Raw genomic sequence first — 57671 nt, forward strand, 5'->3', positions numbered from 1 at the left:
ATAAAAATCAATCACTCTTCATCAAGCAAATCTTTTTCTCGTGCCACCGTTAAAAGGTTGTTTGAGCGGTTGCCTGTACGGCAAAAGATATGTAGTGGGCGTTCGGTTTCATTAAAAAAATCAGCAAAGGCTTGGACGTGGTTCATGTCCATCATACCGCCCGCAAAGGCGATTTGTTTATAGACGATACCGTGAGCTTGGCACGCCTGTTCAATCTCATCAGATGTCGGTTGTCCTTCTTCCTCAAAGTCTGGGCGGTTGTTTACCACGGTTTTTACGCCCATGCGGGCCAATTCTGCCACGTCAGCAGGGGTGATTTGACCTGATAGGGTAATGCGAAATTCGGGGGCGGTGTTACTCATAACTTTTCCTATTAAAAACATAAAAATCAAAAGGCATATTACCTGTTTTTGATATATTTGGCAAATGGATTTTTGGGATAATTTTGTTATAATAACATCTATTTTTTGGGGTTAATTATGACCAACACCGACTACCATAGCCAAATCACCCACACCCTACACACCACTTGCCACGCCCACGCCATTACACCATTACACGCCATAGAAAGTGGTAGTCGGGCATGGGGTTTTGCCAGTTTTGATAGCGATTTTGACGTACGGCTCATTTATCATCATACGCCCGATTGGTATTTGCAAATTTATGATGACAAAGACACGTTTGAATTTATCAATCATGAGTTATTTGATGTGCCATTTGATATTGGTGGTTGGGATATTAAAAAAGCGTTGGTACACATTCATAAATCCAATGCCGTGATTTTTGAATGGTTAAATTCGCCCATTATTTATCATGGCGATGATGAATTTATTAAAGAGATTAAATATATCCAATCAGACTTTTTTAATCCCCAAGCGGTTTATCATCATTATCAAGGCATGGCAAAAAAGGCAAATGGCGAGCTAGATATATCACGTCCGATAAAACTTAAAAAATGGTGTTATCTGATTCGTGCATTACTTGCAAGCCTATGGATAAAAGAATACCAAACCATGCCCCCTGTATGCATGAACGAAATGTTTGGCTTGTTAAATCCTGATGATGTTGATGAATTAAATCATATTATTTATTTAAAACAATCACATGGCGAAAAATATTTATATGAATTACCCCTATCCATGCAAATACTTACCAAACATCTTTGGCAAACAACCCAAGATTTAACTTTTGATAAAAAACAAAAAGGCGATGTTGGTGTGTTAAATGAGTTATTTAGAAAAATTGTTTTTAAATAACTTTAAGATAATTTTTTAATGTGGACGTGTAGGGGCAATTTATTCGCCTAGAAATGCTTTATCACAGGGTAAATTGAATTTACCATTCTGTATTAAAAATCCTATATAAAATTAACGAGAAAATTCATGATAACCATTGATTACCTAAAATCTAATAACCTGATTTTATTAGAATGTATCTCGGGCAGTCGTGCTTATGGATTAGATACGCCGTCATCAGATACGGATATTAAAGGCGTGTTTTATTTGCCCAAGCCCTATTATTACGGTTTGCACGATGATTATGTGCCACAGGTGAGTAACGACACCAATGACGTGGTGTATTATGAGCTTGGGCGATTTGTAGATTTATTATTACAAAATAATCCCAATATTATGGAACTCCTTGCCACGCCAAGCGATAAGATATTATATAAGCACCCTATTATGGATAAGTTTAATCCTGATTGGTTTATTTCCAAATTATGCCAAAAAACCTTTGCAGGATTTGCCGTGAGCCAAATTAAAAAATCTCGTGGCTTAAATAAAAAAATCGTCAATCCGATGAGTAAAGACAAAAAGAGCCTATTGGAATTTTGTGTGGTATTTGACAATCAAAAAAGCGTGGATTTGATAGATTGGCTAGATAATCATAATCTTACCCAATCGCAAATCGGCTTATCCAAAATGCCCCACGCCAGTCATATGTATGCGATGTTTGTCGGCGACTATCGGGGGATTATTCACGATGACAGCCATGATGTGCTATTAAGTTCTATTCCCAAAGATGTATCGCCCATTGCTTATTTGTCATTTAATCAAATGGGATATAGCAAATATTGCCAAGATTATAAAGAGTATTGGGAATGGGTAGAAAAACGCAATCATGAGCGTTATGAGTCCACCGCCAATCATGGCAAAGGCTATGATGCCAAAAATATCATGCACACTTTTCGGCTGTTATATACTGCCTTAGATATTGCCAAATTAGGCAAAGTGATTGTGGAGCGTAATAATCGTGATGAGCTACTTGCAATTAAATCAGGGCAATTTGATTATGATGAGTTATTACAAAAAGCAGATGAGTTAATAAAAGACGTGGAATTGACATTTGAGCAAAGTGATTTACCAGAAATCCCCGAACATTATTTGGCAATAAAAACGTTAATTGAAATACGAGAGCAATTATATGGTTAATTTGCTAAAATTGGTAAATATTGCTATAATACGCCACTTTTTTATTTGATGATGATATGAAATTCACGCTACATAAAACCGACACAAAAACCCGAGCTCGCCGTGGCACGGTACACCTAGCTCATGGCGACGTCGCCACCCCTGCCTTTATGCCTGTGGGGACGTATGGCACGGTCAAGGGTATGCTTCCACGAGACATTCACGCCATTGGGGCGGACATTATTTTGGGCAACACCTTTCATCTGTGGCTACGTCCGACCACGAGCGTGATTGATGAATTTGGCGGATTGCATGATTTTATCGGTTGGGATAAGCCGATTTTGACCGATTCGGGCGGTTTTCAGGTGTTTAGCCTTGGTGCAATGAGAAAAATCACCGAAGAAGGCGTGCATTTTCGTTCGCCTGTGGACGGCTCAAAGGTGTTTTTGTCGCCTGAGATTTCCATGCAAATCCAACACTCCCTAAACTCCGACATCGTCATGCAGTTTGACGAATGCACGCCTTATCCTGCCACACACATTGAAGCCCAAAAGTCGCTTGAATTATCGCTTCGCTGGGGACAACGCTGTCTTGATGAACATCATAAACTGGGCAACAAAAACGCCCTGTTTGGTATCGTGCAAGGCAGTATGTACGAAGATTTGCGTATGCAGTCCTTGACCGCCTTGACCGACATGCCCTTTGACGGCTATGCCATTGGCGGACTGTCGGTGGGCGAACCAAAAGACGAGATGATAAAAGTATTAAATTATCTGCCAAACCGTATGCCGTCTGATAAACCACGCTATCTTATGGGTGTGGGAACACCGTCCGACATCGTGGAAGCGGTAAGACGGGGCGTGGATATGTTTGACTGTGTCATGCCAACCCGTAACGCCCGTAACGGACACCTGTTTACCAGTACAGGGGCGGTCAAGATAAAAAATGCCATTCATCGCCACGACAAAAATCCGCTAGATAGCGAATGCGACTGCTACACTTGCCAAAATTTTAGCCGTGCCTATTTGCACCATTTGCACAAATGTGGCGAAATGCTCTCAGCTCAGCTTAACACCATTCATAATTTGCGTTATTATCAAAATCTTATGAAAGGCATTCGTGAAAACCTAGAAAATGAAACCTTTGATGAATTTGTGGCAACATTTTATGCCAAGCAGGGGCTTGATGTGCCTGAGCTTGGAGTGTGCTAAACAGACGGCATTTTTATAAACATGACATACCAATGGTGGATGTCATTTAAAACCTAGTTTAACAAAAACCCCTGCAACAGCAAGGGTTTAATTTGGCAGATGGCTGATTTAGGCGTCATAATCTTCGGTTGGTGTCAGGTTAATCCCTGCCTGTGCTGCCAGTCCATCAGGGCTAAACACCCCTTCATAGACAAAGGATGTCGGTCCTGTCATCATCACCGAGTAGCCTTCTTGATAACGCACGGCAAGGCTACCGCCATAGAGCTGAACTCGCACATCAACCCCTTCATCAATCCAACCTTCACGCACGCCCACAGCGACCGCCGCACATGCACCTGTGCCACACGCCTGCGTCTCGCCCACACCACGTTCATAGACACGCAAGCGGACATGGCGTTGATTAACAATTTGGACAAAACCGACATTGACACGCTCGGGGAATGCTTCATGACTCTCGATGAGCTTGCCCAGACGTGCCACATCGGCAGTCAATACATCATCCACCAAAATGACCGCATGGGGATTGCCCATGTTGGCAAGGTAGAGCTGAACAGGCTCGCCATCGACATTTAGGCGGTAAGAATTACCCACTTTGGTGATGGCTTGGGGAGCAAAAGGAATCTCGGCAGGCTCAAATTTGGGCTTACCCATGTCCACCTGCACCCAACCATAACGGTCAGTGGTCAGCGTGATGACCCCGCTTGCTGTCTCCACACGCAAACGCTGTTTAAAGGAGAGTTTACGAGCCTGCACAAAGGACGCAAAACATCTTGCCCCATTGCCACACTGTGCCACTTCCTGTCCATCAGCATTAAAAATACGATATTTAAAATCCACATCAGGACGAGACGGTGGCTCAACGATAAGCAGTTGGTCAAAACCTACGCCCAAATGGCGGTCGGCAAGCAGTCGCACCAACTCGCTTGTTAGATTCATCCGCTGTGTCACTAGGTCAATCACCATAAAGTCATTGCCCAAACCATGCATTTTGGTAAATTCGATTAACATTGTCGTTTTCCTTTTGTTTTGGCTAAGTTATAGAGTCATACTGTCTATCTTAACATGATACGCCCAAATTGTTAATATTAAAACCAAAAATAAACGCCATAAAATCAGTCAATAAGCATATTTTTAATAAAAACATTTGTTTTCTTTTAATTGTATGACAGCCAAACCATTTTTTGTCAAACTTTATTTTGATGATTGCTTTAAAAAACAATCATTTACAAATTTGTGATATTATCAATAATCGGAAAAATTTATTAATTTTTTGTCATTGTACAGAAATAATACGTTTTTATGTGGTAAGCCATCATGAATTTTGTTAATATCTATCATGATTAAGAAATTTTGCAAATAAATATATTAACCATAAGGATGCATGATGAGCGATAAAGACCTTGATAAATCAGTCAGTTACCAGACCGCCAAAACGCCCAAAGATTTTAATCACGATTCGGTAATAAATAAAGTAGCCATTGGACGACTTGGTATTTTTCCGCAAGTAAGCATACCTGTGTTTTTGACTTCTGCACTGCTGATTGTTATTTTTATGATTTTTGGCACTTTATTTAGCGAGATGGCAGGACAGCTCTTTAATAACGCCCAAGCCTTTATCACCGAACGATTTGGCTTTTTATTTATCATTTTGATGAATGCCGCTTTGGTGTTTTGTTTGTACATTGCCATTAGTGGCTATGGCGACATTCGCCTAGGTCATCAGACTGAGACCCCTGAGTATAGTTTTGGTTCGTGGATTGGCATGCTGTTTTCGGCAGGGATTGGGATTGGACTGCTCTATTGGGGCACAGCCGAGCCACTGCTGCATTTTGCCAAACCACCCACCGCCGAGCCTAGCACCGTGGAGAGTGCCAAAGAAGCCATGACCTACTCATTTTTACATTGGGGGCTACACGCTTGGGCGGTGTATGCCGTGGTCGCCTTGGGTTTGGCTTATTTTCATTATCGGCGCGGTCTACCCCTATCCATTCGCTCGGTCTTGTTCCCGCTCATCGGGCAAAAAATTTATGGCAAATGGGGTCATGTTGTTGACACCCTAGCAGTATTCGGCACCATGTTTGGGGTGGTAACATCATTAGGCTTAGGAGTCATGCAGTTAGAGACGGGACTGGCTGACATCATGGGTATTACCCCAAGTTTGACATTAAAAATCGCCTTGATTGCAGGGATAACCGCCTGTGCCACGTTATCAGTCATGGCAGGTCTTAATAAAGGGGTAAAACTACTTAGCGATGTTACCATCATCGGCACGCTCATCATGTTAGGCTTTATGATTGTTGCAGGTCCTACACAGTTTATTTTTGACAGCTTTGTTGAGAATGTGGGTAACTACACATCATCACTGGTACAAGTTGGTCTGTGGAACGAAGCTTATGCCGACACCAATTGGCAAGCATCTTGGACGATTTTTTATTGGGCATGGTGGGTAAGTTGGTCGCCTTTTGTGGGGATTTTTATCGCTCGCATTAGCCGTGGACGCACCATTAGAGAGTTTATTTTTGGAGTGTTGTTTGTTCCTATGCTACTGTTGTTTTTGTGGTTTACCACTTTTGGTGGGGTTGCCATCCACATGGAACTCTCTGGCGATTATGGCTTGACAACAGCGGTATTAAATGACACAGGCAGTGCTATTTTCAAATTCATTGAATACTATCCTTTTACCCAAGGCTTGACGGTCGTCATTCTTGCCATGATTGTACTGTGGTTCGTTACCAGTGCCGACAGTGCCAGTCTGGTCGTGGACATGCTTACCGCAGGGGGCAACACCAACCCACCCAAAGTGCAACGCCTGTTTTGGGTGACTTCCGAAGGCATTATCGCTTGTATCTTATTGGCAGCAGGGGGTTTGTCAGCACTACAAGCGGCGGCGATTGTGGCGGGCTTTCCCTTTGCCATCGTCGTGCTTTTGATGATGTACTGCTTACTGCGTGGCTTAGGGCGTGACAGACTAACCTTATATCGCAAAGGGCAATGGTACATCACCGAAGAGTCTGCCGAGCATAACAGTGCCAATCAGTTTGTGGATGAACATCTACTGGCAGGCCCACCAACCTTAAATCCGCCCACGCCCAAGACATCGGCAGGCAAAGATAATACATAAGCCAAAGGAGATTTGCAACACACAAATCACACGCCATTATGATTGATACTTAAAATAACCACACATTCCCCTGATTTTGGTGTAAAATTAGGGGAATTTTCGACACATAGACCCACAATGACTGATTTAAAAAACCCTGCCAATTTTAACTTTCCCCACGCTCATCTCAGCAATGATGACCAGCACGCCCTGCTTGATTTACCAACCCAATGGGTGCGGACAGATGATGAGTTATATGAGCTGATTGATGAGATAGACAGCGTGGATGTGGTCGCTTTGGATACCGAGTTTATCAAGCGTGACACTTATTATCCGATATTGGCATTGGTGCAGGTCAATACCGGCAAAGGGATATACCTTGTGGACGCCCCACGTCTTGATTTGACCGAGTTTTGGCAAGCCCTGTGCGAAGTGCCGAGCATGGTGTGGTATGCGTGCGGAGAAGATTTGGGGATATTTTATCTGCTTGCCAATAATCCGCCCTTGACCAATGTCTTTGATGTACAAATTGGCGTGGCATACCTGACTGGCAAATTGCAAGTGGGTTATAGCCAAGCGGTCAGTGAAATTTTGGGTGTGGCACTAGATAAAGGCGAGAGTCAGTCTAATTGGCTTGCCAGACCACTCACGCCCGAGCAAGAACTGTACGCGGTCAATGACGTACGTTATCTGCTCGCCCTACATCAGGCGGTCGTGCAGGCACTTAGTGACAAACAGGTGTTAGGCTATGTCAATGAAGATAGCACGCTCTATGCCAAAGAGCTGTACGACACTCAGCACCTAAGCGATGATAAGCTCTATCTTGACCATGTTGCCCCGACCTACACCAGACAGCAACTGGCGGTACTGCGGGGCTTGACCATGTGGCGAGAGTCACTGGCTCGGGCGGTGAACGAGCCACGCAGTTTTATCATTGGTAAACAGCCGTTGCGTGAGATTATTGAGAGCCTGCCAACCAACATGAAAGATTTGGCATACACCACCCTAAACCGCTCCGCCCTACGCCGTTATGGTGCTGAGATAATCCGTGTCATCAAAGAAGCCAAAGCCCTGCCCCAAGCGGACATGCCTGCCAAAATCCCCGTTTATACCAGTAAAGCCAAGCCTTTTCGCCATGCCCTAGACGAAGCTACCGACGCCCAAGCTCGCCTGCTAAACATTCCTAGCAATCTCCTACTAAAAGGGCGTTGGATTAATGAGCTTATGTATCACGTCTATCAAGGTCTGCCCATCGATGACACGCACGCCTTATCGGGGGGCTTGCAAGGCTATCGGCATGCGTGGGTCGTTGGCACGGTACTGCCCCTACTTTATGAGCATGAACAGTCCATTCGTGATGGGTTTGATTGTGGTGCTAAGATGTAGTGTGATTAAGGGGTAAATATAAACAGCAAAACTACAACCCCTTTTGCACCGCTTTGGCTTGTATGAGCATCATGTCCACCACCGTCATAAACTCAGGCAAATTCATGCCACGACTGGTCATGCTGACATAACGGTCGCCCGCCACGAACTCGCCATGATAATAGACATCGCCCTTTTTATCGATAAGTTGCTCAAATCTTAGGGGCGTGCCGTTCATGTCTTCACGGTACAGCTCTTTGATGAGCGTTAAGGGCTTGTCGGGATGAATGTGGGTTTCGGTGATTTCAAGGCGTGCTTTGGTGCTAGGGTGCTCAAATAGGCGGTACACCCCATCAAAACCCGTCTCGCCAAGCACCCCTTCATACGCTCGCCCTGTCAGCACAAAGCCTGACGGCAAAGCGTCTTTGATTTTTACCATTTCAAAGGCAAGGGACTGTTTTCGCCCAAAGCGATAAGACATTTTGGCGTGCGTGGCGGATTTGAACTCATGGGTTAATACACCGCCCGATGTACTGCCTGTGCTTTCTAAGTTCTTGATTTGGCGTGCGATGTCTTGTTTTTGGGCGACATCAAGCGTGGCGTCAGCCAAGGCGACATAACTCACCGCTTGCATTGTCTCTGTATGAGTTTGGCTATCAGAGCTGTCCACACTTGCCGTGGCGGGGGCGACAACCATGCTCGCCACGCCTGCTGACGGCTCGGCATTAACAGAATCTTTGGCGGACTTTTGGTTTCGAGACAGGTTGCCCGACAGACTGCCCGATAAAGCAATACCGCCTACCGTCAGACTAAGGGCAATGGCACCGATGAGTAGAGTTTTTTTATTGATAGGAAAACGGGTTAGGGTCATAAGCAAAAGCACATAATCACATCATCCGTCTATTTTATAAAAAATCTGACGGCTTATGATAGATGTTTTTTGTAAATGCCACGTCCCATCTGTACGCTGATGTTGCCATGCTTTGCTTGACTTGTTTGGTTTGTCCGTATCGTAGCTGACCACCATCGTCCCTGTCGGCACACAACAGCATGCCAGAACTTCATCATCATCTAGGTGTGCCAGTGGGATTTGTTTGGCTTTGGGGGCGTCTGTTGCCCCTTTGACACGCATTTTACACGCCCCACAAAAACCCTGACGACACATATAACGCACGTCTTTATGTTCGGTGCGTAACATGCCATCAAGCAAGCTCTCGCCTTCATGCAGATAAAACCGCATTTCGTCTGTAAAAATCCACGGCATGATTGATACTTTTGTGATTAGAGTTCAAAATCGTCCAAATCCACCCCGTCCAAATCACTGTCAATCTGACCGACCAAATAAGTGGTGATTTCGGTTTCTTGGGGGGCAACTTGCACGTTGTCCGATGACAACCACGCATTTATCCAAGGAATGGGGTTGGATTTGGTCTCAAAAATGGCAGGCAGACCAATCGCCAGCATACGGGTATTGGTGATGTACTCAACATACTGGCACAGAATATCACGGTTAAGACCGATGATAGAGCCGTCTTTGAACAGATAGCTTGCCCAGTCTTTTTCTTGCTCGGCAGCGACACGGAAAATCTCAATCGCTTCGTCTTGGCATTCTTTGGCAATCTCCACCATCTCTGGGTCATCTTGACCTTGTCGCATGAGATTGATGATGTGCTGTGTGCCGTTTAGGTGCAGGGCTTCATCACGGGCAATCATCTTGATGATTTTGGCGTTGCCTTCCATGACTTTATTTTCGGCAAAGGCAAATGAGCAAGCAAACGACACATAAAAACGAATGGCTTCTAGCACATTAACCGCCACGATACATAGGTAGAGTTTCTTTTTGAGTTCACGCAAATCGCCTTTGCCTGTCAAGTTATACAACTGACTGGCTTCGTACAAATCATCATAATAAATGGCGATGTCTTTGGCACGGGCAAGGATATGCTCGTTATCCATAATATCATCAAAAATCACGCTCGGGTCATTGACGATGTTGCGAATGATGTGCGTATAACTGCGGCTGTGAATGGTCTCACTAAACGACCATGTCTCAATCCATGTCTCTAACTCTGGCAAAGACACAATGGGTAATAGCACCGCATTGGGGCTACGTCCTTGAATGCTGTCAAGTAAGGTTTGGTATTTTAAGTTGGACAAAAAAATGTGCTGAGCAGGGGCGGATAACTCACTAAAATCAATCCTATCACGGCTAACGTCTATCTCCTCAGGTCGCCAAAAAAACGACAACTGCTTTTCAATGAGCTGTTCAAACACAGGATGACGCTGTTGGTCATAGCGAGAGACGTTCACCGCTTGCCCAAAAAACATGGGTTCTTTTAGGGGGTCGTTTTTGGTTTGGGGAAAGATAGAATACTGCATGACACTCTCTGATGATTGATTTTTATAAATAAAGGGAAGTTGGGTCTTGTTGTCTAGGGCGTGTTGAACTTTGGTATTTGCAATGAAAAATGAGAAAAATCGCATGTTTTTCAAGGAAAAAACGCAGGTTGATAGTTATTCTATCAAGCAAGTTTTTGACGATGAAAAACAAGATTTAGCCATTTTTCATGCAAAAATTGATTGAAATTGTCAATTTTTCATCTTATTTTATAAGAATGTTATCAATGTTCAACATGCCCTAAATATGGTGTTATTTTAAAATAAAATCACTATATCATGTGTTTTATGGCGTGCCATTTTAGCATAATTTTTATGGCTTGGCAGGACTTTTTTGGCAAAATGGGGAAAATTTTGGATAAGGAATTGATTTTGTGAGATTTTAAGTGGGGCGGTGGTGGGCTTGATGACAACTTGATGAATCAATCTATTTGTTGTGGCAAATACCAAAGGCGGGTATGTCCTGAACAAACACCCGTCTAAAAAATCTCCATAACCAAAATCCAAAAATTGTGTTACAATGGCGATACATATAAATCATTCATTTTAAATCAATTTGTGTTTACACGGGGAGATTCTCATGATTTATGCAGTATCGGTGGTGTGGTACGCACTGATTTTTGCCCTTGGTATGGCATTCATCAAAAAAATGCCTGACCGTGCCGAGCGGTGGGTGGGCATTTTGGTGTTTATCGGTTTTTGTGCACAGATTTTGATTAATTATGTTGGACTTGGGCATTTGGGGGCGTTTGAATCACTGGCTCATCTTGACCATGACCGCAGTGCTTTTAATTTGATGGTGCTGTGCCTTATCAGTATTTTTTGCTATTCGGCATTGTTTGTGATGTTAATCAAGGCTTATGATTATTATCAAGAGTGATGATTTGTCTTGACATGAGATTGATAATTGTTTTAAAATAAAAGCCTTAATGTTTGTAGGGCTTTATTGCAGGCATAAAATGGATTGGTAGGAGAATTTCCATGATTTATTTGCTGTCATTTATTGTTTATCTTATCGTCTTTGCCATTGGTGTTTATTTTATTGTCATTCATTCCAAAAAGGCAACTGCCATCACGCATGGGGTTTGTGCGGTGGGTTTTGTCATACAGCTACTCATAAACTACCTGTTTTGGGGTAACGTGTCGGCATTTGGTTTTTTGTCAAACATCATTAATAACGAGTGAACTTTAACCAACTTGCTGATACTGTTCGTGACCAGTGTGGTATGTTATGGTTTGCTTTTTGTGGTGTTTGCTAAGTTAAATGACTATTATCATGAATGACTGGCTATAAAAGTGTGGCAAGAAGAACCGTCATTTGGCGGTTTTTTCATGTGTTTTAATTTTAAAAAGCCAAGAATTTTGCTATAATGCTTTGTCCCGTATCATAAGAGAATAACATGTCGATTAAGTCAGACCGCTGGATTCGCCAAATGGCGACCGAACATGAGATGATTGCCCCGTTTGAACCTAGTCAAGTCCGCCATAACAGCAATGGCGAGAAAATCGTAAGCTACGGCACATCAAGCTATGGTTATGATGTCCGCTGTGCCAATGAGTTTAAGGTATTTACCAACGTGCATTCTGCCATCGTTGACCCTAAGAACTTTGATGAACGTAGTTTTATTGATATTGTTGGCGATGAATGTATCATTCCGCCCAACTCATTTGCCCTAGCTCGCACGGTGGAGTATTTTAAAATCCCCCGTGATGTGCTGACCATTTGTTTGGGTAAATCCACCTATGCTCGCTGTGGTATCATCGTTAATGTCACGCCCTTAGAGCCAGAGTGGGAAGGGCATGTTACCTTAGAGTTTAGTAACACCACCAATCTACCTGCCCGTATCTATGCCGGCGAGGGCGTGGCTCAAATGCTGTTTTTCCAGTCCGATGAAGTCTGTGAAACGTCCTACAAAGATAGGGGTGGTAAATATCAAGGGCAAACGGGTGTTACTTTGCCAAAAACTTAACTTGTCATTTACCATTTACCATTTACCATTTACCATTTATTATTTTAAAAAGAGAATATCATGTCTGATTTACGCATTGAAAAACGTCATAACTTTGACCTTGCCACTGCTCGCACCAAAGCCAAAGCATGGCTAGAAGAGGCAAAGCAAGAGTTTGATTTTGAGGCGACCTACCAAGAGGGAGCGGACAGCGATACCGTGAGTATCACTAAGGCGGGTGTGGATGGACGTGCGTTTTTGGACAGTGATAAAGTCATCTTTGAGGCGGATTTGAACTTTTTGGCAAAACCGTTTAAGGGCATGATTAGTAGTGGTATCCAAGAGGGGTTGGATAAGTATTTTGCCTAAGTTTCGCCTAAGTCTGATGAGGTATTGCCTAATTTGGCTTGGGTTGATGGCAGGGGCGATGCCACTGGCAAATGCTCATGAGTCACACGCCCAGCCCCAAGCCGTCCCGTCCGTGCCACTGCCAACTGCCATCACAGATAAGATGAGCAGGGCAGGGCTTAGTGGTCATGAGATGAGCGTCTGGATTAAGCCTGTTGGGAAGGTTGGGGAGACTGGGGAGCAAATCCCGCTTATCAATCATCTGGCAGACACACCACGCACCCCAGCGTCCACCCAAAAGCTCATCACCACCGCCATCGCCTTAGATTTGTTGGGGGCGGATTATCATTGGCAGACACGACTCTATGCCGATGGCGTGGTGGTGGGTGATACCCTGTATGGTAATCTTATCATCAAAGGCAGTGGCGACCCATCACTGACTCATGACCGCCTTAGTGCCATGTTTTCACAGCTGACGGCTCGGGGCGTGCGTCACATTAAGGGCGACATCATTGTCGATAATACTGGCTTTGTCAATGTCGCCCAAGATGTCAATGCTTTTGACGGGCAGGGACTGCGAGCCTACAATGCCCAGCCCAATGCCTTTTTGATAAATTTTGGCACGCTTGAAGTGAGTATGATACCATCGGGTACATGGGTGTTTGGGTCGGGGCAGACAACCGGGCAGGATGTCACGATTGGTGAACCTGTGCCGTATTTTCGTCCGACAGATGGGACGGTTGCGGTGCAGGTATTGCCAAAGTTGGCGGATTTTCACGCACCGACCATGATACAGGGCGATATCCAGTCATGTCGCACCAAGCCAAAATTTGGCTTATCTGCCGATACTTTGACCATCACAGGACAAGTGGGTGTGAGCTGTGGGCAGGCGAGTGAGTGGCTAACCTTTGCTGACAGCGAAGCGTTTATTACCAGAGCGGTCAAAGGTACATGGCAAGCCCTTGATAAGGACTTTGTTGGGCAGGTTAGGTTGCGACAGCCTTATGATGGGGCAGGGCGAACGTTATCGCCTTTGCTGTCCTTTGCGTCCAAGCCTTTGTCTGAGCAGGTATATCAGATTAACCAATACTCTAATAACGTCATGACCGAGCAAGTGGCGTTATCTTTGCCTCTGATGATGGGTCAAAAAACGAGCGATTACCCCAAAAGTTTTGCCCTGATAAATACATGGTGGCAACAACATCTTACCACGCCTGCCCCCATCATGAGCCGAGCGTCAGGACTGTGCCGAGATTGTGTGGTTGCCCCTAGGGCGTTGGGTGAGCTGTTAGCATTTAGTCAGACTAAGCCGACATTTGAGACATTTAAAGCGTCTTTGCCGATTGTGGGGCAGACAGGCACGATGGCAACCTTTGCCAGACGCCGTCCCCATAGTCCCGCCATCGGACGTGCCTTTATCAAGACTGGCAGACTAAATAATGTGGCAAGCATTGCAGGCTATGTCATGGGACAGTCAGGTAAGATGTACGTGGTGGTTGCCATCATCAATGCCGATGGGGCGGGCAATAACACGCACGCCCATGATGTACTAGATGAAGTGATAGAGTGGACGGCAGGGCAGTCCTAATATAAATCATAAAAATAAAGCAGTCCCAAAACTGCTTTATTTTTATGCATTTAACAAACCATTAACAGCGACGATTGATGCTATCGGCAAAGACATAAGAGAACTCTTTGTTTTTGCCTTCAAAACGCCAATGCCACGATTCTTCGGAAACACCACTATATCTAGAATAGTCAGGGGTAAAAGTTTGGTAAAAACCGTACTCATGGGCATGCTGTTGTAGCCAACGATACCCTGCTGTTTTGGCAAAGTTATGGTCAATCGGGGAGAAGTCCACCGCAAGCCCTGTATGATGTTCAGAGTAGCCAGGGTGTGAGGATGTATGATAGATTTGCTTGGCACTTTGCCCTTGTTTTTTCTTATTGGCAACGATTTGGGCTTGACGGCTTGACGTGCGTAAGATAGAGCCAGGGGTTAGCGTGACCCCGTCAGCACGAGCCGCTTTAATCATCTCTTGTAAGGCAGGCTTGGCGGCACGATGAATCTTGAATTTTGGGTCACTGCCATAGCCACTAGGCACAAGGTCGCTAGGGTCGGCATCGGCATATCTAAAATGCTTGATACCCACTTTTAGAGCTTCGGGGGCACATACCGAACCTGTGGCATTAGCATCATATTGGGGTGTTGGCGTGTTAAAATTGCCTTGCTCTACTTGATAGGCGGGGCCTTGGTTCATCGCTTGCTGTGGCTGGTGTTGATGATGGGTCTGTTGGTTTTGGTTGTACCCTGTATAAGACCGCCCACTTTGGTCGGCAATGGCGGTAGGGTTAGTGGGTTGGCTGATGACGTGAACGGTGTTTTTGCTTGGGCTTGCGATATACCCCGAGCCTGATTGGTTGTTTGTAAAAGTTGCAATCGCACCAACCGTGCCAACCCCCAAAAGCCCTGCACCAATCAATAAATCTCTTGTGCGTTTTTTCATAAAATTACCTAAATCATTCATTATTAGATTACCATTACTAAGTGGATTGTTGTGGGTTTTTAAAATACCCAAATAAAAATAAAAATGGTTGAATCAGATTGCAAAACGAGCAATGCAAAAAATGCATCGCTCGCCTTTTAAATATCATGGATTAACTGCAAATATAATCTGAGCGAGCCCAGCCGACACTGCGACCGAATTTAACTTTGTACCACACCCAGCCATTAGAGTTGCGTTCGCCAATGATACTAACATCACTTCCGTTAGGCATGCGAGCTAGAACTTTATAATTCTGACCAGGGCCTGAACGGAGAAGTACATTACCATTGGTTTGGTGAGTGCAGGCATATCCGTATGAGCCACCGCCGTTATAGGCAGGACCTACTTTGGCAGAAATGTTGGTAGAAAAACCGATGGCACTGGTCGCAATCAAAGCGATAAATAATGATTTTAACTTCATCATCAATGCTCCATAAGCAGATAAATATTGGGCGATACAGGTATTGTAAAATACATTTGTATTCTATAAAATACTACCATGATTTCTTGTTTAAAACAACAAAATTATTGTAACAAACAAGCAACAATTAATCGCCAAAAAACAACCGTTTATTCAACTGCTTATGATGGCTGATTAAAGCTGATTAAAGTTATTGGTCAACTTTTTTGCAGACATTTTCCAAGGCTTTTTCTATTAACTGCTCGCTGACTCCTTGTTCTTTGAGTTCGTTAATAAAGGCAACATCATCACTAAGAGAGTATTCGGAATTATCACGGTCAAGCCCTTGACGGATATAAAAGCGAATGAGTGGTTGAATGCACTCAAAGCCATGCTCGCCCTTGACTTTTTCCAAATGTTCCACAATCTCGCCCGTCAAACGCAGATGAATGGGGCGTAAGGTGTGGTTGTGATTAAGATACATAAAACACCGTCTTTTTAAAATGATTAAAATGGGGGCTTATGTTACCAATATTTGGGTGAAATTTCAATGAATATTCCTGATTGGCATTCATTTAAAGTTATTTAAAATCTTTTAAAAGTTGGCGATTGCCGACATTTGATTTGACCGATGATTTTGGTAAAATGGCAAAAGTTTTGATAAAAATGATAAAAACAAGCCAAAACTGATAAAATCACGGCACGATTATCAAGTTTAGCCAAAAATTAGCCACATAGAAGTAACATTACCCCCAAATTTTTGCAAAACTAGGCTAGATTGCAACATAAAAACGTGGCACAATGACCCCACTTTCCAAGAGTGCCTTAAATTGCATTGATGGCTTTTTAAGAGCGTTTAATGGCTGTTTTATGATTATGGGACAATTTTTTAATCAGCTTTTAATCAGTCTTTAAAGCCATAAAAAGTGGCATAAGGCATTCAAACCAATCATTTTATTATTTGGAGTTATCATGAATACAAAAATCGCCCTAAGCACATTGGCATTGACTTTGCTTCCCATGACGGCTTTGACCGCTCATGCTAATGACACGGCAGTGACCAATTTAAATAACCTGCTTAAAAACACCAAATCAATGACCGCCAATTTCTCACAAACGACTAAAGCAGGCGGGAAAAGCCAAAGTTTTAGCGGTAGCATGGCGGTAGAGCGTGGCAACAAATTTCGCTGGGACACCAAATCGCCATCAGAACAGCTCATCGTGGCAAATGGCAGTACCATGTGGGTGTATGATAAGGACTTGCAACAAGCAACCAAGCAGTCGGTAAATAACCAAGTCGGGGACGCACCTGCATTGCTATTATCAGGCGACCCCAATCAAATCACACGCAATTTTACCGTCAGTCAGCCAAGCAAAGGCAAAAACTACTATGTTCTAAAACCCAAATCAAGTTCGGCTAATTTTAGAGATTTGTCAATCAGTTTTAATGGCGGCAAGCCTGTGATGATGGTGTTAAATGACAGTATCGGACAGACCACGTCGATTCGTTTTAGCAACATTAATATCAATAAAAACATTCCTGCCAGTCAATTTAGCTTTACCCCACCTAAGGGAGTGGACGTGATTAATCAGTAAAGGTAAAAAGTAAAGGTAAAAACGCCAAAACCGCCATTTTAGATAGGATGGCGGTTTTTGGTTGCATAATATTTAATCAACTTACATCCATACACCAGTACTTTGTGGTGAGATATTCATCCAAGCCATATTTTGAGCCTTCACGTCCAAACCCTGACTGCTTAACCCCGCCAAATGGAGCGACTTCGGTAGAGAGTAGCCCTGTATTTTGGGCGACCATGCCGTATTCTAGGGCTTCACTCACTCGCCATGCTCGGGCGTGGCTTTGGGTGTAAAAATAGGACGCCAAACCATAGGGGGTATTATTGGCGTGGCGAATGACTTCTTTTTCATCATCAAACACAAAAATCGGAGCAATCGGAGCAAAAATCTCTTCGTGGGCGATGTCCATGTCGTCCGTGATGTCCGTGATGACTGTTGGTAAAAAACAGCGTGCGTGTGTGGGGTGGGGCTTGCCCCCTGTGATGAGTGTCGCTCCTTTATTTTATCTAGGGCATCTTGGAGCAGTTTTTGGGTTTTTTGCACGGCGGTATCATTGATAAGACAGCCGATGTCCGTGTCATCTGACAGCCCATTGCCAACGTGTAAGTCATTGACTTCTTTGGTAAATTTGGCAATGAACTCATCTTTTATCTTTTGATGAACATATATGCGGTTGGCACACACGCACGTCTGCCCTGCGTTACGATATTTGGACGCTATCGCCCCCTTGACCGCCTTATCAATGTCGGCATCGTCAAACACGATAAAAGGAGCGTTACCGCCAAGCTCCAAGGAGAGCTTTTTGACCGTACTGGCACATTGCTCCATGAGCAGTTTTCCGACCCGAGTAGAGCCTGTAAAGGACAGCTTTTTAATGCGTTCATCGGACGTGAGTACGCCCCCGATAATGTCCGCTTGACCTGTTACGATTTGTAAAACACCCTTAGGAATGCCTGCTTGCATGGCAAGCTCGCCTAGGGCAAGGGCAGAAAAAGGCGTTTGGCTATCAGGCTTGACAATCATCACACACCCTGACGCTAGGGCGGGGGCGACTTTACGGGTAATCATCGCTGACGGGAAGTTCCACGGCGTGATACTGGCACACACGCCCACGGGCTGTTTTAGCACCACATAGCGTAGGCTAGCGTTCGGGCTGGGTATCACATCCCCATACGCCCGTTTGGCTTCATCGGCAAAAAAGCGGATAAAGCTGTTGGCATAACCAATCTCCCCACGAGATTCTTTTAAGGGTTTGCCTTGCTCTGTGGTCATGATGATGGCTAAGTCTTCACGATGTTCATCAATCAAATCCGCCCAGCGGTGTAAAATGACCGCTCGTTCATTGGCGGTTAGACTTGCCCATGATTTTTGGGCTTCATCGGCAAAACCGATGGCTTCTACGACTTCATCGGCGGACAAATCGGGAATGGTGCCGATTTTTTCATCATTAAAGGGGTTAAACACGTCTATGGTATTGGCGGATTTGGCGGATTGCCATGTGTTATTGATGAGTGCGTGTTCGTGGAATAATGTGGGGTTGGATAATTTCATAAAAACTCCTATTGGCGGTCATGCTGTGCATGGTAGTTATACAATCATATTTATAAGTCTAATTTCTCAAACACCGCCCTATAAAATTGTGCCTTTTTATCAAGGGCAAGCGGATACGCCCGTGATGATGACGGCAGACGGTGCAGAGTAACAATTTTATTGTCAAAGGTTAGCTCTACCGATTGCCCAACTTTTGGGATTTTTATATCAAAATTGGACAATAGAATCTCGCTCGCTTTTTCGCCTGTGGTGATGATATGGTTGCAATCAGGCAAAGTGGCTAATAAGCCTTTGATGTCGGATTTTTGGATAATGGTTAAAAATTTATCGGACGCATTGTTATTTTCACGAATGACTGTTTTGGCAGTGTCGTAAATGGCAATGCCTTTTTGGGTTAAAAAATCTTTTAAAAGTGCTTCTTTAAACTTTTTGCCGTCAATAAAATACTCTTTATCATCAAAAAATACCAAACCCATAATCCGCCACATATCGTTATTTAAATTGGGATAATAAAAATTCATCGCCCAGCGAATGGGCGGTGGCGGAAAACTGCCAAGCATCAGCACTTTGGCATGGGGTGGGGTAAATGGGGCTAAGGGGTGGGATTCTTGCATAATATTCTATAACAAAACAAAACCGTTTATAATAAAACAAAACCGTCCGCCCGACTTGCTTTTTTATCAAAGGTATGGGGCGTACCCACCCTTTGTAACTCAATTGGTTTTTGAAAATTTTTAGAATTAAACTTTCAGTTTTTGCATGAAAAATGGCTAAATCTTGTTTTTCATCGTCAAAAGCTTGTTTGATAGAATGGCTATCAAACTTCACTTTTTCCTTGAAAAACGTGCGATTTTTCTCATTTTTCATTGCAAATACAAAAGGCGGGTACGCCCAAACAGGCAAATTATGCAAACTACGACTTTTGCACGCTATCAATAAATCAGACAAATCAAAAGTATTATTTTGGGCGTATAGTAGGGTTTGTTGTAGATGATTGGCTTGCTCAAACGTTAAAAAAGGAAAATTTAATAAAGCTAATAGCGAATGGATAATTTCATTTCTGGGGATTTTATAACTAAATGCCAATACCCAATTTACTTCCAAAACCACCAATAAAGAGATAAAACCTTGTTCATTATCTGTATGTAATTTTTGAAATAACGTCACCACTTTTTGATATTGCACGGTATCGTCTTTGGTTAAATAACGCACCAAAATATTAGTATCAAGACTAATCATAACTCCGCCTTATCCATTTGTGAAAAATGGTGGTTTATGCCGTCATTCATCTCATCAATGGTTAGCGGTTGTTTGACATAAGGGGCAAGCAGTCCGCCTGTATTTTCAATCATGGCAAGTACATCATCATCTTTGGCAGTTTTTTGATTGTTTTTAAAACTTACCAAGCGATGAGAATGGGTTAAGTCATCAATCAACCACTTAGGAAACACCACACTACCGTCCACATTGAGTGGCAACATGATAGACAAACTGCTGTCGGTGGGGCTATTGATGATGATTTGGGTCATGGTATGCTCCTTGGGTGTCCGTTAAGTGTACCATAAAAGGCGTATTTTGTCCCACTTCAACTTTATATAATTGGTTGATTTATCAAGGGCGAATTGCAATTCGCCCCTACAACCAAAAAAATAATTATTAAAAATCAATGAGTTATAATTTTAAGTTGAGCATGGAGTATGTTTTACAGTTTGTTAAACTCATCTTTTAACGCCAGCATGGTATCACGCACTCTCATCGCTTCTTCAAATTTTAGCTCACCCGAGAGTTTTTTCATTTGTTTTTCTAGGCGGTTAATTTCTTTTATCATAAGCTCAGGACGGCGTAGGATTTCCACATCAATGTCATTTAGGGCAAAAGGCACATCAATTGTTGGGGCGTCCACGCTCTCAATTTCGCCCGTGTCAATCTTATCGGTGATGGCACGGCTTGCCGATTTTGGCGTAATGCCATGCTCGGTATTAAAGGCGATTTGCTTGGCTCGTCTGCGTTCGGTCTCATCTATCGCCTTTTGCATGGACGGCGTAATGCTATCAGCGTACAAAATCGCCTTGCCATTGACGTGCCGTGCCGCCCGCCCAATGGTCTGAATGAGTGACCGCTCCGAGCGTAAAAAGCCTTCTTTGTCCGCATCAAAAATCGCCACAAGCGACACCTCAGGCATATCCAAGCCTTCACGCAAAAGGTTAATACCCACCAGCACATCATGCACCCCTGTTCGAAGTTCATGAATGATTTTCATGCGTTCTACCGTATCAATGTCGCTGTGTAAATATGCCACACGCACGCCATATTCTTTTAAATAACTGGTCAAATCCTCCGCCATGCGTTTGGTGAGCGTGGTAATCAGCACTCGCTCATTGAGTGGCTTACGCAGGTTAATCTCGCCAAGCACATCGTCCACTTGGGTGAGTACGGGGCGTATTTCTAGTATGGGGTCAATGAGTCCTGTGGGGCGGACGACTTGCTCGACCACTTGCTCGCTATGTTCCAACTCATAAGGGGCAGGGGTTGCCGATACAAAGATACGAGTTGGCACGACCGCCTCCCATTCTTCAAACATCATGGGGCGGTTATCCATGGCGGACGGCAAGCGAAAGCCATAATTAACCAAGTTTTCTTTGCGACTTCTATCGCCCTTGTACATCGCTCCGATTTGGGGAACGGTAACGTGGCTTTCGTCCAAAAACACCAACGCATCAGACGGTAGATAGTCAAAAAGTGTGGGCGGTGCCTCGCCTGCCTGTCGCCCTGACAGATGACGAGAGTAGTTCTCAATGCCGTTACAGTAGCCTAACTGCTGTATCATCTCTAAGTCGTATTGGGTGCGTTCTTTGATACGCTGGGCTTCTAGTAGCTTATCATGCGAGCGAAAATAGTCTAACCGCTCGGCAAGCTCTTCTTTAATCGTACCCATTGCCACTTCTAATTTTTCTCGTGGGGTAACGTAGTGAGATTTGGGGTAGATGGTAATGCGTGGCACGGATTTGATGTTTTTGCCCGTCAAAGGGTCAAACCATGTGATTTTTTCGACTTCATCATCAAACATGCTAATCCGCACCGCCAACTGTTCGCTCTCGGCAGGGTAGATGTCCAAGGTCTCGCCATGTAAGCGATAAGTGCCACGCCCAAAGTCCAGCTCGTTGCGTTCGTATTGTAGCTCAACCAAGCGTTTGATAAGGTTGGTTCTGTCCACGACATCGCCCACGACCACGTGCAGGAGCATTTTTAGGTAACTCTCAGGGTCGCCCAAACCATAAATGGCGGACACACTCGCCACAATGATGGTATCACGGCGTTCGAGTAAGGCACGAGTGGCGGACAGTCGCATTTGGTCGATGTGGTCGTTGATGGCAGAATCCTTTTCAATAAAGGTATCGCTCGCCACGACATACGCCTCAGGCTGATAGTAGTCATAATAACTGACAAAGTACTCTACCGCATTATGGGGGAAAAATTCCTTAAACTCGCCATAAAGCTGTGCCGCCAGCGTCTTGTTATGAGCCATGATAATCGCAGGTCGCCCCAAGCTCTCAATGACCTTTGCCATGGTATAAGTCTTACCCGAGCCTGTCACACCAAGCAAAAGTTGGTCTTTTTTGCCTGCCTTGACCCCGTCCACTAGGGACTGTATGGCGGTTGGTTGGTCGCCACTGGGGGCAAAGGGCGTAACCATTTTAAAGACTTTATCGTCATTGCCTAGTTGTTTGGTAAGCTGACTTTCGGTGATTTTGGCACGAGTGGTTTTGGGCTGTTGCATGGTGTTGTTGTTATCAAAAGAAATCCTTATCATAATGGGGTCATGATAAGGATTTGCAAGCGATGGTAGGGCGGACTTATTCTATTAATTTACGCAAAAGTTCTATTTCTCTATCTTTGCTCTCAATGATGTCTTGTTGGTGTCTTAGCCGACTTTCAAGCAATTCAATCTTGTGTAACAATTCGCTATCACTGTGATAATTATTTTGGTGCTGGATAATGCCAATGGCACTGGCATTATTTTGTGAGCCATGAATGGAATTGTAATAATTGTTTTTCAAAAGGTCTAAAATATCCACTTCTAAAATCTCAGCGATTTTTGATAATTTGCTATGAATGATAGACGTTTCGCCACGTTCAATCTTGCCATAAGCACTAACCGACATATCCAAACGCTCCGCCATATCTTGTTGGGAGAGTTGGCGAAAGTCTCTGATTTTGCGGATATTTTCATGAATGGTAGCCACTGCTCATCGCCCTAAAAAATAGTGAAATTCGGTAAATTTTAGCACTTTTTGGGTATGGCGTAAAGGGCTGAAAGTGGCTAAAATCTATAAAACCCCTAGTCTAAAATGGAGTCAACCATGAGCGTAACCAATAAAGTTTCCATTGTTGATAATCGAGTGATTATCACAGTAATAGATACAGAAAAAGAGAAAAAGTCTGGCTTATTAAGCCGAGCGGTGGATTTTGTTAAAGAAAACCCAGTTAAAACTGCCGTTGCGGTGGGCGTAGCAACAGGTGGTGCTGGATATGTTGCCGCTCCTGCCATTGCAGCGAGTATAGGGGCGACGGGTGCATTAGGAGCTGCATCAACTGGCACAGCGATTAGCACATTAAAAGGTATCGCCTTAACCAATGCGTCTTTGGCAAAAATTGGTGGCTCGGTCGTAGGTGGCAAAGCGGTCATCACAGGCACGGCAGGCACGGTAGGAGCAGTTGCTAGTAAGACAATCAGTGATAAATAAGCTTTAATAAAAATGGGTAAAAATCTAAATGGGTCGGATTTACTCTGACCCATTTTTATGCAACTTATTTATTTAAAATCTTCTTAACATCATCCTGCATTTTTTTAAGATGTTTGTTTTCGTAGGCTTCTACGGTTTTTTTGTTGCTCTCGCCTGCACTTTTCATATAGGACTCAAAGACGGCATCTTGTTTTTTTAAGGCACTTTGCCCGTCTTTACTGCCATAAAAAGCAATCATGGCATCCACTTCGGCTTGACTAAATGACTTGGCGGCGTTTAGGTAGGATTTTTTAAGCCCGTCTTTGGTTGCTTTGGTGTCTAGGCTTTTAATAAGACCTTCGGCATAGTCGTCAAAGGCTTTTAGGGCTTTTTTGCGTTGGTCGTCGGTGAGTGTATTGTCCTGTGCCATGCCCTGAGCGATTGCCATGCGTTCCATTTCAAGTGGGGCAACGACCGCTTGGTAAAATGTGGATTCGTAAGGCATGATTTTGGCAAGTTCTTCTAGGGATTGATTGCTCGGTGCAGCAAAGGCACTGGCACAAAATAGGGTGCTAAGCAGTAGTAGGGATTTGATTTTCATAACAGCTCCAAAGGTTAAAAGTTAAAAGTGCTATAATCTAACAGATTTTTATCAAGATGAAAAGTTTTAAATTGTTATCATTTGCAACGATGGCTTAACCGCATGATGAGCGATTAAATAAAAAGTCGGTACATCACGCACCGACTTTTGTATTACCAGACCAAGCCACGCACCGAGTTTTGGGTGATAAAACCATCAGGAATGCGTCCATTATCCGCCTGCCAGCGAGCAAAGGCACGAGAGGTGTTCGCTCCTGCCACGCCGTCCGCTTTACCGGCAGAGTAACCTTTGGTGTTTAAGGCTTCTTGTAAGCGAATGACTTCTGAGCGAGACAGTGGCTGTTCGTGGCGTGGCCAGTTGCCACGAATGCCAGCACCGCCAGCGATACGTTTGGCAAGGGTTGCCACGGCTAGGGCGTAGCTAGATGAGTTGTTATAAACTTTGATAACGTCAAAGTTGGGTGTCAGTAGCAGGGCAGGACCATTCACGCCGGCAGGTAACCACAGCTCGGCTTGGGCATGACCGCCAAAGTACTCGCCATTGGCAGAGACCACGCCCAAGGATTTCCACGATTCTAGGGACTGTTTTTGCCCTAAGAGTTGGTAGTTAAAGCCAGTTGGCAGGCGAACTTCATAAAAAGCGTCCACACCTGACACCCAACCGCTTGCCCCTAGATAATGGGCGGTGGAGGTGAGAGCGTCCGAGATTGTCCACGGGTTTTTTTGTCCATCGCCGTTACCGTCCACGCCGTATTTTATCCAAGTAGAGGGGATAAATTGGGTATGACCCATGCCCCCTGCCCATGACCCACGCAGTTGTGAACGGCTGACATCGCCACGCTCTATCATCTGTAACATGGCAAGCAGTTCACCTTCGGCAAAATTGCGACGGCGACCATCAAAGGCAAGGCTAGATAAGGCATCGACTAAGTCGGTTGAGCCGGTGCCTGCCCCATATGAGGACTCAATACCCCAAATGGCGACCATTATCTCTTTGGGGACACCATATTGGTTTTCGGCTCGTGAGAGTAGGGAAGGGTATTCACGTAATTTGGCTCTACCGTTAGAGACACGCCCTGAGGTAACGGCAGATTCCACGTACGACCACGGCATTTTGGAGAATTCGGCTTGGCGACCGTCTAGGCTGATGACCTGTGAGTTGAGACTGGCACTGCCCATCAGTGCATGCACCGCATGAGAGACATGACCGCCAGCGATGGTGCGAGTGATAAAGTCGCTTTTCCAATCGCCAAAACTGCCATAGTAACGATTTTCTACCGATGGGGCAGGCGTGGGCGTGGGGGCGGTTATTGGGGCGGTTGGTGTTTGGGGCTGAACAATGACCACACGAGACGGGGCAGGCGTGGGCGTTGGTGTCTTAACCACGATGGGTCGCTGTGGTGCTTGGGGAGCCGAAGCACAGGACAGTAGCGTGATGGTGGCAACAGCCACAGCGGACAGGCGAAAAGTAGGGTGGTCTAGCAGAGTTGTTACAGAATAAGTCATGAGTATTTAGCGGTAAAAATTTGTTGCCATTGTACACAGTTATGAGAGTTTTGGCAATGATATTTACATATTTGGCGAAGTAAAGATAGATAAACAAAAAGACGGAGTAAAACATCTACACCCGTCTTTTATTTGCCCTGCTAAATCTTGTTAAAGGAGTTTGTTGGTGTCATCAACACTGGCTAAATCCCACGCCCACATGACCGACTACTGCCACAGGAATGCGGTTATCGGCATGGATAGCCAGTCCACCACGAGCGGTTTCTTTGTATTTGTCCATCATGTCAAGTCCGGTCTCTTTCATGGTCAAAATGGCTTTGTCCAGTGAGACATGGTGCGAGCCATCGCCACGCAGGGCAAGGCGAGCGGCGTTAATCGCCTTGACCGATGCCATCGCATTGCGTTCAATACAAGGCACTTGCACCAGTCCTGCAATGGGATCGCAGGTCAGCCCTAAGTTATGTTCTAGCCCAATCTCGGCGGCGTTGAGACATTGGGCGACCGTACCGCCCATGACGTGAGCCAGTCCTGCTGCTGCCATCGCGCAGGCAGAGCCAACTTCGCCCTGACAGCCAACTTCCGCCCCTGAAATGGACGCATTTTGTTTGATTAACGCCCCAATCGCCCCTGCCACGAGCAAAAATTCACGCACGCCCTGATAACTAAATGACGGAATAAAGCCTTGATAATAATGTAGCACCGCAGGGATAATACCCGCCGCCCCATTGGTGGGAGCGGTAACGACCCGTCCGCCTGAGGCGTTTTGTTCATTGACCGCCAGAGCGTATAGGTTCACCCAATCCATCGCAAGCAGTCCGCCATCGGCTTTGCCATATTCTTTGCTAAGCTGGTCATATAAGGCTTTGGCACGGCGTTTGACGTTCAGACCGCCGGGCAGGATACCATCTTTTTGGTAGCCGGCATTGACACACGCCTGCATGGTTGCCCAGATGTCGTTAAGATAATCTTTAACTTCTTCTTCATCTCGGACAGCAGTTTCGTTGTGGAGCATAAGCTCGCTAATGCTAAACCCATGCGTGTGGCATAACCGTTCAATGTCCGCTCCCAGCTCAAAGGGATAAGGGTAGGGCGATTTTTTGGGGGTATCTAGTTGCTCTTGTGCGGTTTGGGCTTTAAATTCATCATTATCCACGACAAATCCACCCCCAATAGAAAAGTAGGTTTCGCTGATACGAGTGCCATCGGCTAAGGTGGCGATGAGTGTCATGCCGTTAGGGTGTTGGGGCAGGGTAACATCGCTATACCATAAGATGTCAGTGGTTTCATCAAAATCAATGATATGACGACCGCCCAAGTTCATCTTTTGGTGCGTGCGAATGTCTGATAAATACTCGTCCGTGCGTTCGGTGTCTAGCGTGCGTGGGGCGTGTCCGAGTAGTCCAAGCAAGGTAGCGGTATCGGTGGCGTGTCCCTTGCCCGTGGCGGACAGCGAGCCATATAGCTCTATGGTAATGCCTGTAATCGGACTAAAATCGCCATGCAGTCGCTCATCTAACAGTGCCAAAAACCGCCCACTGGCGACCATTGGACCGACCGTGTGCGAGCTTGAAGGGCCAACACCGATTTTAAACATGTCAAAAATACTAATCATAAAAAGTCCTTTATAAAGTTATTTTACCGTGTGACAAAATGAATTGTTGAATTAAGATAATCTGACAGGCAGACGTATAAACAGTTCTGTTTTAAAATGCATGACTAGATAACCACATCAGATGGGTTGATATTTTAGCATGATTGATGGGGATTTGATACAAAATATCCGACCAAATGTGATTTTGGTTGGATTTAAAATAATGGAGTATTTAGAGCGTACCTACCATTGATGACATTTTTATAAAATAAACTTCAATCTCAATTTAAAGTTGCAACTTATTGATTTTCCAATGATTATTTTTTGGGTTGTAGGGGCGAATTGCAATTCGCCCTTGATAAATCAATCACTTATACAAAGTTGAGAATAAGGTAAAATAAGATAAAAATTTAACGTTTTAAATCAATTTTTGCATAAAAAACGTGCGATTCCCCTGCTTTTTTAAACAGTCATTTTTCATTGCAAATACCAAAGGCGGGCACGTCCTAAAAATAATCAATCCTTAACAAGCCACATTAACCCCTTGCGAATTGATACACAGCTTGTCGCCATTATTTAGATTGCCAATCCATGCCTTGCCGTTTTTAAACATCAGCGGTTCGGGCAGTTCGGGATTTTTAGTGCTGTCCAAAATAAACCCGTCTTTATGAAAACGAAAATCGATGACCAGTTGCCCACTTTTATCAATAAAGCCCCAATTATCGCCCATGCGTACCCCTGCCAGATTCTCACTATAAGCTCGGACATCATCAAAGGCGTAGATAATCATCGGCACGCCCTTGTCATCGACAAAGCCCCATTTGCCGTCTTGTTGTCTTGGCGTGAGTGTCAGGTGCGTGCTCGGGTTTGGCAGACTGCCTTGGGCAAGTGTCGGCTCTGGGGTGGGCGATGGGTTGGGGGCTTGCCGTGTGCGATTGCCGTTCTTGTCGATGGCGTAGGTGCTACCGCCAGCGGTGACGGTGGCAAGACCTTGGGAGTAGTCGCTGATGTGACTGATGGCTCGCTCGGGACGGACGATGACCTTGCCCCGAGTGTCTAGCACGCCAAAGCCACGGTTTTGTTTGATGATGATACGTTCGCCCCGCACGCCCCTTGCCCATTGGTTGCCGTCTATGCGGTCGTAGTTAAAGGCGATGACGGTTTTGCCTTTGTCATTGATGTAGCCGACTTTACCGTTTTTTAGGGCAGGGAGTAGCCCGTTTCTAAACTCCGAGCCTAGCACCGCGTCATAAGCGAATAAATCGGCTGTTTTGTTGCCTTTTTTGTCCAAAAGTGCCACGGGCGAGCCGTTGTCTTTGACCGCCAAAAATACGCCCGAACGTGCGGTACAGCTGACGTTTTTATAGTGGCTTTTGGGCAGGGTACAGGCGTGAGCTAGGGGTGTGAGCGAGCCGAGCAGTAGGGCGGTGACTAGGTATTTTTTCATAAAAACAATGCGTGGGAATTTGGGCTATTTTATCATAAGTGGCAAGATTATCATGCCAAAAAACTTTTTCCAAAAAGTTAAATAAACCATAAAAATTATAAATTATTGTTATTTTTAAAGTGTGTTATAATCTTTTAAAATTCAACATACCCAGACCATTTTACATTTGGAGAATAACAATGGCAGGCAAAACCCCCCAAGCGACAGCGAAAACATTGTATGACAAACTTTGGGACGACCATTTGGTCAAACAGCGTGATGACGGCTCATCACTTATCTACATTGACCGCCAACTGTTACATGAAGTAACTTCCCCCCAAGCCTTTGAAGGCTTAGAGCTTAATAACCGTAAGCCGTGGCGACTGTCGGCAAATATCGCAACGCCCGACCACAACGTCCCAACTTCTAAAAACGAGCGTGAGCAAGGCATTGCAGGGATTGCTGATGACACCTCTCGCATTCAAGTCAAAACCCTTGATGACAACTGCAAATCCTTTAATGTCGTGCAATTTGGTATCAATGATGTCCGTCAAGGCATTGTTCACGTTGTCGGGCCTGAGCAGGGTTTGACCCTACCAGGCATGACGGTGGTGTGTGGGGATAGCCATACTGCCACGCATGGGGCATTGGGCTGTTTGGCTCACGGTATCGGCACATCAGAAGTAGAGCACGTCCTTGCCACGCAGTGCCTTGTCCAAAAGAAAATGAAAAATATGCTTGTCCGTGTGGACGGCAAATTGGGCAAAGGCGTTACGCCAAAAGATGTCGTGCTTGCTATCATCGGTAAAATCGGCACGGCAGGCGGGACAGGACACGCCATTGAATTTGGTGGACAAGTGTTCCGTGATATGTCCATTGAAGGGCGTATGACCGTGTGTAACATGGCGATTGAAGGCGGTGCTAGGGTCGGTCTTGTGGCGGTGGACGATAAGACCACCTCCTATGTTAAAGGTCGCCCCTACGCCCCAACAGGCGATGACTGGGAGCGTGCGGTCGCTTATTGGAACACCTTGCATTCGGACGATGACGCTCATTTTGATACGGTGGTCGTGCTAAATGGCGATGAGATTGAGCCACAGGTATCGTGGGGAACATCGCCTGAAATGGTCATTCCCATTAGCCAAAACGTGCCAACCCTAGCCGATGCCAAAGATGACGTCCAGCGTAATGACTGGACTCGTGCCTATCAATATATGGGGCTAACGGCAGGGCAGCCGCTATCCGAGATTCAGCTTGACCGTGTGTTTATCGGCTCTTGCACCAACTCACGCATTGAAGACATTCGTGCAGCGGCAGAAGTTGTCAAGGGTCGTAAGGTCGCCCCAAGTATCAAACAAGCGATGATTGTGGCAGGGTCGGGTTTGGTCAAAGAGCAAGCCGAGCAAGAAGGGCTTGATAAAATCTTTACCGAAGCAGGCTTTGAATGGCGTGAACCAGGCTGTTCTATGTGCCTTGCGATGAATGCTGATAAACTGCAATCAGGCGAGCATTGTGCCAGTACGTCCAACCGTAACTTTGAAGGTCGTCAAGGCAATGGCGGTCGCACGCACCTAGTATCTCCTGCCATGGCAGCAGCGGCGGCGATTGCGGGGCATTTTGTGGACGTGCGAACGTTTTGAGATGATAAAATAAGATAATCTGTGCTAGAATGGGTTATCTTATTTTTTAACTTTAATTGGAGTGTTGTTATGTCAAATGAATCAAATTTCACCTATGAGCTGATTGAAAAATCTTTGGCTTTACCTGGTATTAAAGTTGAGCGAAATGCTTTTTTACTTGATGTTTTTAAAGGCAAGGTTCAGCAATCTGATATTTCACTATTGCTGGAAAAAGGTCCAATCGCATCAGGCTTAATTTCTCAAAAGGAAGCCAAAAAGACCGCCATAATGGTTGCTAATAAAAGAAAGTTGATGTGTTCTAGCGGTTCTTTTTTGGCGGGTCTGCCTGGTGGATTAGCATTAGCGGCGACAGTGCCTGCTGATTTATTACAATTCTTTGCCTTTAATTTGCGTTTAGCCCAAGAAATTGCCTATATTTATGGCTATCAAGATTTTTGGAATGGCGATGTGTTAAATCATGAAAAAGTTGAACATGAATTAATGTTATTCTTGGGTGTTATGTTTGGTATTGGTGGGGCATCACAATTAACTCGATTAACAGCAGGAAATTTATCAAAACAAGCTCTAAAAAAATTACCACAAATGGCATTAACCAAAACATGGTATTACCCATTGGTTAAAAAAATTGCAGGAATGATTGGTATAAAATTAACAAAAGATACTTTTGCAAAAGGTGTTTCTAAGGCTATTCCTGTTATGGGTGGTATTATTTCAGGTGGTATTACTTATGCATCTATGGATAAGATGAGTAAAAGATTATATGAAACTTTTGATGTGGCGGTAGAATACACCGATGAAGAGATTTCAGATGATTTAAAAAACCTTAAAAAACAAATGCCAGATATTTTTGAAGGCGAGTTTAAGCAAATTGATTGATATTTAAATTGATTAATTTGTATTAGTTTGATTATAAGTGAATTAAGGAAAAACCATGACCGACCTAACCCAAAACACCTACCTAGACGTGCGTAATCCCACTCAAATCACAGGCGAGATGACCCTAAAATGTAGCGACATTGCCGAAGGTAGCACGCTATCAAATGATTATGTCGCTAACATTTGGGGCTATACAGGGGGTAACATTAGCCCAGAGCTTGAGTGGGGTAACGCTCCTGCCGATACCAAAAGTTTTGTGCTAACCATGTACGACCCTGATGCACCGACAGGCTCGGGCTTTTGGCATTGGAATGCCTTTAATATCCCTGCCGATTGGAATAAACTTCCCAAGGGTCAATCCAATGATTTTGGGGGTGGCGTGGTAGAATTACAAAATGATGCAGGATTAAACGGCTTTATCGGGGCATTTCCGCCCAAAGGCGACAAACCACACCGCTATATTTTTACGCTTTATGCTTTAAATGACGTGCTGGATTTGCCAAATACCATTAGCCCTGCGGTACTCGGCTTTAATTTAAATGGTAAAGTGTTGGCAACGGCAAGTTTGACGGCTTATTATCATTGGTAAAAGGAGTGATAAAATGCCTATTGCAGTCGTAGAGCATTATTATCAAATGATACAGCATTTGGATAATGCCGATAAAATGATATTGGTTGAAAAAATCATTCATTCTGTTAATAACGAAAGGCAATCTGTAAACAACCAAGAAAGTTTGGCAGGTTCTTGGGAAGATGATAGAAGTGCTGATGAAATTATTCAAGACATTAAGGCAAATGCCCATATGCAACGACATATTGAGAGTTTTGAATGAAATATTTACTGGACACCAATATCTGTATTTATTATTTCAAAAATCAATTTGATTTGGCACAAAAATTTCACGAAAAAGGCATTCATCAATGTGCCATTTCGGAGATTACCTATGCTGAATTATTGTATGGTGCAGAAAAAAGCCAAAATGTTGCCAAAAATATGCAAAAAATTGATGAGCTTTTAAAACAGGTTGCGATTATTCCTGTTTATAATGGCTTAAAAATTTATAGCAAAGAAAAGGCAAAATTATCATCAATGGGTCGTTTAATTAGCGATTTTGATTTGCTGATTGGAGCGACTGCTATTGCTTATGATATGATTATGGTAACTCGCAATATGAAAGAGTTTGAGCGATTGGATAATATCAAACTTGAAAATTGGGTTGATGATTATCATAAGCCAACATTAAGAGAAGAAATTTACAAATTGTATTGAGATAAAGAGAGTAAATTATGAAAAAATACACCACCGAAATCGGCATTGTTGCCCCGTTAGACCGTGCCAATGTGGATACCGATTTGATTATCCCCAAGCAGTTTTTAAAATCTATTAAACGCACGGGGTTTGGCGATAATTTATTTGACGAATTGCGTTATTTGGATGAAGGCTTTTTGGGGCAGGACATTGCCAAACGCCCAAAAAATCCTGATTTTGTGCTAAATCAAGAGCGTTATCAAGGTGCGACCATTTTGCTTGCTCGTGCCAATTTTGGCTGTGGGTCTAGCCGTGAACACGCTCCGTGGGCATTGAATGAATACGGTTTTCGTACTGTGATTGCTCCAAGTTTTGCCGATATTTTTTATAATAACTGCTTTAAAAATGGCATGCTCCCTGTGATTTTATCAGAGGGCGACATTGATGAATTATTTAAAGAATGTTTTGATAATGTCGGCTATCAATTAACCGTAGATTTGGCAAATCAAAAAGTGATTAGCCCAAGCGGTAAAGAATACGCCTTTGACGTGGACGAATTTCGTAAGCATTGCTTATTAAATGGCTTAGATGATATTGGTTTGACTTTGCAAAATGCGGACGATATTAAAGCCTTTGAAGAAAAAGCCAAACAAGAACGCCCTTGGGTATTTAAAGAATTGACGGCTTGATTTTTAGGAATTTCCCAATGATAGATATTGAAAATATTCTTAAACAACTTGCTAAAAAACGCCCTGTTTTTCATTCGGAAGCGGATTTTCAACACGCTTTGGCGTGGGAAATTCAAATGTGTTATCCAAATGCAAATATCCGTATTGAAAAACCATATCTGATTGACGGTAGACCATTTTACATTGATTTAATTGTTGAAATTGATGATAAAATAATTGCCATTGAATTAAAGTATAAAACGAAGAAGTTTGAATTTGAATTAAATGGCGAAAATTTTTCTTTAAGAAATCATGGTGCTCAAAATTGGGGGCGTTACCATTTTGTTAATGATATCGTTAGGCTTGAAAAGCTAATGGAAAAGTTTGAAATATCGCAAGGCTATGCCATATTTCTAACAAATGATATATATTATCAAAGTAAGCCAAAAGACAATACTGATTATTTTGATTTTGGCTTGCAAAATGAAAAGATATTATCAGGAACCTTGAAATGGAAAGATGAGAAAAAGATAGATAAGACATTGCAGTTAAAAAATGATTATCTGTTAAATTGGCAACAATACGAGCCAACATATCAATTTCAATATTTAATTGTTAAAGTTTAAAGTAACAAAAGGAAAACCCCCATGACAAAACACATTGCCATTTTAGAAGGCGACGGTATCGGTCCTGAGATTATCGCCCAAGCCGTGAAGGTACTTGATAAACTCATCGCTGACGGTTTGGACGTAAGCTATGAATACGCTTATTTGGGCGGTTCGGCATATGACAAATACGGCTCGCCATATCCTAGCCAGACCCAAGCCATTTGCCAAAAGGCGGATGCAGTGCTATTAGGTGCGGTTGGCTCGCCCCAGTATGACAACCTTGACCGCCCACTGCGTCCTGAGCGTGGACTTTTGGCGATTCGTAAGGATTTAAATTTATTTGCCAATTTGCGTCCTGCGATTTTGTATAAAGAATTGGCAAATGCGTCCACATTAAAACCCGAAGTCGTATCAGGATTGGATATTTTGATTGTGCGTGAGCTGACGGGCGACATTTATTTTGGCGAGCCACGGGGCATTCACACCAACGACAAGGGCGAGCGTGAAGGCTTTAACACCATGCGTTATAGCGAAAGCGAGATTCGCCGTATCGCTCATGTGTCGTTCCAATCCGCCCAAAAACGTGGCAAAAAGCTGTGTAGCGTGGATAAGGCGAACGTATTGGAGACGACCGAGCTGTGGAAAGAGATTTTCACGGACGTTGCCAAAGAGTACCCTGACGTTGAGCTGTCGCATATGTATGTGGACAACTGTGCCATGCAACTGGTTAAAGCTCCCAAGCAGCTTGATGTGATTGCCACGGGCAATATTTTTGGCGATATTTTGTCCGACCAAGCGTCCATGCTCACAGGCTCTATCGGCATGCTACCGTCTGCAAGCCTAAACGAGACGGGCAAAGGGCTGTACGAGCCGTCTCATGGCTCTGCCCCCGACATTGCAGGGCAGGATAAGGCAAATCCACTGGCGACCATTTTGTCGCTTGCCATGCTTGTGCGTTATAGCCTAAATGATGAAAATCGTGCGGTGAGAATAGAACAAGCGGTGCAAAAAGTGTTAGAACAAGGCTATCGCACGGCGGATATTTATGAAGACGGCACGACATTGGTTGGCTGTGCGGACATGGGCGATAAAGTGGTGCAGGCGTTGTAAGCCTTGTTAACTTAACACAAAAAGCCCATGATTGTGGGCTTTTTATTTGCCAAGTGATTGATTTTGCTTTACAATGAATGGCAGTTTAATTTATAGTAAATTAACTTCAATTTACATCAACGCTACATTTTAAAAGATGCTTTTGTAGGGGCTGGCTCTGCACGCCCTGATGATACATTGGTTTATAGGGCGTGGAAAGCACGCCCCTACATTGGTGTATTTTGAAGTTAAACAAGTGTAAAAAGGGGTAAGATGATGAAAAAAGTATTGGTGCTGGCTTTGGCGGTGTTAATGACTGCTTGTGGTCAAGATGAAACGGTCAAAAACAATCAAGCAGAATATTTGGATGCTCAAAAAAATCAAGTCATGCCAAGTGGCGAGCTAACCCCAAGTGAGACCATTAAAGCCCTTGATCAAAAACTTGTCAATGTAGGCAAGATTACCAAGTCTGAACAAATTAAATTTAGCACGGTTGCCTATGAGTATGAACTGCCCGATGAGATGAAGCAGGCGTGCAATTTTGACCCAAAAACACCCAAAGATGACGAAGGTTTTTATAAAGAGGGCTTTTGCACGAGTATCAATATCAAATTGGCAAAAGTTGAACCACGTTGGATAGAGCAGATTGTCAATAAAACAATTACCAACGATGACAATCCTAAACTGCTTAAATTTAAGCAGAATGTTGATGAATTTGTGGGTGAGCATTTGATGTTTATCAATGAGATGAAAGACGTTGCCAAAGAAAATGGCGAGCCCTTTGAGTCAGCACCGAGCTATGCTTGGACGGTTGTCCCAGAGCTTATCCCTGCTCACAAAAACTTAGCTCAGGTTGCCATCGCAGGCGATGTTTATATGGGTGGGGCTCATGGCATGCCATTTATGGAGTATCTGATGTTTGATATGGATTTGCAGACGCAGATTGATTTTTCTGATGTGATTGTGGTGGATAGGGCGAGTGATTTTCATGAGCTGGCTTATGCGGGGTTTAAAGAATATCTAAAAGATGAGCTACAAATCACAACCAAAAAAGACATTCAAGAATACGAGCAAACGTGGCAGTTTGAGATGACCGAAAATGTGTATTTTGGTAAAAATGGGGTGGTGCTGGTGTATCAACCTTATGAAATGGGAGGTTTTGCACAGGGTTTTGTTGAGATTGTGGTGCCGTATGATAAATTACAAGGCATTATCCAAGAGGAATACTTACCTAAGCAGACAGCCAAAACAGCAAACCAAGAATCGGTAAGTCAAGAGTCAGTAAGTCAAAAGGCGGAGCAGGCAAGCCAAGCGGATAAGTCCTGATGTATCATTAACCAAACATTAACAATGCGTTTCTTAATCGTGCTTGTTTTTCCTAATCAGTCTTGCTAGAATTTATCGCATTGGTGTTGCACCAATAACATTATTCATCAAACCCAAGGAGTTGTTATGAAAAAGCTAGCCCTACTGTCTCTTGTTGCCCTAGCAGGCATGGCAAATGCTGCCACTTATGAGATTGACCCATTTCACACCAATGCCCGTTTTGCCATTGATCATTTTAAAACCAGTACCAACGTGGGCGGTGTGTATGGTCTAACAGGCGAGATGGAGTTTGATAAAGCCAAACGCACAGGTAAAATTGACATCGAGTTGCCATTGGCAAACCTACAATCAAGCTCTAAGGAGTTTACTGAACATCTGCTCAGTGCCGATTTGTTTGATGCCGAAAAATATCCAACCATGCGTTTTGAATCTACCAAATTCAACTACACAGGCAAGGGCAAAGCACGCAAACTAAGCTCAGTAGATGGCAAACTTACCCTACTTGGTCAAACACACCCTGTTCGTCTGCACGCCAATAAGTTCAATTGCTATGACAGCCCCATGGCAAAAACCGAAGTTTGTGGCGGTGATTTTAGCACGACCATTGACCGCACCAAATGGGGCATGGATTATTTGGTGAATGTTGGCATGGCAAAAAATGTCCGCATTGACATTCAAGTAGAAGCCGCTAAGAAATAATTTGTTTTAAAGAATCAAAAATCACCCCAAATCATGTTGGGGTGATTTTTTGTGATTTGCATAAAGGATGGGTGATATGGGTAAAAGTTACATTTGCCACAGATTTATACCATGGACGTAAGGACGTGCTGAACACGTCCTTTGGGCTTTAAAAAATACGGTTCATGCCGTTTAACGCTGCCACACGATAGGCTTCTGCCATGGTGGGGTAGTTAAAGGTGGTGTTGATAAAGTATTCTAGCGTGTGACCGCATTTCATCACCGCCTGTCCGATGTGGATAATCTCGGATGCGTGGTTGCCGTAGCAGTGAATGCCTAGGATTTGCAGGGTTTCACGGTGGAATAAGATTTTTAGGACGCCTGAACGCTCACCGATGATTTGGGAGCGAGCTAGGTGTTTGAAAAAGGCTTGTCCGACTTCATAAGGGATTTGGTCACGGGTTAAGTCTTCTTCGGTCGCCCCAATGCTTGAAATCTCAGGAATGGTATAGATGCCAGTAGGCACGCTATTGACAAACTCAGCGTGTTTGTCACCCACCATAAAGCCAGCGGCATTTCGCCCTTGGTCGTAGGCAGCGGATGCCAAAGACGGCCAGCCGATGACATCGCCCACGGCATAGATGTGTTCAGCTTTGGTGCGGTAGGTTTGATCCACTTCGAGCTGTCCACGATTGTTGGCGGATAAGCCAACCGCTTCTAGGTTGAGCCCGTCGGTGTTGCCCGAACGTCCGTTGCACCAAAGAATGGCGTCAGATTTGATTTTTTTACCGCTTTTTAGGTGCAAGACCACGCAGTCATCAAAGGTTTCTAGGCGTTCAATCTCTTCATTGTTGCGAATACGCACGCCAAACTGACGAAAGTCGTGCGATAGGGCATCCGAAATCTCATTATCCAAATAGCTGAGTAGTTGGTCTTTGTTGTTAATCAAATCAACAACATAACCCAAACCTGTAAAGATGGACGCATACTCACAGCCAATCACGCCTGCTCCGTAGATGATGATTTTACGAGCGACATAATCCATTTGCAAAATCTTATCTGAGTCAAAGACACGGGGATGATCAAAGTCAAGCAGATCGGGACGATAAGGGCGTGAACCCACGGCAATGACTGCTTTTTCAAAGGTGACGGTTTTGACACCATCGGCATGAATCTGTTCAACTTCTAGGGTGTTTTTGTCAATAAAACGCCCCCAGCCTTGGATAATCTCAACACGGTTACGCTCATAAAACAGCTTATGGGTATTGACCTGACTGGCAATCACTCGCCGTGCTTTGCTTAGTACTTTGTTAAGTGGTACTTGAAAATTATCGGTAAATGAGCTAAAAATGGGGTCGCGTCGCATGCCAATGATGTTAAACACCGATTGGCGAAGTGCCTTACTAGGAATGGTGCCGACATGAGCACAGTTGCCACCCACTTGGTCTCTGGGGTCGATGACCGCCACTTTAAGCCCTGATTTGGCAAGTTTCATCGCCGCTGCTTCACCGGCAGGCCCTGCCCCTAATACCACCGCATCGTATTCAAAGCCGTGGCGGGATTTGCGTTTTTGGGGAGCAATGGCGATACGCTGACCATCAAGGGGACTGATGAGTAAGTGACTGGGGTCATGCTCTTCGTGATTGGGCGTGTTTGTGTTGTCAGGGGGATTGGTTTTGGTCTCGGTCTCGGGTAGGGCGGAACGTTTGGCTTGTTCTTTGATGGCGTTCTCTGCCTTGGTCTCGTTTGTGGCGGAGTTTTGGGATTTACCTGCCGTCTCGGTGGGGTTGGTTTTGGTCATGATATTGCCTTTTGTTTTTGTTTAATTTGATGAATGAATATTTTGCGTTAAAATCTCATCTAGCTGCCACATTCCTGTGGGTTTGCCGGTATTTTGGTCTATCTCTTGACGTACTTTGATGGTATAGGCGGTGCCAATGATTGGTGTAAAGCCGATGATGTCATTATAGCCAATGCCGAACAGCTCATCATCGTCTGCCCCGACGGGCTTGACCAGTAGACACTGCATGGGCGTGGCAGAATGACAGGCACTGCGATAAGGCATGACTTCTAGCGTTTCGCTGGCGTTTAGGGTCACATTAGGGATATAACGTGGCTCGGGCACAGGGGGGCGACTTTGGCAGGCACTCAACGAGATGATGAGTGTTAGGGGTAAGAGTAACAAGGAGCGATGTTTCATGTTTTTCTCAGAGTTTGTCAGTTTTAAAATCATGCTATTTAAAATGCTTTAACAATCAGCCAATCCGCCGTGCCAAACCTGTGATTTGTAAAATCCGTGTGGCAATCTCTTCAATACTCATCTCAGAGACATTGAGATTGGGGATTTTTTGGGCGGTGTAGATGGCTTGGATGGCACGCTGTTCTTCTTGGCATTGGGCAAGGGACGCATAGCGAGAACCTGCTTTTCGCTCTTGGCGGATACGTACCAGTCGCTCGGTGTCAATGGTCAGACCAAAGAGTTTGTGGCGATAGGGCTGTAATACTTTGGGCAGATTGCTACTATCTAGGTCGTCTTCGGTCAAAGGATAGTTGGCGGCACGAATGCCAAACTGTAAGGCAAGATATAGGCTTGTGGGCGTTTTTCCCGAGCGTGATAAGCCAACTAAGATGATGTCCGCCCCATCATAGTGATTGGTTCTTGCCCCGTCGTCATTATCTAGGGCAAAATGCACCGCGTCAATCCTTGCTTTATAGTCTTCGCTGTCCACTTGTCCGTGTGCCATGCCTGCGTGGGGGTCGGGGGTCTCGCCAATCTCGTTGGCAATGCGGGTAATTAACCCTTCATAGATATCAAGATTGGTGGCGTTCGCCCCGTTGATGATACTGCGAATCTCATCACTGACGATGGTGTCAAAAACCAAGGGTTTAAGTCCTGATAAATGATGGGCTTCGTTAATACGTTTGACCGCTTCATGAGCCAGCTCGGGAGTGTCCACATAGGGGATGATTTTGACGTCAAATTTGACATTGCCAAATTGGCTAAGTAGCGATCGCCCAAGCGTCTCAGCGGTGATGGCGGTGCCGTCAGAGATAAAAAAAGCACTGCGAAGTAGCTCGGGGGCTTTAAACTGCTTGGCTTGCCGAGCCTGCTGGTCTTGTTGGCTGGGTGTGGGGGTGTGAACGTACATGGCTATCCTTTATGTCCTGTGCCATACATGGGTAAACTCAAATAAGAGTATAGCACAAAAACAGGGGATTTTGTAGGAAAAATTATCAACTGTGGCATGATAATAAGAAACAGGACAAGTAAATGACAATGATTAAAACAGCATGAAAAAGCGGATAAAATCCCATTGTGCATTTGTGGTAATTTTGTTAAAATGAACGACCTTTTTGTCAATATAAAAAGTGTAGATTGGATAAAAGGGCGGTGCTAACCATAATAACAACAATCACATCTTTGGGTAGGGCGTATTCATGGTTTCTCAGATGGTTTATGGCTAAGGAATGCAATGTTTTCATTTTTATCGGTAGAATTTGCGTTATTGTTCATGGTGTTTTTTATGCTTTATTGGGCATTTAAAAAAAGACCAGACATTCAAAATATGTTGTTGCTCATTATCAGCTATGCCATTATTTATTTAATGGCAGGCTTGATGGCAGTTGGCATGCTGTTTATTTTTAGTATTGTCATTTATTTCATTGCTCGGCAAATCATCATCAGTCGCCACAAAAAATCATGGATGGCGATGGGCGTTATCATCACTTTGATAAATCTATCAGTGTTTAAATATTATGAATTTTTCCGTGCCAATATTAGCCGTGCCTTAGAGATGTGGCAATTAGATAATACGGGACTTATGGCAAATATTATTTTCCCATTGGGTATTTCTTATTATTCATTTCAAGCCATTAGTTATTTGGCGACCTTATACCAACAAACCAAAAACAATCATCAGCCCCAAACGCCATTGAGTTTATGGCAATCATTAACCTATTTTTCATTTTTTGCCACTATCTCATCAGGCCCGATTACTCGTGTGGCTTATACCAAAGGACTAAAAGACATTACTGGCAAAGAATGTGCCATGTATGACCAATTAAATGAACCAAAACCACGCCAATTATTATACCCAAAAATCGCCTTTGCCTTAATCGTGCTTGCCCTTGCCAAAAAATGGTGGCTGGCAGGGTATTTGGCAGATAATTGGGTTAATCCCGTCTTTGCCAATCCCACAGGCTTTCATAGCTTAGAAGTATTGACCGCCATTTATGGTTATACCTTGCAATTATTTTTAGATTTTTCAGGATATAGTGAGATGATGGTGGCATTTGGATTATTGCTCGGTTTTCGCTTACCCATGAATTTTAATGCCCCATTATTGGCTCATAATATTAGAGATTTTTGGGACAGATGGCATATTAGTTTATCGACATGGATAAGAGATTATATTTATATTCCCTTAGGTGGTAGTAGAAAGGGCTTTTGGTTTACTCAGCTTAATCTTATTATTGCGATGGTGTTATCAGGGATTTGGCATGGCTCAACCTTTAATTTTTTCTTTTGGGGATTATTACACGCCTTAGCCATTGCTTTATTAAATACAGGCGATTTGGCGTGCCAAAAAATAAGCGGTCATGCCAAAGGACGTAATTTTTTGGCAAATACAGGCATCATTGGTAAAACGCTGGGCGTATTAATCACTGTGCATTTTGTGGTATTTGCTTTTGTCTTTTTTAGGGCGACCACATTAGATGAAGCGTTATTGATTTTTAATGCCTTATTTTTTAATCATATTAATGTAGCATGGACAAATAACCCGCTTTATCTATTGGCGATTTTGGCATTGGCATGGCTGATTTATCCATTATTTCATCGTCATCAAACACAAATCGGTCGGCTAATTCATAAAATGCCAAGCGTGATTTTTTATGTGTTGTGCTTTATGGCATTTATGGCGGTGGTGATTTTGGCTCCGTCTGGCATTCCTGGTTTTATTTATGCAAATTTCTAAAAGACAAGATAAAGGATATTATCATGAGCGAACATAAACAAGATGAGATTAATCATATTAACAAGGCTGATATTGACAGTCAAGATAATGTCAATCAAGCAAATATTCATCGAAAAGACATTAATAAAGAAAAAATTAACAAAGAAAACATTGATACAGAAAATACAGATAAAGAAATCATTCATCAAGACGATGGTAATGATTGGGATAATGAAGTCATTATCCTAGATGATAATTTTAAACAATCCTTTATTACCACGCTCATGTTTTTGGTATTATCTACTGTCATAGGTATTTGGATAATGCAAAAATCAATCAATGCCTATTATCTACAAACTTATCATCAGCCCAGCCCATTAAATCTAATTAATAGTCCGTTATGGCAAAAAGGGGGTGATATTGGCGATGGATTGTATGCTTTTCATGATAATATCGCCAATAATATCGGCAATATGAATAAAACCATGATTGATGAGTTTAATACCAATCACGCCTATACCCCTGCTTATAAAGCCCAAATGGCAGAAAAAGCACACCAAGAGCAATTACGCCAAGAGCAAGAAAGACAATTAAAAGCCCAAGCCCTAAAAGAAAATCAAGCCCAAAATGAATTAGAACAATCTTTGACATTAAATAAAAGCCAAAAAGTATTTTTTGCTGGCGATTCGATGATGCAGGGCATTGCCCCACATATGCAAAAGTATTTACAAGGCTTAGGCGTGGATTCGGTCAATCTTAGCAAACAAAGTACCGGTTTGGCATATCCTAAATTCTTTGATTGGAATAGCACCATTAAAAATACGTTACAATCAGATAGTAGTATCAAAGTACTCATTGTCATGCTGGGGGCAAATGACCCTTGGGATATGCCAGATAAACAGGGAAAATACCTAAAATTTAATAGCGAAGAATGGATAGCAGAATATCAGGCACGCATGAAAGATATATTGGATTTTGCCAAAGAAAGGCAGGTGGGCGTGATTTGGGTAACACCGCCAAATATGAAAAAAAATAAATTAAATGAACAAATGGTTCAGCTTAATGATGTGATGATGAATGAGCTTACTCGTCATAATGTCAAAGTGATTGATGCACGTCCTATCATGGGTGGGCGTAACAATGTTTACAATGATTATCTTGAAAAAGACGGCAAAAACATTAAAATGCGTAGCGGTGATGGTATTCATTTTTCTGGCGATGGTCAGCGGATTCTTGCCAAAGAAGTGCAATCTTATTTAATCATTGAGTGATGAATTTAATCACTAAGCGATGATGTTTTTATTTGATAATTATTACTTCATTTTCAACTTAAAATGGTAATTATTTTTAGGTTGTAGGGGCGAATTGCAATTCGCCCTTGAAAAATCAATCACTTATATAAGGTTGAAAATGGAGTTGTCTATTAAAAAGAGTATTCATGAATTTAACAAAACTTAGCTTTAAGCCTACCTTATTAATCATGGCGTGCGTGTCGGTATCAGCTCATGCCAATCTAACCAACTTTGGCGAACCCAATACCAGTGCCTTAGCCCAAGCCATGACAAACCATTCGGTACATATCGTCCAACTCGGCGACAGCCACACCGCTGGCGACACCATGACGGACGCTCTAAGAAATCGCTTGCAGGGCGTGATGGGCGATGGTGGCATGGGCTGGGCGATGCCGATGTATTTTAGCGGTCAGCGTATGGCACGGTTTAGTTATGATAATGTGGATTTTTCGCCAATTTCTAGCCGTACCAATCAAAGCGAGTATTATACGCTGGGCGGACTGATTGCCAGACCCAAGGTCAATGGGGCAAGTCTAACCCTAAAACCCAAAAAAGGGGCAGAACCTGCTCAGCGTATCTGGGTGAGCATTCGTCAGCAACCGACAGACGGCAGATTTACAGGGGTGGACGCTTATGGCAAGCGGTTTGTGCTAGAAACGGCACGCAAAGACGGCACATGGCAGATGGTGAGTGTGGACGTGAATTTGCCGTTTACCATTTATAATGACAACGCCACAGGCTCGGCGATTGGCGGTTGGTGGGCGTTTAACCCCAGTGGACGTGGGGCGGTGGTATCGGCACTGGGTATCAATGGGGCGGAGCTGTCGCATTGGGGCAGATGGAATGCGCAGGCGTGGCAAAATGAGCTTGCGACCATTCGCCCCACGCTTATCGTACTCGCCTATGGCACTAATGAAGCGTATAATGGCGTGTCAGGCGAGAGCGTGCGTGCGACCTTGACCGAAAAAATCCGCCAAATCCGTGCCGTCAGTCCACGTTCGGCGGTCATGGTACTCGGCTCGCCAGAAGCTCTAAAAAGCACAGGCGGTGGGTGTGGCACACGCCCTGCCACGCTCACAGACGTGCAAACCGCCCAACGGCAAGTCGCCCAAGCCGAACGCACCTTATATTGGGATTGGCAAGGGGCGATGGGTGGCTCTTGCTCGATGAAATCATGGATAAGTCGTGGACTTGCCAGTAAAGATGGCGTGCATTTTAGTCAGTCAGGCTACACTCGTCTGGGTAATGAGTTGGCAAATGAGCTGTTGGCATTACAGGCACAAGCCCCCACGCAGTATCCGAATGCCACTTATCCTAACACCGCTCCGACATACAGCCCCAATGATGTGCCAAGTATCAGCTCAGGGCAGGGCGGTCAAGGGCGTGGGTTTATCCGCATTGAACGGGCTAATTAGTCTTTATTAAAAGGTTAAAATAGGTGTATTTAGATAATAAATACACCTATTTTTATAAAAAATAACATTGAGTATTGGCAAATTTCTCGTTATAATTTGACAAATTTTTATAGATTAAAAAGGTGTTCGTATGGCACAAGTTATCCCCTTTAACAAACTAGGCAAAGACGATGTTGAGATTGTCGGTGGTAAAAATGCGTCTTTGGGCGAGATGATTAGCAATCTTGCCAATGTTGGCGTGTCTGTGCCAAACGGCTTTGCCACGACCGCAGAAGCGTTTAACCGCTTTTTGAACGAAACAGGTTTACTTGACAAAATCAATGCCGAACTAAAAGGCTTGGACGTTGATGATGTCGAAAAACTTGCCGAAGTGGGGGCAAAAGTGCGTGGTTGGGTCATCGCCCAAGCACTGCCAAAAGACTTAGAAGATGAGATTCGCACCGCATTTGATACGCTTACAGGTGGTCAAGATGTGGCGGTGGCGGTGCGTTCATCAGCGACTGCCGAAGACTTGCCCGATGCGTCTTTTGCAGGTCAGCAAGAGACATTCCTTAACATTCGTGGCATTGACAACGTACTGATTGCCATCAAAGAAGTGTTTGCCAGTCTTTATAACGACCGTGCGATTGCCTACCGTGTACACAAAGGCTTTGAGCACGCAGGCGTGGCGTTGTCGGCAGGCGTTCAGCGTATGGTACGCTCGGAGACGGGTACGTCTGGCGTGATGTTTACGCTTGACACCGAAAGCGGATTTAATGACGTGGTGTTTATCACCGCAAGCTATGGCTTGGGCGAAATGGTGGTGCAAGGGGCGGTAAACCCTGATGAGTTTTATTTATCCAAAAAACTATTGGCAGAGAATCGCCCTGCTGTGGTTCGTCGTAATCTTGGCTCAAAACACATTAAAATGGTCTATGGCGATGAAGGTACGACCAAACGCTCCACCAAAATCGTGGACGTAGAAAAAGGCGACCGTCAGCAGTTTGCCCTAAATACCGATGAGCTAACTCGCCTTGCCAAACAAGCCCTTATCATTGAAAAACACTATGGCTGTCCTATGGATATTGAGTGGGCAAAAGACGGCGATACCAACGAATTATTCATCGTACAAGCTCGCCCCGAAACTGTCAAATCTCGCCAAGACAAAACGAGCATGGAGCGTTATGTCATCAATAGCAAGGGGGCAAAAGTCCTATGCGAAGGGCGTTCTATCGGTCAGCGTGTCGGTGCGGGCAAGGTGCGTATCGTTACCAATCTAAACGAGATGAGCAAAGTCCAAGACGGCGATGTGCTAGTGTCTGACATGACCGACCCCGATTGGGAGCCTGTGATGAAGCGTGCCAGTGCGATTATCACCAACCGTGGCGGACGCACTTGCCATGCGGCGATTATCGCTCGTGAGCTTGGCGTACCTGCCATTGTCGGCTGTGGTAACGCCACCGAGCTTTTGACAGACGGTCAGGCGGTAACGGTATCATGTGCCGAGGGCGATACGGGCTTTATTTATGACGGCATTTTGGACTTTGAAGTACAAAAAAATTCTGTCGCCAGTATGCCTGAGCTTGGCTTTAAGGTTATGATGAACGTGGGTAATCCCGACCGTGCCTTTGACTTTGCCCAAATCCCAAATGAGGGCGTAGGCTTGGCTCGTTTAGAATTTATCATTAACCGCATGATTGGCGTACACCCCAAGGCTCTTTTGAACGTGGACACCTTGCCACAAGAGACCCAAGCCCAAGTGTTTGAGCGTATCGCAGGGTACAACTCGCCTGTGGAGTTTTATATCAACAAACTCATCGAAGGTATCTCAACGCTTGCCGTGGCGTTCAAAGACAAGCCTGTCATCGTGCGTATGAGTGATTTTAAATCCAACGAATATGCCAACCTAATCGGCGGTAAGCTGTACGAACCGCACGAAGAAAACCCAATGCTTGGTTTCCGTGGGGCGAGTCGTTATATCTCGGACAATTTCCGTGATTGCTTTGAATTAGAATGCCGTGCCTTAAAATACGTCCGTGATGACATGGGGCTAACCAACGTCAAAATCATGATTCCGTTTGTGCGTACCACAGGCGAAGCTCGCCAAGTTATTGAATTACTTGAAAAAAATGGGCTAAAACGTGGCGAGAATTCTCTTGAAATTATCATGATGTGCGAATTGCCAACCAATGCCTTGCTTGCTGATGAGTTCTTGGCTTACTTTGACGGTTTTTCAATCGGCTCAAACGATCTAACTCAGCTTACGCTAGGGCTTGACCGTGATAGTGGCATTGTATCGCACTTGTTTGATGAGCGAGACCCTGCGGTCAAAAAACTGCTTGGCATGGCGATTGAAGCGTGCCGTAAACAGGGTAAATATGTCGGCATTTGCGGTCAAGGGCCGTCCGACCACCCAGACCTTGCCAAATGGCTCATGGAGCAAGGTATCAGCTCGGTATCGCTAAACCCTGATACGGTGCTGGATACTTGGTTATTTTTGGCGGATAAATGATGGTTAGGGCGTGCCTGCCCTTTATAACACTATTTACAATTCAGATATATTTTAGAAATAAACTAATCGTTTTTGCATGAAAAATGGCTAAATCTTGTTTTTCTTCGTCAAAAACTTGTCTGATAGAATAACTATCAGCCTACGTTTTTTCCTTGAAAAACGTGCGATTTTTCTCATTTTTCATTGCAAATACAAAAGGCAGGCACGCCCTATAAGACTGGGCTGTAAAAAGCTCAGTCTTTAAAATATTTTTAAAATTTTTATAAAAACCCCTTGACGAAATTTTAAAATAAGCTATAATACGCACCCATAGCAAACAAGCTAACCACTCATGCCAGTGTGGTGAAATTGGTAGACACGACGGATTCAAAATCCGTTGCCTAATAAGCGTGTCGGTTCGAGTCCGACCACTGGTACCAACTACAAACCCTTGATTTTTCAAGGGTTTTTTGTTTTTAAAAGTAAAATCATATCCCCAATCCTTTAATCCGCTATGTCATTTTCTATTTATCAATAAAAATCTTAGCAACTTAAAACCACAACCATTTTTTATCCTGTCTATTTGTGTTAAAATAAGTCATTTACCAAATCCAAAAGTGATGACTATGACACAAACATCAAAACAAGCATTAACCTTTCAACAAATTATCCTAACCCTACAAAACTACTGGGCAGAGCGTGGCTGTGTGGTCTTGCAACCTTATGACATGGAAATGGGGGCAGGGACGTTTCACACCGCCACATTTTTGCGTGCTTTAACGCCTGAAAAATGGAATGCTGCCTATGTTCAGCCGTCTCGTCGCCCAACCGATGGGCGTTATGGCGATAATCCTAACCGTTTGCAACACTATTACCAATTTCAAGTGGTCTTAAAGCCAAATCCTGCCAACATTCAAGAGCTGTATTTGGGTTCTTTGCAGGCCTTGGGCATTGATACGCTGACCCATGACGTGCGTTTTGTTGAGGATAACTGGGAGAGTCCAACGCTTGGGGCGTGGGGGCTTGGTTGGGAAGTGTGGCTAAACGGCATGGAAGTTACCCAGTTTACCTATTTTCAGCAGGTGGGTGGGATTGAGTGTTTTCCTGTAACGGGCGAGATTACTTATGGATTGGAACGCCTTGCCATGTATACCCAAGGCGTGGATAGCGTCTATGACCTTGTGTGGACGGACGGCGAGTTTGGGCGTGTGACTTATGGCGATGTGTTCCACCAAAACGAAGTGGAGCAATCTACCTATAATTTTGAACATGCAGATATTAGCAAACTTTTTGAATTATTTGACTTTTATGAGCATGAAGCCGACCGCTTGGTGGGTGTAAATCTGCCATTGCCTGCCTATGAGATGGTACTAAAAGCCAGCCATACTTTTAATCTATTGGACGCTCGTGGGGCAATTAGCGTTACCGAACGCCAACGCTTTATCTTGCGTGTGCGGACATTGGCTCGTAAAGTGGCGGAGAGTTATACCGTTGCACGAGCGAAATTGGGCTTTCCTTTGGCAGATGATGCCCATAAGCCAGAAGCGTTGGAAAAATGGTTGGTCAAAGAAGATTAAACCGATTGATTTTATAAAACAAAGATTAAGAATATTAAAGGTAAACAATGAGTACAATCCTATTTGAACTTGGCACCGAAGAGTTGCCCCCAAAATCTCTAAAAACTTTGCAAAATGCCCTATACAACCATGTCAAGACAGCATTGGGTGAGCAAAACATTGCTTTTGATGACATCAAGGCATACTCTGCTCCACGCCGTTTGGCACTACTCATCAAAGGCGTGGGCGACCATCAGCCCGACCGCACCGAAATCAAAAAAGGCCCAAATATCAAGGCAAGTTTTGATGCTGACGGGAATTTGTCTCGTGCAGGGCAGGGTTTTTTGCAAGGGCTTAACGCCAATGGTCTAAATCTTACAGCAGATGATTTAATCACCATCAGCGATAAAAAAGGTGAATACATCGCTTATGAGCTGACTATTAAGGGCAAAAAAGTTACCGACATGATGCCAAACCTTATCCAAAAGGCACTCGATGATTTGCCGATTGCCAAACGTATGCGTTCTGGGGTGAGCAAGGACGAGTTTGTCCGCCCTGTGCAATGGGTGGTACTCATGGCAGACGATACCGTAATTCCTGCACGCATTCAAGGGCATGACACAGGCAGGCAGTCTCGTGGTCATCGCTATCACGCCCCTGATTTTTTTGTGATTGACCATGCCGAGCATTATGAGAACCTACTTGCCGAGCGGTTTGTGGTGGCGGATTTTGCCAAACGCCAAGCGGACATTGTTGCCCAAGTCCAAAAACTCTCCGATGAAATCGGTGCGACTGCCATTGTCCCTGATGACTTACTTGACGAAGTTACCGCCCTTGTGGATTATCCTGTTGCCCTGCGAGCGAGCTTTCCCGAGCGGTTTTTGGCGGTTCCCCAAGAAGCCCTTATCAGCACCATGCAAGCCGACCAAAAATATTTTTGTCTCACGGACGACAATGGCAAGCTAAAACCCAACTTTATTTTTATTAGCAATATTGATAGCCTTGATAAATCTGCGGTAATTTTGGGTAATGAAAAAGTGGTACGCCCACGCCTGTCGGACGCTGAATTTTTCTTTTTGCAAGACCAAAAACGTCCGCTTGCTGACTTTGCCGAAACCCTAAAAACCCGAGTATTCCAAGACAAACTTGGCACAATTTGGGAAAAGGGCGAGCGTATCGCCAAACTGTCTGCCTTTATCAGCGAAAACTTGCGTCCGCACGGCTGGGACGTACCGACCGATGACGTGGTGCGAGCAGGGATTTTGGCGAAGGCGGATTTGGCGACCACATTGGTGGGCGAATTCCCCGAATTGCAAGGCATTGCAGGGACGTATTATGCCCATAAATCAGGCGAAAAAGCGGACGTGGCGAACGCTATTAGCGAACAATATCTGCCTAAATTTAGTGGCGATGAATTACCAAAAACGCCAATCGGTATCGCCCTTGCCTTGTCCGACCGTTTGGATACTTTGGTGGGGATTTTTGGGATTAACGAAGCTCCGACAGGCTCAAAAGACCCATTTAGCCTAAGACGAGCGAGCATTGGCATTTTGCGTATTTTGATTGAAAATAAATTGCCATTAAACCTAGCAAGCCTTGTCGGTGAAGCCATTAAAAATTATGGTAATAAAATCAATAACATGAGCGAAACTTTTAACGCTGTCATGGAATTTGTCGGTTCACGCTATCGTGCCATGTACACCGAGCAGGGCGTAGCGGTGGATACCATTCAAGCCGTGCAAGCGATAAATCCGCACATGCCCCTTGATTTTGATGAGCGTATCCGTGCCGTGCAGGCGTTTCGTGCGTTGCCACAGGCACAGGTGTTGGCAGAAAACAACAAACGTGTTGCCAATATCCTTGCCAAAGCCGACAACGTGGGCGATAGCATAGATGAGAGTCTTTTGACCGAGACGGCAGAAAAGGCGTTGTATCAGGCGATTTTGACTGCCAAAGAGACGGTAAAACCCTTGCAAGACAATGCCGATTATCAAGGGGTATTGACCGCCTTGACCGCCTTGGCAAGTCCATTGACCGACTTTTTTGATAATGTCATGGTAAATGCCGATGATGAGAATCTTAAAAACAACCGCCTAGCCTTGCTTGGGCAAGTGCGTACGCTGTTTTTGAGTGTGGCGGATATTGGAGTGCTTCAAGGTTGATAAAAAAGCCCTGCTGTTGTGGGGCTTTTGTTTGAGAATAAAAAGAGATGAAAACAACCCTAAATGAAAAGGTGATTGCTTTTTTAAAACAACATGCCAATCAAGCATTTACCGCCAGAGAAATTGCTTTGGCAATTACCAAGACGTATGCAAAAGATTTTATCGACAAACGACAAAAGTATCCAAATGAAAAAGCGTTTATCGCTCAAATGGTGGCAGAAATTGGTTCAAATCCTAAGCAATTATTAAATATGTCTAATAACATCAACATTCAAGACAAACCACGCCCAAGAATATTTTGGTATGCGTCTGATGTTGAAACGACAGATTTGGTCAGTGATAAATTACCAATCCAAGAGACGGATAACACCTTTAGAAAAGACATTCAAAAATCCAAAAATACATTGACCGAGCATGAGTTATACCCCAAACTGATAGAGTTTTTATCCACAGAATTTGGCTTGTATTGCCTAAGAATTGATGAGAAAACCTCTAAAAACAGTCATGGACAAAACGGCAATCAATGGCTACACCCTGATATAGTTGCCATGCAAGCTATTGATAAATCTTGGAAAAAAGCGGTGCAAGACTGCGTCAAAATCTCTGGGGCAAATGTGCGATTGTGGTCTTTTGAAGTGAAAAAGGAACTCAATAAATCCAACGTGCGAGCCAGCTTTTTTCAGGCAGTGAGCAATTCAAGTTGGGCAAACGAAGGTTATTTGGTCGCCAGTAGTATTGCTGAAAACGTGTCCGAAGAGTTGCGGATTTTGTCGGATTTGCATGGCATTGGCGTGATTGTGCTAAATTTAGACGACATTACAGAAAGCGAAATTGTGTTGCCTGCTAAACGTAAAACAAACATCGATTGGCAATCGGTCAATCGCATTGTTGCTGAAAATAGAGACTTTGAGCGTTATATCAAATATGTATCGGTATATTATCGTACAGGCGATATTTTTAAGGAAAATTGGAATAAATAAAAAATCCGCCCCATGACATCATCACGGGGCGGATTTAATTTAGTGCTTATTTTTGATTGATTTTGGTCATCGCTTTTTCGTAGAACTCATTGAATTTGTCTTTGGCGGTGTGGACAAATTCGCTGTCGGCTTGCTCGTCAATCATATCGCTGATTTTACCAAATAACTCTTTGGTTTTTGATTTTTGATAAACGGGCAGTCTTTGGCAAACTTCGCCAACTTTGGCACGCACTTCGCTAATAACCTTTTCATCACCTTTGGCGTCCAAAATATCGCACACCCAACCCGCTAGCTCCACGCACTCGGCTTCTTTAAAACCACGAGTGGTAACGGCAGGTGTACCAAGACGGATACCGCTTGTTACAAAAGGTGATTTGGGGTCGTTTGGCACGGAGTTTTTGTTTACGGTGATGTGAGCGTCCCCAAGCCATTTGTCCGCTTCTTTGCCTGTAATGCCTTGTTTGATAAGGCTGATTAGCATAAGGTGGTTTTCGGTACCGCCAGACACCACATCATAACCACGAGCGATAATCGTGTCCGCCATGGCTTTGGCGTTTTTGACGACTTGTTGTTGGTATTCTTTGTATTCATCGCTCATCGCTTCTTTAAAACATACCGCTTTGGCGGCAATGGCGTGCATTAAGGGGCCGCCTTGCGTACCGGGGAAGACGGCTGAGTTTAGTTTTTTCTCAATCTCTTCGTTGGCTTTGGCAAGGATAAGACCCGAGCGGGGGCCACGCAAGGTTTTGTGGGTGGTGGTGGTTGTTACGTCCGCAATCTGCACGGGGTTCGGGTACACGCCTGCCGCCACAAGCCCTGCCACGTGTGCCATATCCACCATAAGATACGCACCAACTTCATCGGCAATCTCACGAAACTTTTGCCAGTCCATAACTTGGCTATATGCCGAAAAGCCAGCGATAATCATCTTGGGCTTATGTTCACGGGCTAGGCGAGCCACTTCATCATAATCAATCAAGCCGTCATCGGTAATACCATAATGCACGGCATTATAAGTCTTGCCAGAGAACGACACGCTTGCCCCATGTGTCAAGTGTCCACCGTGGGCAAGGCTCATGCCAAGCACAGTATCGCCTGCTTCTAGTAGGGCAAGATAAACGGCGGCGTTGGCATTAGACCCTGAGTGTGGTTGTACGTTGGCATAGTCCGCCCCAAACAGCTCTTTGGCACGGTCAATGGCAATCTGCTCAATCACGTCTACGTGTTCACAACCGCCATAATAGCGTTTGTTGGGGTAGCCTTCGGCATATTTGTTGGTTAGGTTTGAGCCTTGGGCTGCCATGACGGCAGGCGAGCAGTAGTTTTCTGACGCAATCAGCTCAATATGGTCTTCTTGACGCTGCCCTTCGGCATCAATGGCGGTGGCAATCTCAGGGTCAATGGCGTGTAGGGAGATGTCTTTGAACATAAAAAATCCTTAGGTTGGAAAGATTAGAAATGAAATGGCATAAATAAACATGCTAAGTGTATCATATTTTGTCTAAAATGGCAGGGGTATTTTTTGGGGTAAGAACGATTGTTTTAACCTTTAAAAGAAAAAACAAAAAAATCAAGACAAATACCCCATAATATGATAGATTAACCTGTTTTTGATAATTATTTTTTTGAATAATTACTCTAAAATAAACATTATTTTATATCATTTCAATAATTCATGGGGAATGCGTATGCTAACCTTTATTGGGCTTGCGATTATCGTGATAATCGTGGCACTTCTTTTGACCGAAAAGGTCTCGCCTGTGATTGCGATGGTCATTGTGCCACTTATTGGGGTATTGGTGGCAGGCTTTGACTTAGGTCAGGTCAAGGATTTTTATACTGATGGCACACGTTCGGTGATTCAGATTGTCATCATGTTTATTTTTGCCATTTTGTTTTTTGGCATCATGAGTGATGTGGGGCTGTTTCGTCCGCTCATCAATGGTTTGGTTAAGCTCACTCGGGGTAACATCATTGCCGTGAGTGTCGGCACGGTGTTGGTGTCGGTGGTGGCACAGCTAGATGGAGCGGGGGCGACCACGTTTTTGCTTGTTGTACCTGCCTTGTTGCCTTTGTATAAAAAATTGCACATGAACCCTTATATGCTGTTTTTATTGCTGGCGGCCAGTGCCGGCGTGGTCAATATGCTCCCTTGGGGTGGCCCGACAGGACGAGTGGCAACGGTTCTAGAAATGGACGTAAACGAGCTGTATCAGCCCTTGTTTAGTGTGCAGGTCATTGCTTTGACGTATATTGTGGCGTTGGCGGTGTTTTTGGGTTTGCGTGAAAAAAGACGTATTACCAAAGAATTTGGCGTATTGCCTGATGTGGGCGAGCTTATCGCTCCTGCCCAAATGACGGACGAAGAGACACGCCTTGCCAAACCAAAGCTGTTTTGGGTCAATGTGGTGATATTTATCCTAGCGATGGCGGTGCTATTTTCGGGCAAATTGCCACCTGGTTATGTGTTTATGATTGCCACGTCGGTGGTGCTACTCATCAACTATCGCAATCCCAAAGAACAGCTTGAACGCATTAATGCTCATGCAGGCGGGGCGATTATGATGGCAAGCATCATCTTGGCGGCAGGGACGTTTTTGGGGATTTTAAAGGGAACGGGTATGCTTGATGCCATTGCCAATGATTTGGTCAAAATCCTGCCAAATGCCATGTTGCCATACCTACACATCATCATCGGTATGCTGGGCGTACCCTTGGAGCTGGTACTTAGCACGGACGCTTATTATTTTGGGCTGTTTCCTGTGGTGGAACAAATCACCAGCCAAGCTGGGGTCGCCCCGACATCGGCAGGCTACGCCATGCTTATCGGCAGTATCGTGGGGACGTTTGTTACGCCGCTATCGCCTGCGTTGTGGATGGGCTTAGGTCTTGCCAATTTGTCAATGGGTAAGCATATCCGCTATTCTTTCATGTGGATTTGGGGCTTGTCGGTGGCGATTTTGGCAAGTGCGATTGTCATTGGGGTCATTCCTTTGGCATAAGGCTAATATCAGCCAACAACAACCGCTCAATGTGATTTGGGCGGTTTTTATTGCAAATTTGTCTTTCCTGCCGAGAATTTTTATGAAAAATCCGTCAAAAACACTTCCTGCACCAACACCGCTCGCCCTTGCCAATCATAAACCGTATTTCGTCCCCAATGTTCATTATTATCAAAAAAGTAAGTGCGAGCATGGGGCAGATTTTTGTTGTGTTTAAACATGACATAGCCAATCGGCGTACGTTTTAAGTGGCGTAGGCGTTTGGCATTGCCGACTAGACTTGTCAAGGGAAATATGCTTTTGGCACGCACCCACGCCACGTCATCATCGCCAAACAGCTCTACTTCACGCACCCACGCAAGGGTAGGGCGGTGGACAGGCAGTCCTAAGAGTTTTTTGGTGGTGAAATCAATTAACTGATGACCTTCATGTATCACGTTTACACGCAAGGCTTGCCCTGCTCGCTGTTCTAATAAGGCGGTCAGCGAGCCGTGAGAGTAGAGATAAGGGGTTAGGGTGGTGGGTGGCGTAGGCATGATAAATTTTTGTGAAATTTGGCAAATTTTAGCACAAAATGACCAATGTAGGGGCGAGATGGGGCGATTTTTGAGATGTTTTGTTACAATTTGGCAGATTTTTCAAAAAATTTTTAGAAAAAATCAAACATCATCATCAAGACAATTTATACATCCCATTTTGAGAAAATCGCCCCACTTTTCAAAGGGTTATCACATCGCTTGTCTTAATTATCATCAATTTTTATAATGAAAAAACCAACATCATTTTTTTAAAAAATAGTCATAATTTAAGCAGGCTATTGGATAAATGCCAAACTTTTGGGTATGCTAGGCACATGAAAAACAAACGAGCAATACAGATGGTTTTGCATTGCTTTTTTCATAAGTTGGCAGTTTTGTCATTCACGGTCCTAGACCCATGAACCTATAAGGAAAATTCTCATGACTTACCAATCCGCCCTAGAACACGTTCGTAACGTTAAAGCCAAATTAGGTGGCACTTGGGACGCTATCCGCCCAGAAGATGCCGCTCGCATGATTGTCCAAAACCGCTTCAAAACAGGTCTTGACATCGCCAAATACACCGCAAGCATTATGCGTAAAGACATGGCGGAATATGACGCTGACAACACCAAATACACCCAATCATTAGGTTGCTGGCATGGATTTATCGCCCAACAAAAAATGATTGCCAACAAAAAATACTTCGGCACAACGAGCAAACGCTACATCTACCTATCAGGCTGGATGGTTGCAGCCCTTCGCTCTGAGTTTGGTCCACTACCTGACCAATCTATGCACGAAAAAACTGCTGTGCCAAAGCTGATTGAAGAGATTTACACGTTCTTACGCCAAGCAGATGCCAAAGAGCTAAACGACTTGTTCCGTGCCTTACAAAAAGCCGAGCAAGCAGGCGACACCGCTAAGGTAAAAGAGCTAGAAAATCAAATTGACAACTTTGAAACCCACGTTGTGCCAATCATCGCTGACATTGATGCAGGTTTTGGTAACGAAGAAGCCACTTACCTACTTACCAAGCAAATGATTGAAGCGGGTGCGTGTGCCATTCAAATTGAAAACCAAGTCTCAGATGCCAAGCAGTGCGGACACCAAGCAGGTAAAGTTACCGTACCACACGAAGACTTTTTGGCAAAAATCAACGCCGTGCGTTATGCGTTCTTGGAGCTTGGCGTGGACGAGGGCGTGATTGTTGCCCGTACCGACTCAGAAGGTGCTGACCTTACCCAAAAAATCCCTGTCAGCCGTGAACCAGGCGACCTAGCGAGCAAATACATCAGCTACCTAGAAACCACCGAAATTGACATCTCAGAAGCTAAGGAAGACGAAATCCTTATCAAGCGTAACGGCAAGCTACACCGCCCAACTCGCCTAGCGTCTGGCTTGTATCAGTTCCGTGAGGGTACACAGCACGACCGTGTGGTACTAGACTGCGTAACTTCGCTCCAAAACGGTGCGGACATGATTTGGATTGAGACCCCAACCCCAGACGTGGCAGGCATTGCAAGTTTTGTGAATGACATCAAAAAGCAAGTGCCAGATGCTAAACTTGTGTACAACAACTCTCCGTCATTTAACTGGACAATCAACTTCCGCCAACAAGCCTATGACCGCTGGGTTGCCGAGGGCAAAGACGTATCAGGCTATGACCGTGCCAAGCTAATGGACGCTCAATATGACGACAGCGAGCTTGCCCGTGATGCGGACGAAAAAATCCGTACCTTCCAAGCAGATGCTGCCCGTGAAGCAGGTGTGTTCCACCACCTAATCACGCTACCGACTTACCACACCGCCGCTCTATCTACTCACGAGCTGGCAAAAGGCTACTTCGGTGATGAGGGTATGCTTGCCTATGTGGCTGGCGTTCAGCGTAAAGAAATCCGTGGCGGTATCGCTTGTGTGAAACACCAAGCCATGGCAGGTTCTGACATTGGCGATGACCACAAAGAGATTTTCTCTGGTGAGAACGCTCTTAAAGCAGGTGATGCGAGTAAAAACACCATGAACCAATTTGGCGGTTGAGACCTACTCGGCTAAACGCTACTGCTTCGTCAAACTCGCTCGTAGTACTACTTGTACAACTTCGCTCGTTTTTCTCGCATTAGCATTTATCCGCTTGGTCTGTCAAATGAATAAAAAACGGTGTTTTGCTGTTAAGGTAGAACACCGTTTTTGTTTAAATTATCCGTTCGGTGCGGATTTGTAGGGGCAAATTGCAATTTGCCCTATTATCCAAATTTCATCATTATTTTATTTTAAGGACAAAATTATGGCTACCCAACGCATTACCAAAGGCTCGCTTGCCATTGACAAAATTTTATTTGACTTTATTGAAAATGAAGCCCTGCCTGTCGCCAAACTTGACAGCGACACTTATTGGAAAAATTTTGAGCAGGTTGTGCTTGACTTGACCCCAAAAAACAAAGCCTTGCTTGCTCGCCGTGATGAACTGCAAGCCAAGATTGA

At 44.3% G+C, this 57671-nt stretch carries 55 protein-coding genes, 1 tRNA gene and 1 pseudogene (1 of these 57 running past the window's edge); 34 read left to right on the plus strand and 23 right to left on the minus strand.

Going from position 1 to position 57671, the window contains the following annotated elements; all coding sequences use genetic code 11:
* Positions 1 to 11: 11 nt before the first annotated feature.
* Positions 12 to 362: a beta-lactamase hydrolase domain-containing protein gene (locus tag IM753_RS01740; protein WP_065255867.1), complete on the minus strand. Its 351-nt coding sequence runs from the start codon at positions 360 to 362 to the stop codon at positions 12 to 14.
* Positions 363 to 479: 117 nt separating this feature from the next.
* Between IM753_RS01740 and IM753_RS01745 the strand changes: the two genes are divergently transcribed.
* The 3 genes from IM753_RS01745 to tgt all read left to right on the plus strand — a co-directional run bounded on the left by IM753_RS01745 (position 480) and on the right by tgt (position 3622).
* The gene (locus IM753_RS01745) at positions 480 to 1256 is read left to right on the plus strand and encodes a DNA polymerase beta superfamily protein (protein WP_083108048.1); all 777 of its coding nucleotides are present in this window, start codon (positions 480 to 482) and stop codon (positions 1254 to 1256) included.
* A 126-nt stretch (positions 1257 to 1382) separates the two neighbouring features.
* Positions 1383 to 2432 carry a DNA polymerase beta superfamily protein gene (locus tag IM753_RS01750; RefSeq protein ID WP_065255866.1) on the plus strand — a complete coding sequence of 350 codons (1050 nt, stop codon included), beginning with the start codon at positions 1383 to 1385 and terminating at the stop codon, positions 2430 to 2432.
* Between the two features lie 56 nt (positions 2433 to 2488).
* Positions 2489 to 3622: a tRNA guanosine(34) transglycosylase Tgt gene (gene tgt, locus IM753_RS01755; protein ID WP_194108531.1), complete on the plus strand. Its 1134-nt coding sequence runs from the start codon at positions 2489 to 2491 to the stop codon at positions 3620 to 3622.
* Positions 3623 to 3730: 108 nt separating this feature from the next.
* Here tgt and dapF read toward each other — a convergent pair whose 3' ends face one another.
* On the minus strand, positions 3731 to 4630 hold the full coding sequence (gene dapF / locus IM753_RS01760; protein ID WP_065255864.1) for a diaminopimelate epimerase: 900 nt from the start codon (positions 4628 to 4630) through the stop codon (positions 3731 to 3733).
* A gap of 454 nt (positions 4631 to 5084) precedes the next feature.
* Between dapF and IM753_RS01765 the strand changes: the two genes are divergently transcribed.
* Together IM753_RS01765 and IM753_RS01770 are read left to right on the plus strand one after the other, a co-directional pair.
* Entirely contained in the window at positions 5085 to 6743 is a 1659-nt protein-coding gene (locus IM753_RS01765) for a BCCT family transporter (protein ID WP_065255897.1), read from the plus strand.
* A gap of 117 nt (positions 6744 to 6860) precedes the next feature.
* Positions 6861 to 8108 (plus strand): HRDC domain-containing protein, encoded by a 1248-nt coding sequence (locus tag IM753_RS01770; protein WP_065255863.1) that lies wholly within the window; start codon positions 6861 to 6863, stop codon positions 8106 to 8108.
* A 31-nt stretch (positions 8109 to 8139) separates the two neighbouring features.
* Here the strand turns inward: IM753_RS01770 and IM753_RS01775 are convergent, their stop codons facing one another.
* Genes IM753_RS01775 through nrdB form a run of 3 tightly spaced genes read right to left on the minus strand, consistent with a single transcriptional unit; the run spans position 8140 to position 10466 of the window.
* Positions 8140 to 8958, minus strand: a complete 819-nt coding sequence (locus IM753_RS01775; RefSeq protein WP_065255862.1) for a hypothetical protein — start codon at positions 8956 to 8958, stop codon at positions 8140 to 8142.
* Between the two features lie 21 nt (positions 8959 to 8979).
* Positions 8980 to 9351: a 2Fe-2S iron-sulfur cluster-binding protein gene (locus IM753_RS01780; RefSeq protein WP_065255861.1), complete on the minus strand. Its 372-nt coding sequence runs from the start codon at positions 9349 to 9351 to the stop codon at positions 8980 to 8982.
* 17 nt (positions 9352 to 9368) lie between these two features.
* The gene (gene nrdB / locus IM753_RS01785) at positions 9369 to 10466 is read right to left on the minus strand and encodes a class Ia ribonucleoside-diphosphate reductase subunit beta (protein WP_065255896.1); all 1098 of its coding nucleotides are present in this window, start codon (positions 10464 to 10466) and stop codon (positions 9369 to 9371) included.
* Positions 10467 to 10548: 82 nt separating this feature from the next.
* On the opposite strand from nrdB, the gene IM753_RS13180 reads away from it, so the two are divergent.
* From IM753_RS13180 to IM753_RS01810, 6 genes are all read left to right on the plus strand, one after another.
* The gene (locus tag IM753_RS13180) at positions 10549 to 10671 is read left to right on the plus strand and encodes a hypothetical protein (protein ID WP_255518621.1); all 123 of its coding nucleotides are present in this window, start codon (positions 10549 to 10551) and stop codon (positions 10669 to 10671) included.
* Between the two features lie 393 nt (positions 10672 to 11064).
* Positions 11065 to 11364 carry a hypothetical protein gene (locus IM753_RS01790; protein WP_194108532.1) on the plus strand — a complete coding sequence of 100 codons (300 nt, stop codon included), beginning with the start codon at positions 11065 to 11067 and terminating at the stop codon, positions 11362 to 11364.
* A gap of 101 nt (positions 11365 to 11465) precedes the next feature.
* Positions 11466 to 11669, plus strand: coding sequence for a hypothetical protein (locus IM753_RS01795; RefSeq protein WP_062498889.1), 204 nt, complete (start codon positions 11466 to 11468; stop codon positions 11667 to 11669).
* Between the two features lie 215 nt (positions 11670 to 11884).
* Positions 11885 to 12454: a dCTP deaminase gene (gene dcd, locus IM753_RS01800; protein ID WP_065255859.1), complete on the plus strand. Its 570-nt coding sequence runs from the start codon at positions 11885 to 11887 to the stop codon at positions 12452 to 12454.
* Between the two features lie 60 nt (positions 12455 to 12514).
* Entirely contained in the window at positions 12515 to 12802 is a 288-nt protein-coding gene (locus IM753_RS01805; RefSeq protein WP_065273985.1) for a polyhydroxyalkanoic acid system family protein, read from the plus strand.
* The gene (locus IM753_RS01810; protein ID WP_156065093.1) at positions 12795 to 14369 is read left to right on the plus strand and encodes a D-alanyl-D-alanine carboxypeptidase/D-alanyl-D-alanine-endopeptidase; all 1575 of its coding nucleotides are present in this window, start codon (positions 12795 to 12797) and stop codon (positions 14367 to 14369) included. The genes IM753_RS01805 and IM753_RS01810 overlap by 8 nt, the downstream gene beginning before the upstream one ends.
* Before the next feature lie 61 nt (positions 14370 to 14430).
* Here IM753_RS01810 and IM753_RS01815 read toward each other — a convergent pair whose 3' ends face one another.
* From IM753_RS01815 to IM753_RS01825, 3 genes are all read right to left on the minus strand, one after another.
* Complete coding sequence (locus IM753_RS01815; RefSeq protein ID WP_065255856.1) at positions 14431 to 15288, minus strand: D-alanyl-D-alanine carboxypeptidase family protein; 858 nt, start codon at positions 15286 to 15288, stop codon at positions 14431 to 14433.
* A 151-nt stretch (positions 15289 to 15439) separates the two neighbouring features.
* Positions 15440 to 15751, minus strand: a complete 312-nt coding sequence (locus IM753_RS01820) for an SH3 domain-containing protein (RefSeq protein WP_194108533.1) — start codon at positions 15749 to 15751, stop codon at positions 15440 to 15442.
* 187 nt (positions 15752 to 15938) lie between these two features.
* A complete protein-coding gene (locus IM753_RS01825) occupies positions 15939 to 16211 on the minus strand; it encodes a hypothetical protein (protein ID WP_062498883.1) in 273 nt (90 codons plus the stop codon).
* A gap of 488 nt (positions 16212 to 16699) precedes the next feature.
* Between IM753_RS01825 and lolA the strand changes: the two genes are divergently transcribed.
* Positions 16700 to 17323 carry an outer membrane lipoprotein chaperone LolA gene (gene lolA, locus IM753_RS01830; protein WP_065255855.1) on the plus strand — a complete coding sequence of 208 codons (624 nt, stop codon included), beginning with the start codon at positions 16700 to 16702 and terminating at the stop codon, positions 17321 to 17323.
* A 76-nt stretch (positions 17324 to 17399) separates the two neighbouring features.
* On the opposite strand, the pseudogene IM753_RS01835 reads toward lolA, so the two are convergent.
* From IM753_RS01835 to IM753_RS01855, 6 genes and pseudogenes are all read right to left on the minus strand, one after another.
* Positions 17400 to 18856, minus strand: a pseudogene (locus IM753_RS01835) (NAD-dependent succinate-semialdehyde dehydrogenase).
* A gap of 50 nt (positions 18857 to 18906) precedes the next feature.
* Positions 18907 to 19416, minus strand: coding sequence for a uracil-DNA glycosylase family protein (locus IM753_RS01840; RefSeq protein WP_227712947.1), 510 nt, complete (start codon positions 19414 to 19416; stop codon positions 18907 to 18909).
* Positions 19349 to 20095 carry a PIN domain-containing protein gene (locus IM753_RS13425; RefSeq protein ID WP_227712946.1) on the minus strand — a complete coding sequence of 249 codons (747 nt, stop codon included), beginning with the start codon at positions 20093 to 20095 and terminating at the stop codon, positions 19349 to 19351. Before IM753_RS13425 ends, IM753_RS01840 begins: the two co-directional genes overlap by 68 nt.
* On the minus strand, positions 20092 to 20385 hold the full coding sequence (locus tag IM753_RS01845; protein ID WP_194108534.1) for a hypothetical protein: 294 nt from the start codon (positions 20383 to 20385) through the stop codon (positions 20092 to 20094). The genes IM753_RS13425 and IM753_RS01845 overlap by 4 nt, the downstream gene beginning before the upstream one ends.
* A 173-nt stretch (positions 20386 to 20558) precedes the next feature.
* Entirely contained in the window at positions 20559 to 22550 is a 1992-nt protein-coding gene (gene uvrB / locus IM753_RS01850) for an excinuclease ABC subunit UvrB (protein WP_227514693.1), read from the minus strand.
* A 160-nt stretch (positions 22551 to 22710) separates the two neighbouring features.
* Positions 22711 to 23100, minus strand: a complete 390-nt coding sequence (locus IM753_RS01855) for a helix-turn-helix domain-containing protein (protein ID WP_083108058.1) — start codon at positions 23098 to 23100, stop codon at positions 22711 to 22713.
* Between the two features lie 117 nt (positions 23101 to 23217).
* Between IM753_RS01855 and IM753_RS01860 the strand changes: the two genes are divergently transcribed.
* A complete protein-coding gene (locus IM753_RS01860) occupies positions 23218 to 23601 on the plus strand; it encodes a hypothetical protein (RefSeq protein ID WP_065255849.1) in 384 nt (127 codons plus the stop codon).
* Between the two features lie 64 nt (positions 23602 to 23665).
* Here the strand turns inward: IM753_RS01860 and IM753_RS01865 are convergent, their stop codons facing one another.
* From IM753_RS01865 to IM753_RS01880, 4 genes are all read right to left on the minus strand, one after another.
* Positions 23666 to 24181 carry a DUF2059 domain-containing protein gene (locus IM753_RS01865; RefSeq protein ID WP_065255848.1) on the minus strand — a complete coding sequence of 172 codons (516 nt, stop codon included), beginning with the start codon at positions 24179 to 24181 and terminating at the stop codon, positions 23666 to 23668.
* 152 nt (positions 24182 to 24333) lie between these two features.
* On the minus strand, positions 24334 to 25686 hold the full coding sequence (locus IM753_RS01870) for a lytic murein transglycosylase (RefSeq protein WP_083108060.1): 1353 nt from the start codon (positions 25684 to 25686) through the stop codon (positions 24334 to 24336).
* Between the two features lie 172 nt (positions 25687 to 25858).
* Entirely contained in the window at positions 25859 to 27298 is a 1440-nt protein-coding gene (locus IM753_RS01875; protein WP_065255846.1) for an L-serine ammonia-lyase, read from the minus strand.
* Positions 27299 to 27800: 502 nt separating this feature from the next.
* Positions 27801 to 28724 carry a WG repeat-containing protein gene (locus IM753_RS01880; protein ID WP_065255845.1) on the minus strand — a complete coding sequence of 308 codons (924 nt, stop codon included), beginning with the start codon at positions 28722 to 28724 and terminating at the stop codon, positions 27801 to 27803.
* Positions 28725 to 28903: 179 nt separating this feature from the next.
* Between IM753_RS01880 and leuC the strand changes: the two genes are divergently transcribed.
* The 10 genes from leuC to IM753_RS01930 all read left to right on the plus strand — a co-directional run bounded on the left by leuC (position 28904) and on the right by IM753_RS01930 (position 36858).
* Positions 28904 to 30343 carry a 3-isopropylmalate dehydratase large subunit gene (gene leuC, locus IM753_RS01885; RefSeq protein ID WP_065255844.1) on the plus strand — a complete coding sequence of 480 codons (1440 nt, stop codon included), beginning with the start codon at positions 28904 to 28906 and terminating at the stop codon, positions 30341 to 30343.
* A gap of 69 nt (positions 30344 to 30412) precedes the next feature.
* Complete coding sequence (locus tag IM753_RS01890; protein WP_065255843.1) at positions 30413 to 31219, plus strand: hypothetical protein; 807 nt, start codon at positions 30413 to 30415, stop codon at positions 31217 to 31219.
* Positions 31220 to 31274: 55 nt separating this feature from the next.
* Positions 31275 to 31808, plus strand: coding sequence for a YbhB/YbcL family Raf kinase inhibitor-like protein (locus tag IM753_RS01895; RefSeq protein ID WP_194108535.1), 534 nt, complete (start codon positions 31275 to 31277; stop codon positions 31806 to 31808).
* Between the two features lie 13 nt (positions 31809 to 31821).
* Complete coding sequence (locus IM753_RS01900) at positions 31822 to 32052, plus strand: hypothetical protein (RefSeq protein WP_194108536.1); 231 nt, start codon at positions 31822 to 31824, stop codon at positions 32050 to 32052.
* Positions 32049 to 32489, plus strand: a complete 441-nt coding sequence (locus tag IM753_RS01905; protein WP_194108537.1) for a type II toxin-antitoxin system VapC family toxin — start codon at positions 32049 to 32051, stop codon at positions 32487 to 32489. Before IM753_RS01900 ends, IM753_RS01905 begins: the two co-directional genes overlap by 4 nt.
* Before the next feature lie 17 nt (positions 32490 to 32506).
* On the plus strand, positions 32507 to 33157 hold the full coding sequence (gene leuD, locus IM753_RS01910) for a 3-isopropylmalate dehydratase small subunit (protein ID WP_194108538.1): 651 nt from the start codon (positions 32507 to 32509) through the stop codon (positions 33155 to 33157).
* A gap of 17 nt (positions 33158 to 33174) precedes the next feature.
* On the plus strand, positions 33175 to 33762 hold the full coding sequence (locus tag IM753_RS01915; RefSeq protein WP_065274014.1) for a hypothetical protein: 588 nt from the start codon (positions 33175 to 33177) through the stop codon (positions 33760 to 33762).
* 21 nt (positions 33763 to 33783) lie between these two features.
* On the plus strand, positions 33784 to 34854 hold the full coding sequence (gene leuB, locus IM753_RS01920; RefSeq protein WP_194108539.1) for a 3-isopropylmalate dehydrogenase: 1071 nt from the start codon (positions 33784 to 33786) through the stop codon (positions 34852 to 34854).
* 255 nt (positions 34855 to 35109) lie between these two features.
* Positions 35110 to 36159, plus strand: coding sequence for an RsiV family protein (locus tag IM753_RS01925; protein WP_194108540.1), 1050 nt, complete (start codon positions 35110 to 35112; stop codon positions 36157 to 36159).
* Positions 36160 to 36285: 126 nt separating this feature from the next.
* Positions 36286 to 36858, plus strand: coding sequence for a YceI family protein (locus IM753_RS01930; protein WP_062498330.1), 573 nt, complete (start codon positions 36286 to 36288; stop codon positions 36856 to 36858).
* A gap of 148 nt (positions 36859 to 37006) precedes the next feature.
* Here the strand turns inward: IM753_RS01930 and sthA are convergent, their stop codons facing one another.
* The 3 genes from sthA to IM753_RS01945 are packed head-to-tail and all read right to left on the minus strand — an operon-like array spanning position 37007 to position 39986.
* On the minus strand, positions 37007 to 38638 hold the full coding sequence (gene sthA, locus IM753_RS01935) for a Si-specific NAD(P)(+) transhydrogenase (RefSeq protein ID WP_227514722.1): 1632 nt from the start codon (positions 38636 to 38638) through the stop codon (positions 37007 to 37009).
* A 21-nt stretch (positions 38639 to 38659) separates the two neighbouring features.
* The gene (locus tag IM753_RS01940) at positions 38660 to 39037 is read right to left on the minus strand and encodes a DUF4377 domain-containing protein (RefSeq protein WP_172823627.1); all 378 of its coding nucleotides are present in this window, start codon (positions 39035 to 39037) and stop codon (positions 38660 to 38662) included.
* 55 nt (positions 39038 to 39092) lie between these two features.
* Complete coding sequence (locus tag IM753_RS01945; RefSeq protein ID WP_083108170.1) at positions 39093 to 39986, minus strand: pyruvate, water dikinase regulatory protein; 894 nt, start codon at positions 39984 to 39986, stop codon at positions 39093 to 39095.
* A gap of 324 nt (positions 39987 to 40310) precedes the next feature.
* On the opposite strand from IM753_RS01945, the gene IM753_RS01950 reads away from it, so the two are divergent.
* From IM753_RS01950 to IM753_RS01985, 8 genes are all read left to right on the plus strand, one after another.
* Positions 40311 to 41813: an MBOAT family protein gene (locus IM753_RS01950; RefSeq protein ID WP_194108541.1), complete on the plus strand. Its 1503-nt coding sequence runs from the start codon at positions 40311 to 40313 to the stop codon at positions 41811 to 41813.
* A 23-nt stretch (positions 41814 to 41836) separates the two neighbouring features.
* Positions 41837 to 43063, plus strand: a complete 1227-nt coding sequence (locus IM753_RS01955; protein WP_194108542.1) for a DUF459 domain-containing protein — start codon at positions 41837 to 41839, stop codon at positions 43061 to 43063.
* 167 nt (positions 43064 to 43230) lie between these two features.
* A complete protein-coding gene (locus IM753_RS01960; RefSeq protein ID WP_065256258.1) occupies positions 43231 to 44499 on the plus strand; it encodes a GDSL-type esterase/lipase family protein in 1269 nt (422 codons plus the stop codon).
* A gap of 130 nt (positions 44500 to 44629) precedes the next feature.
* Entirely contained in the window at positions 44630 to 46990 is a 2361-nt protein-coding gene (gene ppsA / locus IM753_RS01965) for a phosphoenolpyruvate synthase (RefSeq protein WP_194108543.1), read from the plus strand.
* Between the two features lie 333 nt (positions 46991 to 47323).
* Positions 47324 to 47409 (plus strand) — tRNA-Leu (locus tag IM753_RS01970).
* A gap of 186 nt (positions 47410 to 47595) precedes the next feature.
* Positions 47596 to 48546 (plus strand): glycine--tRNA ligase subunit alpha, encoded by a 951-nt coding sequence (gene glyQ, locus IM753_RS01975; protein WP_065256260.1) that lies wholly within the window; start codon positions 47596 to 47598, stop codon positions 48544 to 48546.
* 47 nt (positions 48547 to 48593) lie between these two features.
* Positions 48594 to 50687 carry a glycine--tRNA ligase subunit beta gene (gene glyS, locus IM753_RS01980; protein WP_194108544.1) on the plus strand — a complete coding sequence of 698 codons (2094 nt, stop codon included), beginning with the start codon at positions 48594 to 48596 and terminating at the stop codon, positions 50685 to 50687.
* Positions 50688 to 50734: 47 nt separating this feature from the next.
* Positions 50735 to 51667, plus strand: a complete 933-nt coding sequence (locus IM753_RS01985; RefSeq protein ID WP_194108545.1) for a COG2958 family protein — start codon at positions 50735 to 50737, stop codon at positions 51665 to 51667.
* 46 nt (positions 51668 to 51713) lie between these two features.
* Here IM753_RS01985 and glyA read toward each other — a convergent pair whose 3' ends face one another.
* Positions 51714 to 53096, minus strand: coding sequence for a serine hydroxymethyltransferase (gene glyA / locus IM753_RS01990; RefSeq protein ID WP_065256263.1), 1383 nt, complete (start codon positions 53094 to 53096; stop codon positions 51714 to 51716).
* Between the two features lie 259 nt (positions 53097 to 53355).
* Here glyA and IM753_RS01995 point away from each other — a divergent pair, with 259 nt between their 5' ends.
* Positions 53356 to 54669 carry a CitMHS family transporter gene (locus tag IM753_RS01995; protein WP_065256264.1) on the plus strand — a complete coding sequence of 438 codons (1314 nt, stop codon included), beginning with the start codon at positions 53356 to 53358 and terminating at the stop codon, positions 54667 to 54669.
* Positions 54670 to 54749: 80 nt separating this feature from the next.
* Here the strand turns inward: IM753_RS01995 and IM753_RS02000 are convergent, their stop codons facing one another.
* A complete protein-coding gene (locus IM753_RS02000; RefSeq protein ID WP_065256265.1) occupies positions 54750 to 55205 on the minus strand; it encodes a chorismate lyase in 456 nt (151 codons plus the stop codon).
* A gap of 423 nt (positions 55206 to 55628) precedes the next feature.
* Between IM753_RS02000 and IM753_RS02005 the strand changes: the two genes are divergently transcribed.
* Together IM753_RS02005 and IM753_RS02010 are read left to right on the plus strand one after the other, a co-directional pair.
* Positions 55629 to 57227 carry an isocitrate lyase gene (locus tag IM753_RS02005; RefSeq protein ID WP_065256266.1) on the plus strand — a complete coding sequence of 533 codons (1599 nt, stop codon included), beginning with the start codon at positions 55629 to 55631 and terminating at the stop codon, positions 57225 to 57227.
* A 247-nt stretch (positions 57228 to 57474) separates the two neighbouring features.
* On the plus strand, positions 57475 to 57671 hold the start of the coding sequence (locus IM753_RS02010; RefSeq protein WP_065256267.1) for a malate synthase G. 1966 nt of this gene lie beyond the right edge of the window; only the first 197 of its 2163 coding nucleotides appear in the window; the start codon lies at positions 57475 to 57477; its stop codon lies off the right edge, out of view.

Source organism: Moraxella sp. K127 (genome assembly GCF_015223095.1).
Lineage (GTDB): Bacteria > Pseudomonadota > Gammaproteobacteria > Pseudomonadales > Moraxellaceae > Moraxella.

Bases quoted from the DNA above. Each gene is read 5' to 3' on its own strand.
- IM753_RS01740 (WP_065255867.1), bottom strand. From the start codon at position 362: ATGAGTAACACCGCCCCCGAATTTCGCATTACCCTATCAGGTCAAATC.
- IM753_RS01930 (WP_062498330.1), top strand. From the start codon at position 36,286: ATGAAAAAGCTAGCCCTACTGTCTCTTGTTGCCCTAGCAGGCATGGCA.
- leuD (WP_194108538.1), top strand. From the start codon at position 32,507: ATGAAAAAATACACCACCGAAATCGGCATTGTTGCCCCGTTAGACCGT.
- IM753_RS02000 (WP_065256265.1), bottom strand. From the start codon at position 55,205: ATGCCTACGCCACCCACCACCCTAACCCCTTATCTCTACTCTCACGGC.
- IM753_RS01870 (WP_083108060.1), bottom strand. From the start codon at position 25,686: ATGACTTATTCTGTAACAACTCTGCTAGACCACCCTACTTTTCGCCTG.
- IM753_RS13425 (WP_227712946.1), bottom strand. From the start codon at position 20,095: ATGATTAGTCTTGATACTAATATTTTGGTGCGTTATTTAACCAAAGAC.
- sthA (WP_227514722.1), bottom strand. From the start codon at position 38,638: ATGACCAAAACCAACCCCACCGAGACGGCAGGTAAATCCCAAAACTCC.
- nrdB (WP_065255896.1), bottom strand. From the start codon at position 10,466: ATGCAGTATTCTATCTTTCCCCAAACCAAAAACGACCCCCTAAAAGAA.
- IM753_RS01770 (WP_065255863.1), top strand. From the start codon at position 6,861: ATGACTGATTTAAAAAACCCTGCCAATTTTAACTTTCCCCACGCTCAT.
- IM753_RS01945 (WP_083108170.1), bottom strand. From the start codon at position 39,986: ATGTACGTTCACACCCCCACACCCAGCCAACAAGACCAGCAGGCTCGG.
- IM753_RS01775 (WP_065255862.1), bottom strand. From the start codon at position 8,958: ATGACCCTAACCCGTTTTCCTATCAATAAAAAAACTCTACTCATCGGT.
- IM753_RS01895 (WP_194108535.1), top strand. From the start codon at position 31,275: ATGACCGACCTAACCCAAAACACCTACCTAGACGTGCGTAATCCCACT.
- dcd (WP_065255859.1), top strand. From the start codon at position 11,885: ATGTCGATTAAGTCAGACCGCTGGATTCGCCAAATGGCGACCGAACAT.
- IM753_RS02005 (WP_065256266.1), top strand. From the start codon at position 55,629: ATGACTTACCAATCCGCCCTAGAACACGTTCGTAACGTTAAAGCCAAA.
- IM753_RS01825 (WP_062498883.1), bottom strand. From the start codon at position 16,211: ATGTATCTTAATCACAACCACACCTTACGCCCCATTCATCTGCGTTTG.
- ppsA (WP_194108543.1), top strand. From the start codon at position 44,630: ATGGCACAAGTTATCCCCTTTAACAAACTAGGCAAAGACGATGTTGAG.
- IM753_RS01925 (WP_194108540.1), top strand. From the start codon at position 35,110: ATGAAAAAAGTATTGGTGCTGGCTTTGGCGGTGTTAATGACTGCTTGT.
- IM753_RS01745 (WP_083108048.1), top strand. From the start codon at position 480: ATGACCAACACCGACTACCATAGCCAAATCACCCACACCCTACACACC.
- IM753_RS01955 (WP_194108542.1), top strand. From the start codon at position 41,837: ATGAGCGAACATAAACAAGATGAGATTAATCATATTAACAAGGCTGAT.
- IM753_RS01750 (WP_065255866.1), top strand. From the start codon at position 1,383: ATGATAACCATTGATTACCTAAAATCTAATAACCTGATTTTATTAGAA.
- IM753_RS01845 (WP_194108534.1), bottom strand. From the start codon at position 20,385: ATGACCCAAATCATCATCAATAGCCCCACCGACAGCAGTTTGTCTATC.
- IM753_RS01840 (WP_227712947.1), bottom strand. From the start codon at position 19,416: ATGCTTGGCAGTTTTCCGCCACCGCCCATTCGCTGGGCGATGAATTTT.
- leuC (WP_065255844.1), top strand. From the start codon at position 28,904: ATGGCAGGCAAAACCCCCCAAGCGACAGCGAAAACATTGTATGACAAA.
- leuB (WP_194108539.1), top strand. From the start codon at position 33,784: ATGACAAAACACATTGCCATTTTAGAAGGCGACGGTATCGGTCCTGAG.
- IM753_RS01890 (WP_065255843.1), top strand. From the start codon at position 30,413: ATGTCAAATGAATCAAATTTCACCTATGAGCTGATTGAAAAATCTTTG.
- IM753_RS01985 (WP_194108545.1), top strand. From the start codon at position 50,735: ATGAAAACAACCCTAAATGAAAAGGTGATTGCTTTTTTAAAACAACAT.
- dapF (WP_065255864.1), bottom strand. From the start codon at position 4,630: ATGTTAATCGAATTTACCAAAATGCATGGTTTGGGCAATGACTTTATG.
- IM753_RS01960 (WP_065256258.1), top strand. From the start codon at position 43,231: ATGAATTTAACAAAACTTAGCTTTAAGCCTACCTTATTAATCATGGCG.
- IM753_RS01860 (WP_065255849.1), top strand. From the start codon at position 23,218: ATGAGCGTAACCAATAAAGTTTCCATTGTTGATAATCGAGTGATTATC.
- IM753_RS01915 (WP_065274014.1), top strand. From the start codon at position 33,175: ATGATAGATATTGAAAATATTCTTAAACAACTTGCTAAAAAACGCCCT.
- IM753_RS01790 (WP_194108532.1), top strand. From the start codon at position 11,065: ATGATTTATGCAGTATCGGTGGTGTGGTACGCACTGATTTTTGCCCTT.
- IM753_RS13180 (WP_255518621.1), top strand. From the start codon at position 10,549: ATGAAAAATGAGAAAAATCGCATGTTTTTCAAGGAAAAAACGCAGGTT.
- IM753_RS01905 (WP_194108537.1), top strand. From the start codon at position 32,049: ATGAAATATTTACTGGACACCAATATCTGTATTTATTATTTCAAAAAT.
- glyS (WP_194108544.1), top strand. From the start codon at position 48,594: ATGAGTACAATCCTATTTGAACTTGGCACCGAAGAGTTGCCCCCAAAA.
- IM753_RS01820 (WP_194108533.1), bottom strand. From the start codon at position 15,751: ATGATGAAGTTAAAATCATTATTTATCGCTTTGATTGCGACCAGTGCC.
- IM753_RS01780 (WP_065255861.1), bottom strand. From the start codon at position 9,351: ATGCCGTGGATTTTTACAGACGAAATGCGGTTTTATCTGCATGAAGGC.
- IM753_RS01805 (WP_065273985.1), top strand. From the start codon at position 12,515: ATGTCTGATTTACGCATTGAAAAACGTCATAACTTTGACCTTGCCACT.
- IM753_RS01940 (WP_172823627.1), bottom strand. From the start codon at position 39,037: ATGAAACATCGCTCCTTGTTACTCTTACCCCTAACACTCATCATCTCG.
- lolA (WP_065255855.1), top strand. From the start codon at position 16,700: ATGAATACAAAAATCGCCCTAAGCACATTGGCATTGACTTTGCTTCCC.
- IM753_RS01880 (WP_065255845.1), bottom strand. From the start codon at position 28,724: ATGAAAAAATACCTAGTCACCGCCCTACTGCTCGGCTCGCTCACACCC.
- tgt (WP_194108531.1), top strand. From the start codon at position 2,489: ATGAAATTCACGCTACATAAAACCGACACAAAAACCCGAGCTCGCCGT.
- glyA (WP_065256263.1), bottom strand. From the start codon at position 53,096: ATGTTCAAAGACATCTCCCTACACGCCATTGACCCTGAGATTGCCACC.
- IM753_RS01995 (WP_065256264.1), top strand. From the start codon at position 53,356: ATGCTAACCTTTATTGGGCTTGCGATTATCGTGATAATCGTGGCACTT.
- uvrB (WP_227514693.1), bottom strand. From the start codon at position 22,550: ATGGTTACGCCCTTTGCCCCCAGTGGCGACCAACCAACCGCCATACAG.
- IM753_RS01865 (WP_065255848.1), bottom strand. From the start codon at position 24,181: ATGAAAATCAAATCCCTACTACTGCTTAGCACCCTATTTTGTGCCAGT.
- IM753_RS01815 (WP_065255856.1), bottom strand. From the start codon at position 15,288: ATGAAAAAACGCACAAGAGATTTATTGATTGGTGCAGGGCTTTTGGGG.
- IM753_RS01900 (WP_194108536.1), top strand. From the start codon at position 31,822: ATGCCTATTGCAGTCGTAGAGCATTATTATCAAATGATACAGCATTTG.
- glyQ (WP_065256260.1), top strand. From the start codon at position 47,596: ATGACACAAACATCAAAACAAGCATTAACCTTTCAACAAATTATCCTA.
- IM753_RS01950 (WP_194108541.1), top strand. From the start codon at position 40,311: ATGTTTTCATTTTTATCGGTAGAATTTGCGTTATTGTTCATGGTGTTT.
- IM753_RS01875 (WP_065255846.1), bottom strand. From the start codon at position 27,298: ATGATTAGTATTTTTGACATGTTTAAAATCGGTGTTGGCCCTTCAAGC.
- IM753_RS01795 (WP_062498889.1), top strand. From the start codon at position 11,466: ATGATTTATTTGCTGTCATTTATTGTTTATCTTATCGTCTTTGCCATT.